At 73.1% G+C, this 57671-nt stretch carries 49 protein-coding genes and 1 tRNA gene (2 of these 50 cut by a window edge); 23 read left to right on the top strand and 27 right to left on the bottom strand.

The window, feature by feature from the left end:
* The 3 genes in view from AB0L25_RS03140 to AB0L25_RS03130 are tightly spaced (at most 37 nt apart) and all read right to left on the bottom strand, a layout consistent with a single transcriptional unit that may run on beyond the window.
* Nucleotides 1–1117, bottom strand: the 5' portion of a protein-coding gene (locus tag AB0L25_RS03140; RefSeq protein ID WP_500168056.1) for a thioredoxin domain-containing protein. It extends 869 nt beyond the left edge of the window; the window shows 1117 of its 1986 coding nt (coding positions 1–1117); its start codon is at nt 1115–1117; its stop codon lies beyond the left edge, outside the window.
* A 30-nt stretch (nt 1118–1147) separates the two neighbouring features.
* A complete protein-coding gene (locus AB0L25_RS03135) occupies nt 1148–2509 on the bottom strand; it encodes a dihydrolipoyl dehydrogenase family protein (protein WP_500168054.1) in 1362 nt (453 codons plus the stop codon).
* A gap of 37 nt (nt 2510–2546) precedes the next feature.
* On the bottom strand, nt 2547–3482 hold the full coding sequence (locus AB0L25_RS03130; RefSeq protein WP_500168052.1) for a ribonuclease Z: 936 nt from the start codon (nt 3480–3482) through the stop codon (nt 2547–2549).
* 89 nt (nt 3483–3571) lie between these two features.
* Here AB0L25_RS03130 and AB0L25_RS03125 point away from each other — a divergent pair, with 89 nt between their 5' ends.
* The gene (locus AB0L25_RS03125) at nt 3572–4048 is read left to right on the top strand and encodes a pyridoxamine 5'-phosphate oxidase family protein (RefSeq protein ID WP_500168050.1); all 477 of its coding nucleotides are present in this window, start codon (nt 3572–3574) and stop codon (nt 4046–4048) included.
* A 26-nt stretch (nt 4049–4074) separates the two neighbouring features.
* On the opposite strand, the gene AB0L25_RS03120 is transcribed toward AB0L25_RS03125, so the two are convergent.
* Genes AB0L25_RS03120 through mca form a run of 3 tightly spaced genes read right to left on the bottom strand, consistent with a single transcriptional unit; the run spans nt 4075 to nt 6005 of the window.
* Nucleotides 4075–4884 carry a hypothetical protein gene (locus AB0L25_RS03120; protein WP_500168048.1) on the bottom strand — a complete coding sequence of 270 codons (810 nt, stop codon included), beginning with the start codon at nt 4882–4884 and terminating at the stop codon, nt 4075–4077.
* Between the two features lie 42 nt (nt 4885–4926).
* Nucleotides 4927–5151 carry a hypothetical protein gene (locus AB0L25_RS03115; RefSeq protein ID WP_500168046.1) on the bottom strand — a complete coding sequence of 75 codons (225 nt, stop codon included), beginning with the start codon at nt 5149–5151 and terminating at the stop codon, nt 4927–4929.
* The gene (gene mca, locus AB0L25_RS03110) at nt 5151–6005 is read right to left on the bottom strand and encodes a mycothiol conjugate amidase Mca (protein ID WP_500168098.1); all 855 of its coding nucleotides are present in this window, start codon (nt 6003–6005) and stop codon (nt 5151–5153) included. The genes AB0L25_RS03115 and mca overlap by 1 nt, the downstream gene beginning before the upstream one ends.
* Before the next feature lie 187 nt (nt 6006–6192).
* Here mca and AB0L25_RS03105 point away from each other — a divergent pair, with 187 nt between their 5' ends.
* Both AB0L25_RS03105 and greA read left to right on the top strand, forming a co-directional pair.
* Nucleotides 6193–6606, top strand: coding sequence for a DUF4307 domain-containing protein (locus AB0L25_RS03105; RefSeq protein ID WP_500168044.1), 414 nt, complete (start codon nt 6193–6195; stop codon nt 6604–6606).
* Nucleotides 6607–6914: 308 nt separating this feature from the next.
* Nucleotides 6915–7418, top strand: coding sequence for a transcription elongation factor GreA (gene greA / locus AB0L25_RS03100; protein WP_500168042.1), 504 nt, complete (start codon nt 6915–6917; stop codon nt 7416–7418).
* A gap of 95 nt (nt 7419–7513) precedes the next feature.
* Here greA and AB0L25_RS03095 read toward each other — a convergent pair whose 3' ends face one another.
* On the bottom strand, nt 7514–8029 hold the full coding sequence (locus AB0L25_RS03095; RefSeq protein ID WP_500168040.1) for an Lrp/AsnC family transcriptional regulator: 516 nt from the start codon (nt 8027–8029) through the stop codon (nt 7514–7516).
* 137 nt (nt 8030–8166) lie between these two features.
* On the opposite strand from AB0L25_RS03095, the gene hppD reads away from it, so the two are divergent.
* From hppD to AB0L25_RS03070, 5 genes are all read left to right on the top strand, one after another.
* A complete protein-coding gene (gene hppD / locus AB0L25_RS03090; protein WP_500168038.1) occupies nt 8167–9258 on the top strand; it encodes a 4-hydroxyphenylpyruvate dioxygenase in 1092 nt (363 codons plus the stop codon).
* 109 nt (nt 9259–9367) lie between these two features.
* The gene (locus AB0L25_RS03085; protein ID WP_500168037.1) at nt 9368–10228 is read left to right on the top strand and encodes an RDD family protein; all 861 of its coding nucleotides are present in this window, start codon (nt 9368–9370) and stop codon (nt 10226–10228) included.
* 103 nt (nt 10229–10331) lie between these two features.
* Nucleotides 10332–11243 carry an RDD family protein gene (locus AB0L25_RS03080; RefSeq protein ID WP_500168035.1) on the top strand — a complete coding sequence of 304 codons (912 nt, stop codon included), beginning with the start codon at nt 10332–10334 and terminating at the stop codon, nt 11241–11243.
* Nucleotides 11244–11309: 66 nt separating this feature from the next.
* Nucleotides 11310–12899: a M1 family metallopeptidase gene (locus AB0L25_RS03075; RefSeq protein ID WP_500168096.1), complete on the top strand. Its 1590-nt coding sequence runs from the start codon at nt 11310–11312 to the stop codon at nt 12897–12899.
* A gap of 153 nt (nt 12900–13052) precedes the next feature.
* A complete protein-coding gene (locus tag AB0L25_RS03070) occupies nt 13053–14474 on the top strand; it encodes a M1 family metallopeptidase (protein ID WP_500168033.1) in 1422 nt (473 codons plus the stop codon).
* A gap of 1 nt (nt 14475) precedes the next feature.
* Here the strand turns inward: AB0L25_RS03070 and ilvA are convergent, their stop codons facing one another.
* Genes ilvA through AB0L25_RS03055 form a run of 3 tightly spaced genes read right to left on the bottom strand, consistent with a single transcriptional unit; the run spans nt 14476 to nt 17834 of the window.
* Nucleotides 14476–15684, bottom strand: coding sequence for a threonine ammonia-lyase (ilvA, locus tag AB0L25_RS03065; RefSeq protein WP_500168031.1), 1209 nt, complete (start codon nt 15682–15684; stop codon nt 14476–14478).
* 30 nt (nt 15685–15714) lie between these two features.
* Entirely contained in the window at nt 15715–16674 is a 960-nt protein-coding gene (locus AB0L25_RS03060) for an ROK family protein (protein WP_500168030.1), read from the bottom strand.
* Nucleotides 16671–17834, bottom strand: coding sequence for an FIST signal transduction protein (locus tag AB0L25_RS03055; protein WP_500168028.1), 1164 nt, complete (start codon nt 17832–17834; stop codon nt 16671–16673). The genes AB0L25_RS03060 and AB0L25_RS03055 overlap by 4 nt, the downstream gene beginning before the upstream one ends.
* 999 nt (nt 17835–18833) lie before the next feature.
* Between AB0L25_RS03055 and AB0L25_RS03050 the strand changes: the two genes are divergently transcribed.
* From AB0L25_RS03050 to AB0L25_RS03040, 3 genes are read left to right on the top strand one after another with little or no spacing between them, the layout of a single operon-like run.
* Nucleotides 18834–20243: a sigma 54-interacting transcriptional regulator gene (locus tag AB0L25_RS03050; RefSeq protein WP_500168026.1), complete on the top strand. Its 1410-nt coding sequence runs from the start codon at nt 18834–18836 to the stop codon at nt 20241–20243.
* Nucleotides 20244–20267: 24 nt separating this feature from the next.
* Nucleotides 20268–22316 carry a hypothetical protein gene (locus AB0L25_RS03045; RefSeq protein ID WP_500168024.1) on the top strand — a complete coding sequence of 683 codons (2049 nt, stop codon included), beginning with the start codon at nt 20268–20270 and terminating at the stop codon, nt 22314–22316.
* Nucleotides 22317–22342: 26 nt separating this feature from the next.
* Nucleotides 22343–22897 (top strand): hypothetical protein, encoded by a 555-nt coding sequence (locus tag AB0L25_RS03040; protein WP_500168022.1) that lies wholly within the window; start codon nt 22343–22345, stop codon nt 22895–22897.
* A gap of 19 nt (nt 22898–22916) precedes the next feature.
* Here AB0L25_RS03040 and AB0L25_RS03035 read toward each other — a convergent pair whose 3' ends face one another.
* Entirely contained in the window at nt 22917–24080 is a 1164-nt protein-coding gene (locus AB0L25_RS03035) for an alpha/beta hydrolase (protein ID WP_500168021.1), read from the bottom strand.
* 82 nt (nt 24081–24162) lie between these two features.
* Complete coding sequence (locus AB0L25_RS03030; protein WP_500168018.1) at nt 24163–25311, bottom strand: cystathionine gamma-synthase; 1149 nt, start codon at nt 25309–25311, stop codon at nt 24163–24165.
* A 159-nt stretch (nt 25312–25470) separates the two neighbouring features.
* On the opposite strand from AB0L25_RS03030, the gene AB0L25_RS03025 reads away from it, so the two are divergent.
* Nucleotides 25471–27642, top strand: coding sequence for an MMPL family transporter (locus AB0L25_RS03025; RefSeq protein ID WP_500168016.1), 2172 nt, complete (start codon nt 25471–25473; stop codon nt 27640–27642).
* Nucleotides 27643–27789: 147 nt separating this feature from the next.
* On the opposite strand, the gene AB0L25_RS03020 is transcribed toward AB0L25_RS03025, so the two are convergent.
* Nucleotides 27790–29190 (bottom strand): cystathionine beta-synthase, encoded by a 1401-nt coding sequence (locus AB0L25_RS03020; RefSeq protein WP_500168014.1) that lies wholly within the window; start codon nt 29188–29190, stop codon nt 27790–27792.
* Nucleotides 29191–29375: 185 nt separating this feature from the next.
* Here AB0L25_RS03020 and AB0L25_RS03015 point away from each other — a divergent pair, with 185 nt between their 5' ends.
* The 3 genes from AB0L25_RS03015 to AB0L25_RS03005 all read left to right on the top strand — a co-directional run bounded on the left by AB0L25_RS03015 (nt 29376) and on the right by AB0L25_RS03005 (nt 32306).
* On the top strand, nt 29376–30449 hold the full coding sequence (locus AB0L25_RS03015; RefSeq protein WP_500168013.1) for an SGNH/GDSL hydrolase family protein: 1074 nt from the start codon (nt 29376–29378) through the stop codon (nt 30447–30449).
* A 206-nt stretch (nt 30450–30655) separates the two neighbouring features.
* On the top strand, nt 30656–31876 hold the full coding sequence (locus tag AB0L25_RS03010) for an acetyl-CoA C-acetyltransferase (protein ID WP_500168011.1): 1221 nt from the start codon (nt 30656–30658) through the stop codon (nt 31874–31876).
* A gap of 202 nt (nt 31877–32078) precedes the next feature.
* Entirely contained in the window at nt 32079–32306 is a 228-nt protein-coding gene (locus tag AB0L25_RS03005; RefSeq protein ID WP_500168009.1) for a DUF4287 domain-containing protein, read from the top strand.
* Nucleotides 32307–32509: 203 nt separating this feature from the next.
* Here AB0L25_RS03005 and AB0L25_RS03000 read toward each other — a convergent pair whose 3' ends face one another.
* The 4 genes from AB0L25_RS03000 to AB0L25_RS02985 all read right to left on the bottom strand — a co-directional run bounded on the left by AB0L25_RS03000 (nt 32510) and on the right by AB0L25_RS02985 (nt 35980).
* Complete coding sequence (locus tag AB0L25_RS03000) at nt 32510–33361, bottom strand: Bax inhibitor-1/YccA family protein (protein WP_500168007.1); 852 nt, start codon at nt 33359–33361, stop codon at nt 32510–32512.
* 144 nt (nt 33362–33505) lie between these two features.
* A tRNA-Leu gene (locus AB0L25_RS02995) sits at nt 33506–33578 on the bottom strand.
* A 68-nt stretch (nt 33579–33646) separates the two neighbouring features.
* Nucleotides 33647–35020, bottom strand: coding sequence for an NAD(P)/FAD-dependent oxidoreductase (locus AB0L25_RS02990; protein WP_500168006.1), 1374 nt, complete (start codon nt 35018–35020; stop codon nt 33647–33649).
* Nucleotides 35021–35158: 138 nt separating this feature from the next.
* Entirely contained in the window at nt 35159–35980 is an 822-nt protein-coding gene (locus AB0L25_RS02985; RefSeq protein WP_500168004.1) for a uracil-DNA glycosylase, read from the bottom strand.
* A 233-nt stretch (nt 35981–36213) separates the two neighbouring features.
* On the opposite strand from AB0L25_RS02985, the gene AB0L25_RS02980 reads away from it, so the two are divergent.
* Nucleotides 36214–36975 (top strand): DUF2510 domain-containing protein, encoded by a 762-nt coding sequence (locus tag AB0L25_RS02980; protein ID WP_500168002.1) that lies wholly within the window; start codon nt 36214–36216, stop codon nt 36973–36975.
* 4 nt (nt 36976–36979) lie between these two features.
* Here AB0L25_RS02980 and AB0L25_RS02975 read toward each other — a convergent pair whose 3' ends face one another.
* From AB0L25_RS02975 to eno, 4 genes are read right to left on the bottom strand one after another with little or no spacing between them, the layout of a single operon-like run.
* Nucleotides 36980–37909, bottom strand: coding sequence for a Ppx/GppA phosphatase family protein (locus tag AB0L25_RS02975; protein WP_500168000.1), 930 nt, complete (start codon nt 37907–37909; stop codon nt 36980–36982).
* Nucleotides 37906–38529, bottom strand: coding sequence for a DUF501 domain-containing protein (locus AB0L25_RS02970; RefSeq protein WP_500167998.1), 624 nt, complete (start codon nt 38527–38529; stop codon nt 37906–37908). Before AB0L25_RS02970 ends, AB0L25_RS02975 begins: the two co-directional genes overlap by 4 nt.
* Before the next feature lie 56 nt (nt 38530–38585).
* Nucleotides 38586–39026 carry an FtsB family cell division protein gene (locus AB0L25_RS02965; RefSeq protein ID WP_500167996.1) on the bottom strand — a complete coding sequence of 147 codons (441 nt, stop codon included), beginning with the start codon at nt 39024–39026 and terminating at the stop codon, nt 38586–38588.
* 11 nt (nt 39027–39037) lie between these two features.
* Nucleotides 39038–40321 carry a phosphopyruvate hydratase gene (gene eno / locus AB0L25_RS02960; RefSeq protein ID WP_500167994.1) on the bottom strand — a complete coding sequence of 428 codons (1284 nt, stop codon included), beginning with the start codon at nt 40319–40321 and terminating at the stop codon, nt 39038–39040.
* 328 nt (nt 40322–40649) lie between these two features.
* Between eno and AB0L25_RS02955 the strand changes: the two genes are divergently transcribed.
* A complete protein-coding gene (locus tag AB0L25_RS02955) occupies nt 40650–42044 on the top strand; it encodes a sensor histidine kinase (RefSeq protein ID WP_500167992.1) in 1395 nt (464 codons plus the stop codon).
* Nucleotides 42045–42050: 6 nt separating this feature from the next.
* Here AB0L25_RS02955 and AB0L25_RS02950 read toward each other — a convergent pair whose 3' ends face one another.
* The 6 genes from AB0L25_RS02950 to mfd all read right to left on the bottom strand — a co-directional run bounded on the left by AB0L25_RS02950 (nt 42051) and on the right by mfd (nt 51230).
* The gene (locus AB0L25_RS02950; RefSeq protein WP_500167990.1) at nt 42051–42248 is read right to left on the bottom strand and encodes a hypothetical protein; all 198 of its coding nucleotides are present in this window, start codon (nt 42246–42248) and stop codon (nt 42051–42053) included.
* A 43-nt stretch (nt 42249–42291) separates the two neighbouring features.
* Complete coding sequence (locus AB0L25_RS02945; RefSeq protein WP_500167988.1) at nt 42292–43251, bottom strand: NADP-dependent oxidoreductase; 960 nt, start codon at nt 43249–43251, stop codon at nt 42292–42294.
* Nucleotides 43252–43336: 85 nt separating this feature from the next.
* Complete coding sequence (locus tag AB0L25_RS02940; RefSeq protein WP_500167986.1) at nt 43337–45838, bottom strand: penicillin-binding protein; 2502 nt, start codon at nt 45836–45838, stop codon at nt 43337–43339.
* A gap of 70 nt (nt 45839–45908) precedes the next feature.
* Nucleotides 45909–46889 (bottom strand): nucleoside triphosphate pyrophosphohydrolase, encoded by a 981-nt coding sequence (locus tag AB0L25_RS02935; RefSeq protein WP_500167984.1) that lies wholly within the window; start codon nt 46887–46889, stop codon nt 45909–45911.
* Nucleotides 46886–47584 carry a hypothetical protein gene (locus AB0L25_RS02930; protein WP_500167982.1) on the bottom strand — a complete coding sequence of 233 codons (699 nt, stop codon included), beginning with the start codon at nt 47582–47584 and terminating at the stop codon, nt 46886–46888. Before AB0L25_RS02930 ends, AB0L25_RS02935 begins: the two co-directional genes overlap by 4 nt.
* A gap of 40 nt (nt 47585–47624) precedes the next feature.
* A complete protein-coding gene (gene mfd / locus AB0L25_RS02925; RefSeq protein ID WP_500167980.1) occupies nt 47625–51230 on the bottom strand; it encodes a transcription-repair coupling factor in 3606 nt (1201 codons plus the stop codon).
* A gap of 214 nt (nt 51231–51444) precedes the next feature.
* Between mfd and AB0L25_RS02920 the strand changes: the two genes are divergently transcribed.
* From AB0L25_RS02920 to AB0L25_RS02895, 6 genes are all read left to right on the top strand, one after another.
* A complete protein-coding gene (locus AB0L25_RS02920) occupies nt 51445–52269 on the top strand; it encodes a class I SAM-dependent methyltransferase (RefSeq protein WP_500167978.1) in 825 nt (274 codons plus the stop codon).
* A 118-nt stretch (nt 52270–52387) separates the two neighbouring features.
* Nucleotides 52388–53854, top strand: a complete 1467-nt coding sequence (gene cysC, locus AB0L25_RS02915) for an adenylyl-sulfate kinase (RefSeq protein WP_500167977.1) — start codon at nt 52388–52390, stop codon at nt 53852–53854.
* 140 nt (nt 53855–53994) lie between these two features.
* Nucleotides 53995–54939, top strand: coding sequence for a sulfite exporter TauE/SafE family protein (locus tag AB0L25_RS02910; RefSeq protein WP_500167975.1), 945 nt, complete (start codon nt 53995–53997; stop codon nt 54937–54939).
* On the top strand, nt 54908–55690 hold the full coding sequence (locus AB0L25_RS02905; RefSeq protein WP_500167973.1) for a WecB/TagA/CpsF family glycosyltransferase: 783 nt from the start codon (nt 54908–54910) through the stop codon (nt 55688–55690). The genes AB0L25_RS02910 and AB0L25_RS02905 overlap by 32 nt, the downstream gene beginning before the upstream one ends.
* Before the next feature lie 92 nt (nt 55691–55782).
* The gene (locus tag AB0L25_RS02900) at nt 55783–57045 is read left to right on the top strand and encodes a delta-60 repeat domain-containing protein (RefSeq protein WP_500167971.1); all 1263 of its coding nucleotides are present in this window, start codon (nt 55783–55785) and stop codon (nt 57043–57045) included.
* Between the two features lie 25 nt (nt 57046–57070).
* On the top strand, nt 57071–57671 hold the 5' portion of the coding sequence (locus tag AB0L25_RS02895; protein WP_500167969.1) for a CBM96 family carbohydrate-binding protein. The gene runs 1082 nt beyond the window's last position; the window shows 601 of its 1683 coding nt (coding positions 1–601); the start codon lies at nt 57071–57073; its stop codon lies off the right edge, out of view.

The following is a 57671-nucleotide window of genomic DNA, read 5'->3' as shown; positions in this document are numbered from 1 at the left end:
GGACGCGCCCGTACCGCTCGGGGTCGTCGGGGTCGGCGAGCAGCTGCAGGACGGACGTGCCGTGCTCGAACGTGCCCGTGACCTCGAACAGGCCCTCGGCGTACGCGCCGTCGTCGTCCCCGAGGACCTCCCGGAGCTGCGCGGGCGTCCACACGTAGTACTTGCCCTCGACGCCCTCGCTGTCGGCGTCCAGCGCGGACGCGAGGCCGCCCTCGGGGGTCCGCAGGTCGCGCAGCATCCAGTCGCACGTCTCCAGCGCGATCCGCCGCGCGAACGCCGACCCCGTCAGCCGCCACCAGTGCGCGTACACCCGGGCCAGGAGGGCGTTGTCGTACAGCATCTTCTCGAAGTGCGGGACGACCCACGCCGCGTCCACCGAGTACCGCGCGAACCCGCCGCCGAGCTGGTCGTACATGCCGCCGCGGGCCATCGCCTCGAGGGTGTGCCCGGCCATCGCGAGGGCCTGCGCGTCGCCCGTCCGGGCGTGGTGGCGCAGCAGGAACTCCAGCGCCATGGACGGCGGGAACTTCGGCGCCCCGCCGAACCCGCCGCGCGCCGCGTCGTAGGACGACGCGAGCACCTGCACGGCGTGCGCCAGCCGCTCGCCGTCCGGGGCCTCGCCGCCGCCGAGCCCGGTACCGCGGGACGTCAGCGCCTCCACGACCTTCTGGCCCTGCCCCGCGACCTCGTCGCGCTGCTCCGTCCACGCCTTGTGGACGGCCTGCAGCAGCGACCGGAACTGCGGGCGGGGGAAGTAGGTGCCGCAGTAGAACGGGTGCCCGTCCGGGGTCATGAACACCGTCATCGGCCAGCCGCCCTGGCCGGTCATGGCCTGCGTGGCCTCCATGTAGACGGCGTCGACGTCGGGCCGTTCCTCGCGGTCCACCTTCACGTTGACGAACAGCTCGTTCATCAGCCGCGCCGTCTCGGCGTCCTCGAACGACTGGTGCGCCATCACGTGGCACCAGTGGCAGGCGGCGTATCCGACGGAAAGGAGAATCGGCACGTCGCGCTCTCTGGCCTCGGTGAAGGCACCGTCGGACCACTCCCACCAGTCCACCGGATTGTCGGCGTGCTGCAGCAGGTACGGGCTGGTCGCGTCCTTGAGCCGGTTCATGCCTCGATCCTGCCCGATCCGGGCATTCCCTCACCCCTCGCCGAGGCCCGCCACGGCGGACTCGATGGCGCGGTGGAAGGTCGGATAGGCGTAGATCATCTCCCGCAGGGCGGCGACCTTCGCCTCCGTGTGGACGGCGACGGCGAGGGCCCCGAGGATCTCCCCGCCGGCCGGGCCCGCGGCGGTGGCGCCCACGAGCACGCCCCACTCGGTGCTCTCGACCAGCTTGATGAAGCCGTCGTTGCCCGACTTGTGGATGAACCCCCGCGACGAGTCCGACAACTTGACCGTCCCCGTGCGGACCGGCAGGTTCTGGTCCCGCGCCTGCGCCTCCGTCAGCCCCACCGCGCCGATCTCCGGGTCGGTGAACGTGACCCGCGGCACCGCCCGGTACGACGCCGGGGAGCCCTCCTCGCCGAGGATGTCGCGCACCGCGATCGCCGCCTGGTACATCGACACGTGCGTGAACTGGCCCTTGCCGGTGATGTCGCCGATCGCCCACACCCCGTCGGCCGCCCGCATGTTGCCGTCCACCTGCACCGCGCGCGCGTCCTCGTCCAGCCCGACGTGCTCCAGGCCGAGGCCCCGCAGGTTCGGGCGCCGCCCGGTCGCCACGAGCAGCCGGTCGGCGGCGATGGAGCCGCCGTCCGCGTGCACGGTGAACTCGTGCCCGTCGTAGGCGACGCGGTCGGTCCGCAGCTCGGTGCGGACGCCGATGCCCTCCCGCTCGAACACCCGCCGGACGAGCTCGCTCGACTCGGGCTCCTCGCGGGGCAGCAGCCGGTCGTCGGCCTGCACCACCGTCACCCGCGTGCCGAACCGGGAGAACGCCTGCGCCAGCTCCACCCCGACGACCCCGCCGCCGAGGACGATCATCGACGCGGGGGCCTCCGTGGCCTGCACGGCCTCCCGGTTCGTCCAGTACGGGGTGCCGTCGAGCCCTTCGATCGGCGGCGACGCGGGCGACGTGCCCGTGTTGAGCAGGATGCCGCGCCGCGCCCGGAACGTCCGCCCGTCGACCGTCACCTCCCGGGGCGCGGTGATCCGCCCGCGCCCCCGCACCAGCTCGACGCCCTTCCCGGTGAGCCGGTCGGCCGCGACCGTGTCGTCCCACGAGTCCGTCGCCTCGTCCCGGATCCTGGCCGCGACGGGCGTCCAGTCCGGCCGGACGGCCGCGTCCCCCGCCATCCCCGGGATCCGCTCGCCGTCCGCCACCAGCCCCGCGGCCCGCACCATCATCTTCGTGGGGATGCACGCGTAGTACGGGCATTCGCCGCCGACCAGCCGCGACTCCACCGCGACCACCGACAGCCCCGCCTCGGCGAGCCGCCCCGCCGCGTCCTCGCCGCCCGGCCCGAGCCCGATGACGACGACGTCCACTTCCTCGGTCATGATCGCCATCCTGCCCCGGATCCGGGCGTGTCACCCGTCAGGTCCCGCGACGCGGCGGCATCGCGATCCGGTCCAGATCGTGAACCAGCGCGATCTCCCCGTCGAACACGGCCGCCGCCTCGTCCCGGAACCGGTGCTCCTCGTCGGCCCGGTACCGCTCGGAGAAGTGCGTGAGCACCAGCAGGCGCACCCCCGCGTCCGCCGCGACCTTCCCGGCCTGCGCCGCCGTCAGGTGCCCGTACTCGGCCGCGAGCCCCGCGTCCTCGTCGAGGAACGTCGACTCGATCACGAGCATGTCCACCCCGTCGGCCAGCTCCCCGACCCCGTCGCACAACCGGGTGTCCATCACGAACGCGACCTTCTGCCCGCGGCGCCGGACGCTGCACTCCTCGAGCGTCACCGTGGACCCGTCCGCCCCGGTCACACGCCCGTCCTCCTGCAGCCGCCGCACGTCCGGGCCCCGGACGCCCCGCGCGGCCAGGCGCTCCGGGAGCATCGTCACCCCGTCGGGCTCCGCCAGCCGGTAGCCGTACGCCTCGACCGGGTGCGACAGCCGCCGCGCGACGAGCGTGAACGGCGCGTCCCCCACGTCGAGCGTCATGCGATCGCCCGACACCGGGCGTTCCCGGACGACGTCGGTGTCCCGGAACACCGACGCGTGCCGCAGCCGCTCCCAGTACCGCGCGCCGCTCGCGGGGAACGCCGCGCGCACCGGGTGCTCGACGCCGTCCCGCGCGATCCGCTGCACCACGCCGGGCACCCCGAGGCAGTGGTCCCCGTGGAAGTGCGTCACGCAGATCCACGTGACGTCGTGCGCCGACAGGCCCGCGCGCGTCATCTGCCGCTGCGTGCCCTCCCCGGGGTCGAACAGCAGGCCGTGCCCGTCCCAGCGCAGCAGGTAGCCGTTGTGGTTGCGGGCCTTCGTCGGCACCGCGCTGGCGGACCCCAGCACGGTCAGATCGCGTGCGGACATCTGCCCATGGTGCCGCCCCGCCCCGCCGATAAGCACCCGGTTATCCTGGCCGCCCGTCTCCAGCGCCCGTCTACAGAGGGAGCCGTCACATGGCCGGTGGCAAGCGCGACAGGATCAAGATGACGCCCGACGAGGTCGCGTCGTACCTCGCCGACAACTTCAAGGTGCAGGTCGCCACGCTCAACAAGGACGGCGCACCGCACCTGGTCACGATGTTCTACGCACTCCTCGACGGCAAGATCGCCTTCACGACGTACAAGTCGTCGCAGAAGGTCGTGAACCTGCGCCGCAACCCGACCATGACGTGCCTCGTCGAGGACGGCGTCGAGTACAACGAGCTGCGCGGCGTCCAGCTGAACGGCCGCGGCCTCGTCATCGAGGACCGCGAGGAACTGCTCAAGGTCGGCCGCGTCGTCGGCTCCCGCATGGCGGGCCTGCCCGTCCCAGCCATCGGCGAGCCCATCGACCCCGCGATCGAGGCGGGCATCGAGCAGGCGATGTCCAAGCGCGTCCTCATCGTGATGGACCCGGAGGAAACCGTCAGCTGGGACCACCGCAAGGCCTGACCGGACGATCGCTCGCACGCCCGAGGTCACGCTCCGCGCGGGGGACGTCCCTCCTCGGTCACGTGCTCTGCGGCTTCGCGGGCGGCGGTCGCGGCGGTCTCGTCGCCTCGCTGGCGGGCCGCCTCGGCCAGGTGCGCGTAGGCGTCCGCCTCCAGGTCGGGGGCGTCCAGGATCCGGAGGGCGTCGAGGGCCTGGCCGAAGAAGTTCACGGCCGCCACCGGACGGTCGGCTTGCAGGTACGCCTCGCCGAGGGTGAGCAGGGCGCGGGCGCGGTGGTACTCGTCGGGTTCCGGCAGGGCCGCGAACTCCTCGGGGAGGGGGCCGAGGAGGTCGATGGCGCGGTCGACGGCGCCGTCGGCGGTCAGCGCGCGGCCGAGGTTGAGGCGGGCCAGCAGGACGGCCCCGTGGTCGGCGCCGCGTTCGGCCTCCCGCAGGGCCTCCTCGAGGGTCTCGACGGCCTCGGCGCGGCGCTCGCGTTCGAGCAGCGCGAGGCCGTGCTCCTCGAGGCCGGTGTCGGGCGCGGACGTCAGGTAGTGGTCGAGGACGCGGCGGAGCGCGGCCTCGCGCTCGCCGGGGTCGTCCTCGGCCGCGGCGTGCTCGGCGGCCCGGACGCGGACCGGGCCGGGCAGCGTGTAGCGGCCGCCGCCGGCGTCGACCGCGAGCCCGCGGTCGGCGAGCGCCCGGAGCCGGGCGAGCGTCTCGTCCTCGGGCCGGTCGGCCAGGACGGCCGCGGCCGGGAGCCCGATGCCGTCGGCGGGCTGCAGGGCGAGCAGCCGCAGCAGCCGGGCGGCCGCCGGCTCCAGCTCCCGGTAGGAGTCCTCGAAGTTCGCGCGCACGTCGAGGGTCCTCCCCGGACGCGCCGCACTCCAACCCGTCCGCTACTCGGCGGGCTTCGCGCTCCCGGCGGCGGCCTGGCGGCGCTCCCACGCCTCCTGCTTCAGGTCGGCCTCGCGGGGCGCGTTGATGTTGCGCAGCCGCTTGTTCATCGACCGGATGAGGAAGAACAGGGCGACGAAGAACGCGATGAAGAACGCGAACCCGAGCACGCCCGGGGAGACCGTGGTGTCGTTCAGGGGATAGTCATCGGCGAGGACTGGAAGCACTACAGACACACCTTCTCCCGGATGCCGGCGAACAGGTCGTCCTCCGGCAGCTCGGTGTCGACCAGGGACCTGGCCAAATGGTAGTCCTCGGTGGGCCATGCCTCGCGCTGGAGGTCCAGCGGGACGACGAACCAGAACCCGTTCGGGTCGATCTGGGTGGCGTGGGCGAGCAGCGCCTTGTCGCGGGTCTCGAAGTGGTCGGCGCAGTGCACGCGGGTCGTGACGTCCCACGGCTGCGGGCGCTCGTCGAAGCGCTCCGTCCAGTCGTGGTAGGGGGATTCGAGCCCGGCGTCGAGCATCGCCGTGTGCAGGGCGACGATCCGCTCCTTGTTGAACGTCATGTGGTAGTAGAGCTTGAGCGGCTGCCACGGCTCGCCCTCGTCCGGGTACCGGTCGGGGTCGCCCGCGGCGTCGAACGCCTCCGCCGAGATCTCGTGGGTCTTGACGTGGTCGGGGTGCGGGTAGCCGCCCTTCTCGTCGTAGGTGAGCAGCACGTGCGGCCGGAACTCCCGGACGGCCCGGACGAGCGGCGCCGCGGCCTTCTCCAGCGGTTCGAGCGCGAAGCAGCCCTCCGGGAGGGGCGGCGGCGGGTCGCCCTCGGGGAAGCCGGAGTCGACGAAGCCGAGCCAGCGCTGCTGCACGCCGAGGATCTCGCGGGCCCGCGCCATCTCCTCGTTGCGGACCCGGCCGATGTCGGCCTTGATCTCCGGCCGGTCCATCGCGGGGTTCAGGATGTCGCCGCGCTCGCCGCCGGTGCAGGTGACCACCAGCACTTCGACGCCCTCGGAGACGTAGCGCGCCATCGTCGCCGCCCCCTTGCTGGACTCGTCGTCGGGGTGGGCGTGCACCGCCATCAGCCGCAGCGGCTCGTTCCCGCCGGACGGGCGGTCGAGCGTCGTACCGTCGATGACCTCGGACACCTGGGGATCTCCCTCTCAGCGAACACTGCGGGCCGTGAAAAGCGGCCCCGGTTCGGAGCACGCGCCACGACAGACGAGAATTGTTCCTGACAACGTCGCACCCCGCACGGAGATTCCCGCCATGACCACGAGCGTGTCCGACGCCGCAGCGCCCGCCGGCGAACCGGTCGACAGGGCGAAGACCGTCCGCGGACGGATCGGCCTGGTGGTGATCGGCGTCCTGGTGGTGCTCGCCGCCGGCGGCTTCGGGATCATCGCGGGGTTCGCCGGTTCGACGACCCCGGGGATCGCGTCGCAGACGGTCGCCTACGACATCACCGAGAACACCGTGAAGATCAGCTATTCGGTGGCGAAGCCGGAGGGCGACCCGGTGCGGTGCACGATCGACGCGTTCGACACCGACTTCAACATTCTCGCGGAGAAGACGATCGTCGTGCCCGCCGGAAAGTCCGGCGCGACGGGGACCGAGACGCTGCGGACGCCGCGGGAGGCGACCGGCGCGCGCATTCACGAGTGCGCGAAGGCGACCGGATGAGCGCAGGCCGGGCGGACGTCCGTGGAACGTGACGGGCCCGGCGGGCGTTGATGACCGGTGACCGGCCGGCGCATGGACGCGTCCGGCCGGGGCATGGGGTTCGCGGCGGCGAAACGGCCCGGCGCACCCGTGCGAAATCCGCGGCCGATGCCGAACCGTGATTGGCAGATTGCCGACGACGAGTTCAGGGAACCTTTACCCGCACACACCGGATAGGCTAGAGGTTTCACCCGGCCGCACTTCATGTCGATGTGACGCTCTCCCACCGGTGGGCGAGCGAGGATCGAACCATGTGATGAGGAGTACCCGTGACCGAGACCCGCGCTGACAAGGACGTCACCTGGCTGACCCAGGAGGCGTACGACCGGCTCAAGGCGGAGCTGGACCACCTGTCGGGCCCGGGCCGCATCGAGATCGCTCAGAAGATCGAGGCGGCGCGGGAGGAAGGGGACCTGCGCGAGAACGGCGGCTACCACGCGGCCAAGGAGGAGCAGGGCAAGATCGAGGGCCGGATCCTCCAGCTCCAGGGCATCCTGGAGAACGCCCGCGTCGGCGAGGCGCCGCGCACCGAGGGCCTGGTCGGCCCCGGCATGACCGTCACGGTCACGTTCGAGGGCGACGACGAGGAGGTCACCTTCCTGCTGGCGTCGCGCGAGGAGGTCGGCGCCCCCATAGACGTGTACTCCCCCAACTCCCCGCTCGGTTCCGCGATCAACGGCAAGAAGGTCGGCGAGAAGGCCACCTACACGCTGCCGAACGGCCGGAACATGACCGTCGAGATCCTCGACGCCACCCCGTACGGCGCCGCCTGAGCGGCGGAGGCCCACCGCCGGGAGAACGCAGTTCGGCCCGTCGTCCCCTTCCGGGGCGGCGGGCCGCTCGCGTTCCCCGGCCGCCCCGGCCCGCGTCAGCGGGACGGCCGGGGCCGCGCCCCTCCCCCGGGTCCCGGCTGCGGGCGGCCGGACGCGGCGCGGACCAGCGGCAGCGTCCGGTACGGCACCTGGGTGACGAGGGAGATGACGGACGACGCGCGCTCGACGCCCGCGACGTCCACGATCGCGTCGATGACGCGCTGCAGGTCGGTGTTGCTGCGCGCGACGACGCGGCACAGCATGTCGCCGGGCCCGGTGATGGTGTGGGCCTCGATCACCTCGGGCACCTGGGCGAGCCGCGCGGCGACCGGGTCGTGGCCGCCGCCCTGCCGGAGCTGGAGGGTGACGAACGCCGTGACGCCGTACCCGAGCGCGGCCGCGTCGATCTCGGGGCCGAACCCGGCGATGACGCCGTCCCGGGCGAGCCGGTCGAGCCGGGCCTGGACGGTCCCGCGCGCGACCCCGAGCCGGCGGGACGCCTCGAGCACCCCGATCCGCGGCTCGGCGGCGAACAGTTCGATCATCCGGCCGTCCAGGTCGTCGATCGGCACGGCGTCCTCCCGGGGTCGCTGTGGTCGTGGTCACATTGCACAGATGGTCCGGCCTCGCCGACGCATCACTCTACAGATTGTTCAGTGATCCGCAGCTCTCTTGCGCACCTTGTAGGCGTCTATGGACATTGGGTGGCATGGATGAGTTTCCGGTCAAGGGCATGGACGCAGTCGTCTTCGCCGTCGGCAACGCCAAGCAGACGGCGCACTACTACTCGACCGCCTTCGGGATGCGGCGCGTGGCCTACCGGGGCCCGGAGAACGGCAGCCCGGACGAGGCGGTGCACGTGCTGGAGTCGGGCGGCGCCCGGTTCGTCTTCCGGGGGCCGGTGAAGGCCGGCACCGACATCGGCCGGCACGTCGCCGAGCACGGCGACGGCGTGGTCGACCTGGCGATCGAGGTCCCCGACGTGGAGGCGGCCTACCGGCACGCGCTCGCCAAGGGCGCGACCGGGGTCGAGGAGCCGCACGTCCTGGAGGACGAGCACGGCAAGGTGACGATCGCGGCGATCCGCACCTACGGCGAGACCCGCCACTCGCTGGTCGACCGCTCGAACTACACCGGCCCCTACCTGCCGGGCTTCGCCGCCGCCGACCCGATCGTCGAGCCGCCGGAGAAGCGGTACTTCCAGGCGATCGACCACTGCGTCGGCAACGTCGAGCGCATGGACGAGTGGGCCGAGTTCTACCACCGGGTCATGGGCTTCACCGACATGGCGGAGTTCATCGGCGACGACATCGCCACCGAGTACTCGGCGCTGATGTCGAAGGTCGTCGCGGACGGCACCCGCAAGGTGAAGTTCCCGCTGAACGAGCCCGCCGAGAGCAAGAAGAAGTCGCAGATCGACGAGTACCTGGAGTTCTACGGCGGGCCGGGCGTCCAGCACATCGCGCTCGCCACGAACGACATCCTCGCCGCCGTCGACCGGATGAGCGCGGCGGGCGTCGAGTTCCTCAACACCCCCGACTCCTACTACGAGGACGCCGAACTGCGGGAGCGCATCGGCGAGGTGCGCGTCCCGGTCGAGGAACTGCAGAAGCGGCGCATCCTGGTCGACCGCGACGAGGACGGCTACCTGCTGCAGATCTTCACCAAGCCGGTGCAGGACCGCCCCACGGTGTTCTTCGAGCTGATCGAGCGGCACGGCTCGCTCGGGTTCGGCAAGGGCAACTTCAAGGCGCTGTTCGAGGCGATCGAGCGCGAGCAGGAGCGCCGCGGCAACCTCTGACGGGCACCGCCCCCGGGCGCGCCGGACCGCGTCCGGTCGCGTCCGGGGCCGGACGGCCGGGTCGCGCGGCGGTGCCCCGGACGCCCGGAAACGGGCACACTGTGTGCCCATGAGCGAACCGCCGCAGAACCCCGGGCCCGGCGACGACGACCGTACGGGCCCGGACGCCCCCAGGCCCGACCTCTCGAAGAACCCCGAAGCCCCCGCGGCGCCCACGCCCGAGGCCCCGGCGGGCGCGGAGGCCCCGGCCGACGACCGTCCGCCGCCTTACCAGGGCGTCTACGGCGCCGCCCCGGGACAGCAGGGGTTCGCGCCCCCCGGGCCGCCCGTCCAGCACCCGGGTCAGCAGCCGTACGGCGTCCCGCCGCAGGGGCAGCCCGCCTACGGGCCGCCGGGATACGGGCCGCCGCCCGGCTACGGGGCGCCCGAGGACATGCTGGCCGGGCGCTGGGCGCGGCTCGGCGCGGCCGTCCTCGACAGCCTCATCCTCGGCGTCCTCATGGTGCCGATCATGCTGGCGGCCATCCGCTGGGACCGGTTCACCGAGATCGTGGAGTCCGGCGAGCCGATCACGGACCCGATGGAGGTCTACAACATCCCGGTGCTGCTCACCGGGTACGTGATCGTCTTCGTCATCGGCTTCGCCTACTACACGATCACGCAGGCGAAGTGGGGCCAGACGCTCGGCAAGCGGGTCTGCGGGATCCGGCTGGTGAACGCCGCCGACCATGCCGCGGTGGGCTGGGGGCAGGTCGCGGGACGCCAGGCGTTCGTGTACGGCATCTCGATCCTCACGGTCGTCCTGAACTTCACGGTGCCCGCCGTCGCGTTCCTCGTCAGCGTCCTCGCCACGCTGGACAACGCGTGGATCCTGTGGGACCGGCAGCGCCAGTCGCTCCACGACAAGGTCGCCGGGACGGTCGTCGTGAAGGTGACGCCGTGGACGGCCGACCCGTACAAGAAGTCATGACGCCGGGACCTGCCGGACAACCTTTGCTCAGCGACCGGTAAACATTCCGGCCCCCCGGACGCGGCCACGTTTGGAGGGGGCCGCCTCGGCCCAGGTCAACGTCATGACGCATCGGCCGAACGACCCCGGCTCCGGGGGAGAACCGGAGGACTGGCCGCCGCCCGAGCAGCGGCCCCAGGGGCAGGGGCACGGACCGCCCCCGCCCGACCGGCCCGGCGAGCCCCGCCCCGGCCCCGACCGCCCCGACCAGCCCGGACAGGGGGGCCAGGGGGGCCAGGGGCAGCCCGGCCAGGGCCAGCCCGGGTACGGGGAACCGGGATACGGCCAACCCGGATACGGCCAACAGGGCTACGGGCAGGAGCAGTACGGCCAGCCCGGATACGGCCAGTCCGGGTACGGGCAGCCCGGATACGGGCAGCAGGGGTACGGGGAGCAGCCTCCGCCGTACCCGGGGTCCTACGGGGGCGGTCCGTACGGCGGGCAGCAGCACGGCGGGCTTCCCGGATACGGCGGCGGGCACAACGAGTACATCGACCCGTCGGCCGGGCTGGCGAGCCGATGGGCGCGGCTCGGGGCGGGCATCATCGACCTCATCGTCCTGTCGATCATCTCCGGGCTGATCTCGCTGCCGTTCGTCAACTGGGACACCGTCGTCGATCCCGAGCCCGGCGAGTACGCCTACAACGGCATGCAGGTGTGGACGAACCTGATCGCCATCATCGTGGGCTTCCTCTACTTCTGGCTCATGCACGCCAAGTGGGGGCAGACGCTCGGGAAAATGCTCCTGCGGATCCGGGTCGTGCGGGAGGAGGACGGCGGGCCGGTCGCGACGAGCCAGGCGGCGGCGCGGTCGGCGTTCTACAGCGTGCTCGGCGGGATCTGCGGGTGCATCGGGTTCATCGACGTCCTGTGGATCCTGTGGGACCGGCGCAAGCAGGCGCTGCACGACAAGATCGCCCGGACGGTCGTCGTCAAGGCGGATCCGCAGGCGCCGAACCCCTATGCCATGCGCTGACGGCCGTTTCCGGAGGTATCCGAGTTGCCGGGCGCGTCCCGTCCGGGCAGGCTGGACGGCGTGAACATGGCCGGACACGACCGCAGCCCCCGTCGTCCAGGCGCGCGCGCCGCAATCCGGGGCGTCGCGGGGGTGGCCGCCCTGGCCGCCGCCGGGACCCTGACCGCGTGCCAGCTCCCGGGCGGGGACGACCCCGAACGGGCGCCGGGCGCCGCAGCGACCGGCCCGGCGGGGCCCACGACCGCCGGGGACCCGTACGTCCCGGGCGACGGGAACGGCGGGTACGACGTCCGGCACTACGGGCTGAAGCTGACGATCATGCCGGACGCCGCCGAGCAGCTGTCCGGGACCGCGACGATCACCGCGAAGGCGACCGCGCGGCTCGCCCGCTTCAACCTCGACCTCACCGACCTGAAGGTCGGTGAGGTCACGGTGAACGGCGCGCCCGCGCGGACGCAGCGGGCCCAGGGCGAGCTGGAGGTCACGCCGGCCGAGCCGCTGGAGAAGGGCGCGGAGTTCACCACGGTCGTCGCCTACTCGGGGACGCCGGAGCCGGTGAACGACCCGATCCTCGGCACGTACGGGTGGATCCGCACGCCCGACGGCGTGTTCGTCGCGTGCCAGCCGAGCGGCGCGCAGACCTGGTTCCCGAGCAACGACCACCCGTCCGACAAGGCCCTGTTCGACTTCGAGATCACCGTGCCGGCGGGCCTGGCGGCGGTCGCGAACGGCGTCCCCGAGTCGCTGCCGGGCGGCGGGATCCCCGGCGGCGGGGAGCCCGGCACGCCGCCGGGGACGACCCCCGGCGGGCCGGAACCGGACCCCGGGACGCCCGAAGAGCCCCAGGGGCCGGGCGGCGCGCCGGGACCGGCGGTCAGCCCGATCGGCGCGCGCGCCACCACGACGTCGAAGTGGCACGTCGAGAACCCGATGGCGACCTACCTGGCGACGGTGACGGTCGGCGAGTTCGCGTTCCGCAACGGCAGCACCGCGTCGGGCGTCCCGGTGATCTCCGCCGCGGACCCGTCCACGTCGACGAGCCTGGACGCCTTCCACCGCGAGAACACGCGGGTCACCGAGGAGTTCTCGAAGCTGTTCGGGCCGTACCCGTTTGCGTCGTCGGGCGGGATCGTCGACAACGCGTCCGTCGGGTTCGCGCTGGAGACCCAGACCCGGCCGGTGTACGGGGCGTACGGCGTGACGCCGACGCTCATCGCGCACGAGCTGGCGCACCAGTGGTTCGGCGACAGCGTCAGCGTCACGCAGTGGAAGGACATCTGGCTGAACGAGGGCTTCGCCACCTACGCGGAGTGGATCTGGGGCGAGCGGTCCGGCGGCCCGACGCTGCAGGAGCAGTTCGACCGGCTGTACGAGACCGGCGGGGACGAACTGTGGGGCGTCCCGCCCGGCGACCCCGGCCGCAAGGACATGTTCCACCGGTCCGTGTACGACCGGGGCGCGATGACGCTGCACGCGCTGCGCACCGAGGTCGGCGATGCCGCGTTCTTCGAGATCCTCAAGACGTGGACGAAGGAGAAGAAGAACGCGAACGTCACGACGCCGCAGTTCGTCGAGACGGCGGAGCGGGTCTCCGGCAAGCAGCTCGACTCCCTCTTCCAGGCGTGGCTCTACGAGCGCGGCCGGCCGCCGCGCTGACCCGGCGGCCGTCCCCCGGGCGGCCCGCCCCCGACCCGACCTTGGCCTTTCCCGGCCGTGATGATCGCAAGTTGAGATCGTCCCGCGCTTGATCCGGCGCCCCCGCGAGGAAATTCTTGATCGCGACAGTGGCGTCGAAGGAAGGCGAGGTCCATGAGCAGAGCGCACAGAGCCGTGACGGCGGTGACGCTGGGCGCCGCGGCGGCGGTCCTGGTGACGGCGGTGCCCGCGGGCGCCGACGCCCGGTTCGCCCCCGGCGCGCCCGGCGCGGGCGACCCGTACTTCCCCGACATGGGCAACGGCGGCTACGACGCCCGGCACTACGACGTGCGGCTGGAGTACGACCCGGCGACGAAGGGGATCGAGGCGGTCGCCCGGATCCGGGCGAAGGCCACGCAGAACCTGTCCCGGTTCAACCTCGACTTCCTCGGCCCGCTGAAGATCTCCTCGCTGAAGGTGGACGGCCGGGACGCGAAGTTCGCGCGGACGGGCGCGCAGGAACTCGAGATCACCCCGGACCGCGGCCTGCGGCGGAACCGGACCTTCACGGTGACGGTCGTGTACGCGGGCGTCCCGCAGACGATCAACGACCCGGCGCTCGGCACGTCCGGCTGGATCCCCACGACGGACGGCGCCGTGATGGTGAACCAGCCGTTCGGCGCCGCGACGGTCTACCCGGTGAACGACCACCCGACCGACAAGGCGACCTACACCTTCACGCTGACGGCGCCGAAGGACCTCACGACGCTGTCGAACGGCGACCTGCGCGGCACCTGGACGCGCCACGGGAAGACCACGACCCGCTGGGACATGCGGGCGCCGATGGCGAGCGAGCTGTCGATGCTCGCGATCGGACGGTACGACGTGCTCAAGGGCCGCACGGACCGGGGCGTCCCGAACCTGACGGCGACCGACGAGCGGCAGGGCGTCTCGCCGGAGAACGCGAAGAAGTTCCACGACATGACCGGCGACGTCCTCGACTTCCAGTCGACGATGTACGGGCGGTACCCGTTCCGGTCGACCGGCGGGATCGTCGTCAAGGGCGGCTTCGGGTACGCGCTGGAGACGCAGGGACGCCCGGTGTACGACCTCGGGCACCGTCCGGGCGCGATCCCGAGCGGCGGGCTCGTCGCGCACGAGCAGGCCCACCAGTGGTTCGGCGACTCGGTGACGCCGGAACGCTGGGCCGACATCTGGATGAACGAGGGCCTCGCGACGTACTCCGAGTGGCTGTACGCGGAGAAGTTCGAGAACAAGCCCGTCCAGAAGTCGTTCGACGAGGTGTACGCCACCCCCGCGGACGACGACCTGTGGACGCCCGTCGTGTCCGACCCGGGCCGCGACAACATCTTCCACGGCGCCGTGTACGACCGGGGCGCGATGGCCGTCCACATGCTGCGCGCGGCGATCGGCGACCGCGACTTCTTCCGGTTCCTGAAGGCGTGGCCGTCCGCCCACGAGGGCCGCAACGCCTCCACCGAGGACTTCGTCCGGTTCGCCGAGCGGATCTCCGGCGAGGACCTCGGCGCGTGGGCGAAGACCTGGCTGTACTCGACGGGCAAGCCCGAGCTGTAGGTCAGCTCAGGGTGATGGTGTAGCCCTTCTCGCGGAGGTGGCCGATCACGTCCTCGGAGTGGTCGGCGCCGCGCGTCTCCAGGTGCATGAGGACCTCGGCCTCCTCCACGTGGAGACGCGCGGCCATCCGCTCGTGCATCACGTCCAGCACGTTGACGCCCAGCTCCGCCAGCTCGCCGAGCAGCGTCACCAGGGCGCCGGGACGGTCCTTGAGGCGGCACCGCACGACCAGGTAGCGGCCCGCGCCGGCGAGGCCGTGCCGCAGCACCTTCGACAGCAGCAGCGGGTCGATGTTGCCGCCCGACAGCAGCACCACCACCGGCGTCCGGACGGCGTAGGAGTGTTCGAGCAGCGCCGCGACGCCCGCCGCCCCGGCCGGTTCGACGACCTGCTTCGCCCGCTCCAGGCACAGCAGCAGCGCCTGCGAGATCGACTCCTCCGACACCGTCACGACGGCGTCGACCAGCTCGGTGAACAGCTCGTAGGTGAGGTCGCCCGGGCGGCCCACGGCGATGCCGTCCGCCATCGTCGCCTGCGTCTCGATCCGCATGGGGCGCCCGGCGGCCAGCGACGGCGGGAACGCCGCCGCGCGCTTCGCCTGCGCCCCAACCACCTTGACGTCCTTCTCCACGGCCTTGATGGCGGCGGCGACCCCCGCCATCAGCCCGCCGCCCCCGACCGGCCCGACGACCGTCCGGACGTCCGGGCACTGCTCCAGGATCTCCAGGCCGATCGTGGCCTGGCCGGCGACGACGTCCTGGTGGTCGAACGGGTGGATCAGGATCGCGCCGTGCTCCTTGGCGTAGGTGTCGGCCGCGACGAGGCAGTCGTCCACGGTCGGGCCCGGGAAGATCACCTCGGCGCCGTAGCCGCGGGTCGCGGCGACCTTCGGCAGCGGCGCGCCCTCCGGCATGAACACCGTCGCCCGGCAGCCGAGGATGGACGCCGCGAGCGCCACGCCCTGCGCGTGGTTGCCCGCGCTGGCCGCGACGACGCCGCGGGCCCGCTCGGCATCGCTGAGCCGCGCGATCCGCACGAACGCGCCGCGGATCTTGAACGAGCCGGTGCGCTGCACGTTCTCGCACTTCAGCAGCACCGGGCCGCCGATCGCCTCGGACAGCGCCCGGGACCGGATCAGCGGCGTCGGGACGATCACGTCGGCGAGCAGATCCCGGGCGGCGCGGACGTCATCGAGGGTCACGGGAGCCATGCGCCGATCTTCCCACGGCCCGGTAACGGCTCAGCGCGCGTTCCAGTAACGGCCGGGGGCGAAGATCAGCGCGGCGGCGCCGATGAGGCCCGCGGGCTGCCCGAGCGCCGCCGGGACGATCTCCAGGCGGCGCGCGAACTCCATCCGGGCGTGCGCGTCGAACGCCTCCCGCAGCGGGTCGAACAGCAGCGGCCCGGCCTGCGAGACGCCGCCGCCGATCGCCACGACCTCGAGGTCGCACAGGTGCGTCGCGGACGCGATCGCGATGCCGAGGGCCCGTCCGGCCCGCCGCATCGCCGCGACCGCGACCGGCTCGCCGTCCCGCGCGTCCGCGGCCAGCTCGACGCCCGTCACACCGGGCGCCCCCGAACGCCAGCCCTGCTCGCGGGCCCACGCCACCAGGCCGGGGCCCCGCGCGATCGCCTCCAGGCATCCGCGGCCGCCGCAGCCGCACGGCGGGCCGTCCGGGTCGACGATCACGTGCCCGATGTGCCCCGCGTTGCCGCCGGCGCCGTCGACGAGCCGGCCGCCGAGGATCAGCCCCCCGCCGACGCCCGTGGACACCACCATGCCCAGCACGTTCGCGCGCCCGCGGCCCGCGCCGAGCCAGTGCTCGCCGATCGCGACGCAGATCGCGTCGTTGTGCACCCGGACGGGCAGGCCCGGATGCCGCTCGCGGAGCCGCTCGCGCAGCGGGAACCCCCGCCACGCGGGGATGTTCAGCGGCGACACCTCCGCCGCGGGCCACGTCATCGGCCCGCCGCACCCCACCCCGACGCCCGCGAGGGCGGGCGCGCCGCCCTCCGCGACGACCTTGTCGAGGAGCGCGTCGAGCGCCCGCCACAGGTCCTCGGCGTCGCGGCCCGGCTCGTTCGGCGTCGGGGCCCGGTCGTAGGCGACGATCCGCCCGCCCTCCCCGACGAGCGCCGCGGCGAGCTTCGTCCCGCCGATGTCGATCGCGAGCACCGGACGGGTCACCGAGTCGGTCACGCGTGGTCCCCCGCGCGGCCGAACGCCAGGATCGACGCCGTGAACCCGTGCACGTGGTTGCGCCCCGACACCGGCCCGATCTCCCCGGCCGCGAAGAACCCGCCGACGCCCGCGGGCCCGAACGCCCGGTCCAGCACCTTCGCGTCGTGGTCGGAGTCGGCGAACATCGCCTTCCCCCTCCCGTTGCAGGAGAACAGCAGCGCGCCCTCGACCGGCGCCATGTCGAACCGCTCCAGCAGCGCCGCGAGGTCCTCCTCCGCGGCGCCCGCGTCCCGCACCTGGAACCGGACCGTGCGGCCCACGTCGACGACGTCCCCGATCGCGATCGCGCCGTTCTCGGTGTCGGCCCCGACCACCCCGCGCACGAGGAAGTCGCCGTGCTCGTGCTCGTCGGCGTACTCGTCCATCGCGACACCGATCAGCAGCCCGCGGCCCGCCATCTCCTGCTCGTCCTCGGGCAGCCCCACGACGATCTCCTCGAGCTTCTCCAGCGCCGGGGTGCCCGCCAGCTCGTAGAGGACGTTCTCCTCCGCACGGGTCACCACCATGTCCGGCCCGATCGGCCGCGCCCCCTGGCTGACCAGCGTCGCCGCCGCCACCGACCCGCCGATCACCACCCCGACGGCCCCGTCGGAGTGGACCTCGCCGTCCACGAACAACCGCACCGTCCCCGGTCCGGTGCCCTCCGCGAGCCCGCCGACCAGCGGCAGCCCCGGCAGGGCGTCGTCCGAACGCTCGACGAACGCGTCCACGGGGAAGCTGTAGGGATCCGTGAGCAGCACCCCCACCACGTCGTCGTCCTGCCCCTCGGGCATCCCGACGACGATCAGCCGGTCGTCGGACCGCAGCGTCTCGAGACGGAACGGGTCGATCCGCGCGCCGGGCAGCACCGCCGCCCACGCGCTCACCGCACCCGCCTCCTCCACGCCGCGCCCGGCGCCGATGACCCCGGCGCCGCTGCACCCGATCATCACCGCGGGCCCCGCCGCCAGCGCCGCCCCGTGCGCCGCCGCCTCGATCTCGTCCGGATCGTCCCCGCTGATGAACACGCAGACCAGGTCCGGCGCGGCACTGAGCGGCGCGAGCGCCTCCTCCACCGCCGTCACGGCGGCACTGGACAGATCCGGGCCGACCGCCAGCCCATCACCGAATCGAGCCATGGCGCCGCCTCCTCGTGTTTCGGGCTCGCTTCACCCTCCCAGTCTCCCCCCGAACGACGCTGTTAGCCCAGGGGGTGCACGTGCTACGTGCAAGACGACGGGTCTCGTGTTTACCCAGGGGGGCGACCCCCTGGAACCCCCGTCACGGTGACGACGATCCTCGCGTGCTGTGCAAGGCCCGAATCGCGCGCGGCACTCGCACGCACGCTCCGGTCGCCGTCACCGGCGCTCCGCGCGACCTCCGGGCGCCGGGCGCCCTACGGCCGCGCGCAGCGCGCCCGAGCCAGGGTCCCTGCCCCAACGACCATCATGCAACCCGTCGCAGACCATTACCGCGAGAGATCCGGACATCGCGACGCCATGCACCGATAGCCCCTCCCACGAGACACGACACCCCGCCCCCCGAACTCCGGATTGCCGGGTCACCACAGCGCCCCGGCAAAGGCCGAACAGAACACAGGCCTCGCAACCGAGCACAACGACCGCCCACCACAAAGGCACACCACCGCCTGCACCCGCCTACACCCGCCTGCACCCGCCTGCACCCGCCTGCACCCGCCTGCACCCGCCTGCACCCGCCTGCACCCGCCGTATCGCATGGCACGCAAAAGTTTGCAGGGGCGGGGGCGTCACCTCGCAGGCTCGTGTGGTTCACGCGGCGGGCGACCGCAGCGCCTCGGCGACGGCCCGACGGAACACGGGCCTTGCAGGCGGGCGCGAGGACCGTCCGGCGCGCGGAGCGGGGCGACCGGAGCGTGCGTACGACACCCCGCACGGAGCCCGATCGCTTGCAACAGCACGCGAGGATCGTCCCGCGACTCCCGGGGGGTTTGGGGGGTCGCCCCCCAATAAGTAGCGCGCGGAGCGGGACGACCGGAGCGTGCGTACGACACCTGAACAGAGCCCGATCGCTTGCAACAGCACGCGAGGATCGTCCCGCGACAATCCGGGGGGTTCCGGGGGGTCGCTCCCCCGGACAGATCGCGTAGTGTCGATCTCGTGCGTGCATCCACACCCCGCGAGACCACGGTGGGCGAGCTGCGCAACGGCGGTCACGTCCAGCGTTCGGTGAAGGCCGAGATCCGCCACAACCTGCTCGACCGGCTGAGATCGGGCGAGCCGCGGTTCCCCGGGATCCTCGGATTCGACGAGACCGTCCTCCCCCATCTGGAACGGGCGCTGCTCGCCGGGCACGACCTGGTGCTGCTGGGCGAGCGCGGCCAGGGCAAGACGCGGTTGATCCGCACCCTGGCCGGCCTGCTGGACGAGTGGACGCCGGTCGTCGCCGGATGCGAGATCAACGACCATCCGTACGCGCCGGTGTGCGTGCGCTGCCGCAGGCTCGCCGACGAGCTCGGGGACTCGCTGCCGGTGGCGTGGAAGCACCGGGACGAGCGGTACGGGGAGAAGCTCGCGACGCCCGACACCAGCGTCGGCGACCTCATCGGCGACGTCGACCCGATCAAGGTCGCCGAGGGGCGGACGCTCGGCGACCCGGAGACCGTGCACTTCGGGCTCGTGCCCCGGACGAACCGGGGCGTGTTCTCCATCAACGAGCTGCCCGACCTGGCGGAGCGGATCCAGGTCGCGCTGCTCAACGTGCTCGAGGAGCGGGACGTCCAGATCCGCGGCTACGCGCTGCGGCTGCCGCTGGACGTGCTGCTGGTCGCGAGCGCCAACCCCGAGGACTACACCAACCGCGGCCGGATCATCACGCCGCTGAAGGACCGGTTCGGCGCGGAGATCCGCACCCACTACCCGCTGGAGCTGGACGCCGAGCTGGCGCTCATCCGGCAGGAGTCGGAGTTCGCCGACCTCGGCGGGGTGCCCGCCGAGGTGCCCGACCATCTCGTGGAGGTGATCGGGCGGTTCACCCGGCTGGTGCGGGAGTCGACGGCGGTCGACGCGCGGTCCGGCGTGTCGGCGCGGTTCGCGCTGGCGGGGGCCGAGACGGTCGCGGCGGGCGCGGTGCGGCGGGCGGCGCTGACCGGCGAGGAGCGCGCCGTCGCACGGGTGTGCGACCTGCCCGCGGTGGTGCCCGCGCTGCTCGGCAAGGTGGAGTTCGAGGTCAGCGAGGAGGGCCGCGAGCAGGAGGTGCTGGAGCACCTGCTGCGGCGGGCCGTCGCCGAGACCTACCGGCGGACGCTCGGCGCCGCCGACCTGAGCGGGCTGCTGGACAAGTTCGACGCGGGCGACAGCGTGGAGTCGGGCGAGCTGGTGCCGGCGTCGGAGCTGCTGCGCCGCGTCGGGCAGGTCCCCGGGCTGGCGCGGATGATGGAGCGGCTGGGCATGTCCGGGGAGTCCCCCGGGCAGGCGGCGGCCGCGCTGGAGTTCGCCCTGGAGGGGCTGTTCCTGACCCGGCGGCTGTCGAAGGACGCGGCCGACGGGACGTCCACCTACCGCACCTGAGGGCCACCGATTGGGGGCGCCACTGTGAGCCGATACCGGTACGGCGCGTACGAGGACGGGCCCGATCCGCTCGCCCCGCCCTACGACGTCCGCGACGCCCTCGACGCCGTGGGCGACGCGGTGCTGGACGGGACGCGGCCGGGCGACGCCCTGCGCGACCTGCTGCGCCGCGGGCTGCCGGGCCGGGACGGGCGCGGGCTGGACGATCTGCTCCGCGAGGTCCGGGAGCGGCGGCGCGCGCTGCGCGACCGGGGCCGGCTGGACGGCACCCTGGAGCAGGCGCGGGCGCTGCTCGACACCGCGATCGGGCAGGAGCGCGCCGAGCTGTTCCCCGACCCGGGTGACGACGCGCGGCTGCGCGAGGCCGAGCTGGACGCGCTGCCGGACGACACGTCGCAGGCCGTGCGGCGCCTGTCGAACTACGAGTGGAGGTCGGACGCGGCGCGGGCGACGTTCGAGAAGCTGAAGGACCTGCTGCGCAGCGAGGTGCTCGACGCGCAGTTCCAGGGGATGAAGCAGGCCCTGCAGAGCCAGGACCCGGCGCAGATGCAGCGGGTCAAGGACATGATGTCCGCGCTGAACGGGATGCTCGAGAAGGACGCCCGGGGCGAGCACACCCAGGAGGACTTCGACCGCTTCATGGACGAGTACGGGGAGTTCTTCCCCGACCGTCCGGAGAACCTCGAGGAGCTGGTGGACGCGCTCGCCCGGCGCGCCGCCGCGATGGACCGGCTGCTGGCGTCGCTCAGCCCCGAGCAGCGGGCGGAGCTGGCCGGGCTGATGGACGAGGTCATGAAGGACGCTGGCCTCGCGATGGAGATGACGCGGCTGGGCGACGCGCTGCGCACCCGCCGTCCCGACCTCGGGTGGGGCGGCGCCGAGCAGATGACGGGCGACGACCCGCTGGGCATGGGCGACGCGACGTCCGCGCTGGCGGAGCTGGCCGACCTCGCCGAGCTGGAGGCCGCGCTGGGGCAGGATTACCCGGGCGCGCGGCTGGACGACATCGACGAGGACGCCGTCCGGCGGGCGCTCGGCCGCCGTGCGGTGGACGACCTGCAGGCGCTCCGGCGGATCGAGGCGGAGCTGGAACGGCAGGGCTACCTGCGCCGCAACCGCGGCAAGCTGGAGCTGACGCCGAAGGCGGTGCGGCGGCTGGGCGAGACGGCGCTGCGGCGGGTGTTCTCGCAGCTCGCGTCGGGCCGGCCGGGCGACCATGACCAGCGCGACGCCGGGCAGGCGGGCGAGCTGACCGGGTCGAGCCGCCCGTGGCGGTTCGGGGACGAGCAGCCCCTCGACGTCGTCCGGACGGTGAGCAACGCGGTGCGGCGCAGCGCGATGGCGGGGCCCGTCGCGCGGGTCGTCGAGCCCGCGGAGGCCGCCGATCCGTCCGCGAACGGCGCGCGCGCGGACGTCCTGCCCGGTGACAGGGTGCCGGGGCCGCGTCCCGTCCGGCTGGGCGTGGACGACTTCGAGGTCCACGAGACGGAGCGGCGCACGGGCGCGGCCGTCTGCCTGCTGGTCGACCTGTCGTACTCGATGGTGCTGCGCGGGACGTGGGCGGCGGCCAAGCAGACGACGCTCGCCCTGCACACGCTCGTGACCAGCAAGTTTCCGCAGGACGCCATCCAGATCATCGGCTTCTCGAACTACGCGCGGACCCTGCACCCGACGGAGATGGCCGGGCTCGACTGGGACATGGTGCAGGGCACGAACCTGCACCACGCGCTGATGATCGCGGGCCGCCATCTGGACCGGCACCCCGACTTCGAGCCGATCGTGCTCGTCGTGACCGACGGCGAGCCGACCGCGCACCTGCGCCCGGACGGGCGTTCGCTGTTCGACTACCCGCCGTCCACCGAGACGCTGGTGCTGACGCTCGCGGAGGTCGACAAGATGACGCGGCGCGGCGCCGGGATGAACTTCTTCATGCTGGCCGACGACCGGCGGCTGGTGTCGTTCGTGGAGGAGGTCGCGCGCCGCAACGGCGGCCGCGTCTTCGCGCCGGACGCGCAGCGGCTCGGCGAGTACGTGGTGAGCGACTACCTGCGGGTGCGGCGAGGGCGCGGGTAGCGCCCGCGGGGGCTAGGGTCGGCGTCATGTCGACTTCCGACCACCTGCTGCTGATCCTGCACATCGGCTTCGCGATCTTCACGCTGGGGCCGCTGACCGCCGCGACGATGTCCACGCCGCGCTACATCCGCAAGGGCAACACGTCGGTCGTGCGGTACCTGAACCGGACCACGCAGATCTACGGCGTGGCGTGCCTGGGCATCTTCCTGTTCGGGATGTTCCTGGCGAACGGGCGGTTCGACCAGATGTGGCTGTCGGCGTCCATGACGCTGTTCATCGTGGCGCTGGTGCTGCTGCTGATCGTGGACCGCGACCAGCGGCGGGCGGTGCACCTGCTGGAGACGGCCGGTGCCGCGGCCGTCCCGGCCGGCGCGTCCGCCCCCGCACCCGGCGAGACCGCGCCCGGCGAGACCGCCGACGGCGAGGAGCGGGCGAAGGACGCGAAGGCCGAGCGCGCGGAGGCCGCCGCCGCGCCCGGGGCGGACGTCGCGCAGGTGGAGCGCGGCCGGATCGCGGCGCTGTCCGGGGTCATCGCGCTGATCTGGCTGGTGATCCTCGTGCTGATGGTCTGGAACGGCTGACCGGCGCCCGGCGGCGCGGTCAGTCGTCGGTGGCGCGCTGGGTCGGGAGGGCGCTCGGCAGCTCGACCGGGGAGTCGTGCTCGCCGCCCTCGTCGTCCTCCCGGCCGGTGCCGCCGCCGGACGTCGCCTGGGCGAGGCGCTCGCCGAGCCACTCGGTGATCGTCGGGTAGGTGTCGGGGTGGTTCAGCAGCGCGGCGGCGTGCGCGGACCCCTCGACCGTCTTGATCGTCGCCTCGATCCCGGCGGCGCGCAGCGCGGTCGCCAGGCCGCGGCTCTCGGTGACCGGCACGAACTCGCTCGTCCCGTGCATGAACAGCATCGGGACGTCCTCGGCGCCGACGTGGCTCGCGGACTTGCTGTCCTCGAGGAGCTTCCAGCAGCGCGACCCGGCGACGGCGTCGGCCGGGTCGCAGCCGAGCAGGTCGATGACGGCGCGGCGCAGCTTGCGCTGCTGGGGGTTCGCGGTGGCCGCGCCGCCGTCGGTGTAGGCGAGTTCCGGGTCGTTCGGCGGCGACAGCGCGATCACGCCGCGGACCCGCTCGCCGCCGTCGCCGTACGTGCCGAGCTGGGTGGCGAGGTGCCCGCCGGAGGACGAGCCGATCACCACGACGCGCTCGGGGTCGGCGTTCCAGCGGGCGGCGTTGGTCTTGAGGAAGTTCAGCGCCGACAGCACGTCGGTCCGCTGCGCGGGCCACTGCGCGGCGGGCGCGAGCCGGTAGTTCGCCGACAGGACGACGTAGCCGTCGGAGACGAGGCGGCGCGCGAAGTACTCCCAGGCGCTCTTGTCGCCCTGCAGCCAGTAGCCGCCGTGGACGACCAGGACGGCCGGGCGCGGCGCGGTGCCGCGCTCAGCGGTCGTCCAGTAGGCGTCGACCTGCTGCCGTTCCGCGGGCCCGTAGGAGTAGGTCTCGGTCCGCGGCAGTTCGGGCGTCACCATGACGGCGCTGGCGGTGACGGTGCCGTCGGCCGCGTCGGACGGGGTGCCCTGCGGGGTCGTCGGCGCGTCCGCCGGGGCGCCCGTCGGCGCGCCCGACGGGCCGTCCGTGCCGGCGTCCGGTGCGGGGGTGGTCGGCGCGGGCGAGGCCGTCGGTGCGGGCGGCGCGGCCTGCGCCGTCAGGGGGACGGCCACGGCCGACGCGCACGTCGCGGCGAGAGCCGCACTGAACACCACTGCCTTGCGCACCCGGGACCCCTTCGCACACGGAAACCTGGCGCGCTCATCATAAGAGGTTTTGATCAAGTACGCGCGGGAAGGGTGGTTTGGTTCAGCCGAGCGCGTCCTCGAGGTCGCGGAGGAGGTCGGCGGCGTCCTCGATGCCGACCGACAGCCGCACCAGGTCGGCGGGCACCTCCAGCGGCGATCCGGCCGCGGACGCGTGCGTCATCCGGCCCGGGTGCTCGATGAGCGATTCGACGCCGCCGAGGGACTCGCCGAGCGTGAACAGCTTCGTCCGCTCGCAGACGCGGACGGCCGCCTCCTCCGACTCCATCCGGAAGGAGACCATGCCGCCGAACCCCTTCATCTGCTTGGCGGCGATCTCGTGCCCCGGGTGGTCGGGCAGCCCCGGGTAGAGCACCTGCCGGACGGACGGGTGCCGCGTGAGCATGTCGACGACCCGTTCGGCGTTCGCGCAGTGCCGGTCCATGCGGACGCCGAGGGTCTTGATGCCGCGCAGCGTCAGCCAGGCGTCGAAGGGGCCGGCGACGGCGCCCATCGCGTTCTGGTGGAACGCGAGCCGCTCGCCGAGGCCGGGGTCGGAGACGATCAGCGCGCCGCCGACGACGTCGGAGTGGCCGCCGATGTACTTGGTGGTGGAGTGCACGACGATGTCGGCGCCGAGCTCCAGCGGGCGCTGCAGGTAGGGCGAGGCGAAGGTGTTGTCGACGACGAGGAGCGCGCCGGCGTCCCGGGCGATCGAGGCGAGCACCGCGATGTCGGACACCCCGAGCAGCGGGTTCGTCGGCGTCTCCACCCAGATGATCTTCGTTTCCGGGCGGACGGCGGCGCGCACCGCGGCGACGTCCCCGAGCGGCACCGGGTCGAACGTGACGCCCCACGGCTCGGCGACCTTCGCGAACAGCCGGTAGGTGCCGCCGTAGGCGTCGTTCGGGATGATCACGTGGTCGCCCGGACGGCAGACGGTGCGCAGCAGCGCGTCCTCGGCGGCGAGGCCGGACGCGAACGCCAGGCCGCGGACGCCGCCCTCGATCTCGGCGAGGCATACCTCCAGCGAAGTACGCGTCGGGTTGGCCGATCGGGAGTACTCGTAGCCTCCGCGCAGCCCCCCGATACCGTCCTGCTTATAGGTCGAGACCTGGTAAATCGGCGGCACCACCGCCCCGGTGACGGGGTCCGGCTCCTGGCCGGCGTGGATGGCCACCGTCTCGAAACCCAGGTGAACGTCGTTGTCCATGGGAACGAGGCTATCCGCCGCCTTGCCCTCCTGAAGGAGGAGAGGGTCCCCCCGAGGTATCAGCTCCGATTTCGGCGCACGGGGTGACCCCATCGAGGCGCCGGATCTCTACCGTTTGATACGCATCCGCACTCATCCCTCTGAACCGAAGGAAGACGCATGTTCGCTGGGCTCGCACGCTTCGTCGTGAGACACCCGTGGTGGACGATCGTGGCCTGGCTGGCGGCGGCAGTCGTCATCATCGCCTTCTCCCCCAAACTGACAACCGAATCGGACCAGGGCGAGTTCCTGCCGTCCGGATATGAGTCCGTCCAGGCCGCCGAGCTGGCGTCCGACGCGTTCCCGCAGCAGGCCGAGGCCAGCTCGCTGATCGTGGTGCAGCGCACCGACGGCGGGAAGATCACGCCGCAGGACAGCACCAAGATCGGTGAGGCGACCAAGGCGCTGACGGCCGAGCTGAAGGAAGAGAAGTACCCGACGGTCCTCGGGTTCGTCACCGGCCCGGAGGCGGTCGCGCCGAACAAGAGCATCCAGTTGATCAACGTGCCGATGGAGCTGGCGACCGGGGCGGAGGCCCAGGATCAGAGCCAGGCCATCAAGGACCTCCGGGAGAAGCTGCCCGAAGTCCTCGGCAGCGGGCTGGAGGCCAAGGTCGGCGGCGACGTCGCGATGTTCGTCGACAACGAGGACTCCTTCACCCAGTCCTTCCTGCTGATCACGGTCGCCACCTTCGCACTGATCATCGGACTGATCCTGCTGATCTTCCGGGCACCGATCGCCGCGATCCTGCCGATCATCGTGATCATCGTCACCGAGCAGTTGTCGATGGGGCTGATCGGCGCCGCCTCGAAGGTCCTCGACTTCTCCGGTGACGACAGCCTGCAGATCATCCTGACGATCGTGCTGTTCGGCGTCGGCGCCGACTACTACCTGTTCGTCCTCTTCCGCTACCGCGAGCTGCTGCGGCAGGGCGTGGAGCGCAAGGAGGCGCTGATCCAGGCGGTCACGCGGGTCGGCGAGGTCATCACCTCCGCGGCCGCCGCGATCGCCGCCACTTTCGTCGTGCTGATGCTGGCGTCGTTCGGGATCTTCGCCGCGTGGGGCCCGTCGCTCGCCATCGGCGTCCTCGTCATGGGCATCACGTCGCTGACGGTGTTCCCGGCGCTGCTGTCGATCCTCGGCACCGCGGTGTTCTGGCCGTCCAAGGCGTGGAAGAAGCAGCCGAAGGGCACCGTGTCGGCCAAGCTCGGCGCGCTGGTCGGCAAGCGCCCGGCGATCGTCGCGCTGGCCGCGGCCGCCGTGATGATCGCGCTGGCGACCGGCGTGTTCGGCTTCAAGTCCAACTACGACTTCCAGTCCAGCTTCCCGCAGGACACCGAGTCCGCGCAGGCCATCAAGGACATGCAGAAGGGCTTCCCGGCAGGCCAGACCAGGCCCGTGGAGGTCATGGTCCAGTCCACCGACGGCCAGCCGCTCACGAAGGCCGAACTGAACGCCTTCGGGCAGCAGGCCAAGTCACTGCCCGGCGTCGGCGGCGTCGCGCCCGCCGAGCTCGGCCAGAACCCGTCCGTCGGCCGCGTCAACCTGCTGCTGAACGGCAACCCGGTCAGCAACGAGTCGATCAACCTGGTGAAGGACGAGCTCAACCCGGCGGTGCACGACATCGCGCCCGAGGGCACCAAGGTGTACGTCGGCGGTGAGGCCGCGATCTACGCCGACATCAACAAGGTCGTCAACCGCGACCTGTCGGTGATCCTCCCGGTCGCCGGGGTGCTGATCGCGGTGATCCTCCTCCTGCTGCTGCGCTCGGTGGTGGCGCCGCTGTACCTGGTCCCGGCGGTGCTCCTGGGCTTCGCCGCCACGCTGGGCTCCGCGGTGTTCGTCTTCCAGGGCCTCCTGGGCGAACCGGGAGAGATCTTCCACCTGCCGATCATGCTCTACCTGTTCGTGCTGGCCATCGGGACCGACTACAACATCCTGATGACCGCGCGGCTCCGCGAGGAGGCCAAGGAGGGCCACGAACCGCGCAAGGCCGCGGCGCTGGCCGTCCAGCACGGCGGCCCGACGGTCGCCGCGGCGGGCCTGATCCTGGCCGGGACGTTCTCGGTGATGCTGCTGGCGAGCGTCTCGATGCTCCAGCAGATGGGCTTCTCGATCGCGCTGGGCATCGCGCTCTCCGCCTTCGTGATGTCGATCTTCCTGGTGCCGGGCATCACCGCCCTGCTGGGCCACCGCGCCTGGTGGCCGGGACGCGCGACGCCGAAGGACGCGCCGTCCGGCGAGGCGGGCCCGGTCGAGGACGCGTACGCGCCCTCCGGGACCCGCTCGTAGCGGGGCCCCACAGACGCCGGGTTGCGGGGCGGTCGGAAATGCCGCCCACGGACCGCCCCGCAACCCGGCACCCTCGTGACACCGAGGCCCCCGGCTCGTCGAGAGCCGGGGGCCTCGCCCGTCTCCGGGGTGCGGCGGCGCCGCGGGTCAGGCGCTGGAGGGGGCCAGGTAGGCCAGGACGTCCTGGCGGGTGACGATGCCCGTGGGCTTGCCGTCGACCAGGACGACCACGGCGTCCCGGTTCTCGAGGACGGACACCATCCGCGCGACCGGCTCGCCCGACCCGACGACCGGCAGCGGCGGGCTCATGTGCTTCTCGAGCGGGTCGTCGGCGCCCGCGTGGTCGGCGTACAGGGCATGCAGGAGGACCCGCTCCTCGACCGCGCCGATCACCTCGCCGGCCATCACGTCGGGGTGGCCCGCGCCCGGCGACACCACCGGCATCTGCGACACCCCGAACTCCCGGAGGACCTTCACCGCCTCCCCGACGGTCTCGGTCGGGTGCATGTGCACGAAGTTCGGGATGACCTCGCCGGTCTTCTGGGCCAGGACGTCCCCGACGGTGGGCTCGGTGGTGCGGTCCTCGCTGAAGCCGTGCTGGTGCATCCACTCGTCGCTGAAGATCTTCGAGAGGTAGCCGCGGCCGCCGTCCGGGAGCAGGACGACGATCACCGCGTCGTCGTCGGCCTCGGCGGCGACGCGCAGCGCGGCGACGACCGCCATGCCGCAGGAACCGCCGACGAGCAGGGCCTCCTCGCGGGCGAGCCGCCGGGTCATGACGAACGAGTCCTTGTCGGACACGGCGATGACCCGGTCGCAGATCTCGCGGTCGTAGGTGTCGGGCCAGATGTCCTCGCCGACGCCCTCGGTGAGGTAGGGGCGGCCGCTGCCGCCGGAGTACACCGAGCCCTCCGGGTCGGCGCCGATCACCTGCACGCGCCCGCCGGAGACCTCCTTGAGGTACTTCCCGGCGCCGCTGATCGTGCCGCCGGTGCCGATGCCCGCGACGAAGTGCGTGATGCGGCCCTCGGTCTGCTCCCACAGCTCGGGCCCGGTCGTCGCGTAGTGGGACGCCGGGTTCTGCGGGTTCGCGTACTGGTTCGGCTTCCAGGCGCCCGGGATCTCGGCGGCGAGGCGGTCCGACACCGAGTAGTACGAGTCGGGGTGCTCGGGGTTCACGGCCGTGGGGCACACCACGACCTCGGCGCCGTAGGCGCGCAGCACGTCGACCTTGTCCTTGGCGACCTTGTCGGGGCAGACGAAGACGCAGCGGTAGCCGCGCTCCTGCGCCACGATGGCGAGCCCGACGCCGGTGTTGCCGGACGTCGGCTCGACGATCGTCCCGCCGGGCTTCAGCTCCCCGGACGCCTCCGCGGCGTCGATCATGCGGACCGCGATGCGGTCCTTCACCGAGCCTCCGGGGTTGAAGTACTCCACCTTGGCGAGGACCTGCGGCCCCCCGGCGCCGGTGAAGCCCTCGGTCACCTTGCGCAGCCGAACGAGCGGGGTGTTGCCCATCAGCTCGACCAGCGAATCGTGTACGTGCACCGCGACATCCTTGTCGTTCCGCGTTCGGTCCGGGTGTTCAGCCTGCCGGATCGGACCACGGTTCGCGCGGACGACCTGGTACGGCCCCGGTTAGATCTCCGTTTCCGACGTTAGCCGAGATCGGTTCGGGTGGGCATCAACACGGTGGGCGGCGGGTATGCAGCGGGCACGGAGGGTAGTGGGCCATGCTGAGAGCGTTCACGGCGCGCCGCATCGCGGCCGCGGCGGCCTACGGGGGCGGGGGCATCACGGCCCTGGGCGGCGCCACGTTCGCCCTGGTCATGATGGAGGCGCGGCTCGCCAGAAAGATCATCCTGGCGACGCCGAACGGCGATCCGCCGGTCGCGGACGGCCTGTACGGCGAGGCGTACGGGCGGGCCGGGCGCGGCGCGGCGCCGCCGGCGCTGTCGCTGGTGGTGCTGGGCGACTCGACGGCCGCGGGGCTCGGGGTGCACACCCCGGCGGAGACGCCCGCGGCGGTGCTGGCGGGCGGGCTGGCGGAGCTGGCCGGACGGCCGGTGCGGCTGACGAACGTGGCCCGGCCGGGCGCGCGGTCGGACGCGCTGGCCGGGCAGGTGGAGCGCGCCCTGGAGGTCCGCCCGGACCTCGCGGTGATCATGGTGGGGGCGAACGACGTCACGTCGCGGGTGCCCGCGGCGGAGTCCGTCCGGCATCTGGCGGAGGCGGTGGCGCGGCTGCGGGAGGCGGGCGCGCAGGTGGTGGCGGGCACCTGCCCGGACCTCGGGTCGGTGAAGCCGCTGATGCAGCCGCTGCGGTGGATCGCGCGGCGGGCGAGCCGGCAGCTCGCGGCGGCGCAGACGATCGCGGTGGTGGAGCGGGGCGGCCGGTCGGTGTCGATCGGCGACCTGCTCGGCCGGGAGTTCGCGGCGGATCCGCACGCGATGTTCAGCGCGGACCGGTACCACCCGTCGGCGCGGGGGTACGCGGCCGCGGCGGCGGCGCTGCTGCCGTCGCTGGCGTCGGCGCTGGGGCTGGAGCCCGATCTGGAGGCGTGGCCGGTGGAGACGCGGATCGGCGACGGGGTGCTGCCGGTGTACCTGGCGGCGGCCGCGGCGGCGGAGCGGGCCGGGACCGAGGTGTCGGGCGCGTCGGTCGCGGGCCGCGAGCGGGGTCCCCGGGGACGCTGGGCCCGGTTGTTGCGGCGGCGGTCCGCCGGGCCGGGCGCGGAGCCGCTCGCGGGCTCGGAGGCGGGCCCGCGGACCGACGCGCGGACGGAACCGGGCGCCGCAACGTCGTGAACGCGCATGTGAGGGGTACGAATTGCGCGAATCGGAGTAAGTCAGCACTTATTTGACTCATCGTCAACATACCCGGCCCCCCGCCGTGTACCGGGCGGAGGACGTGGGGCTAGATTGCGATGACCGGCGAGTAACACCGTCCGCCGCAACCGCCCCGCAGGGGACGCCGGTTCGCCGACCGGCCGCTCGAGACAGGAGACCCGCACATGCCCGAGGCAGTCATCGTCGCGACCGCTCGCTCGCCGATCGGCCGCGCCTTCAAGGGGTCGCTGAAGGACATCCGTCCCGACGACCTCACCGCCCAGATGATCACCGCCGCGATGGCGAAGGTCCCGCAGCTGCAGCCGTCCCAGATCGACGACCTGCTGCTCGGCTGCGGCCTGCCCGGCGGCGAGCAGGGCTACAACATGGCCCGCGTGGTGTCGGTCCTGCTGGGCTGGGACGACGTCCCCGGCGCCACGATCACCCGCTACTGCTCGTCCTCGCTGCAGACCACCCGGATGGCGCTGCACGCGATCAAGGCGGGCGAGGCCGACGTGATCGTCTCGGCCGGCGTCGAGACCGTCAGCCGCTTCGCCAAGGGCAGCAGCGACGGGCTGCCCGACACCCAGAACCCCGTGTTCGCCGACGCGCAGGCCCGCGCCGCCAAGGCCGCCGAGGGCGGCGCCGGCGTCTGGCACGACCCGCGCGAGGACGGCCAGATCCCGGACGTCTACATCGCGATGGGGCAGACGGCCGAGAACGTGGCGTCGCTGCGCGGCGTGACCCGCCAGGCGCAGGACGAGTTCGGCGTCCGCTCGCAGAACCTCGCCGAGAAGGCCATCGCCAACGGCTTCTGGGAGAAGGACATCACCCCGGTGACGCTGCCGGACGGCACCGTCGTCGCCAAGGACGACGGCCCCCGCGCCGGCACCACCTACGAGAAGGTGTCGCAGCTCCAGCCGTCCTTCCGGCCGGACGGCACGGTCACCGCGGGCAACTGCTGCCCGCTGAACGACGGCGCCGCCGCGGTCGTCGTCATGAGCGACACCAAGGCCGCCGAGCTCGGCATCACCCCGCTCGCGCGGATCGTGTCGACCGGCGTCACCGGCCTGTCCCCCGAGATCATGGGCCTCGGCCCGGTGGAGGCGTCCCGCAAGGCGCTCGCCAAGGCCGGCATGACGATCGGCGACATCGACCTCGTCGAGATCAACGAGGCGTTCGCCGCGCAGGTGCTGCCGTCCGCCGAGGACCTCGGCATCGACCTCGACAAGCTGAACGTCAACGGCGGCGCGATCGCGGTCGGCCACCCGTTCGGCATGACCGGCGCCCGCATCACCTCCACGCTGCTGAACAGCCTGAAGTTCCACGACAAGCAGTTCGGCCTGGAGACGATGTGCGTCGGCGGCGGCCAGGGCATGGCGATGGTGCTCGAGCGCCTCTCCTGACCCGTCCGTCCCTCCCGGAACGGCCGGACGGCCCGTGCGGGGCGCCGGAGCGCCCGCCGCACGGGCCGTTCGCTCGTTCATCCGCAGGTCATCGTCATGAATGATCTACGTTACGCAACGGATAGGTCCTCGTTAGGGTCTTGTCACATCCGGGCGGGTGTTGCACAGTGCCAGGAAGAGCCCCGCGACCTGGAGGTGCCAATTGTCACTGAACCACTCGCCGGAGACGCACAGCAAGCTCATAGCCCGCATCCCGCAAGTCACCGGACGTGACCTTCCCGAGTGGTTCACCGCGATCGAGAACGGACCGTCGTTCTCCCGCTGCGAGGAGCGCAGCAACTGGCTGGCCGAGGAGCACAACCTCACCCACGGCTACGCCGCCGCGCTGGTGCGCGAGCACGAGCGCGCCCGCCGCGCCCGTCACTACTGAAGCGCCCGGCACACCCGAACCCGCTGGGATCCCGCCACGGAACATCCCCGCAGGCGCGGCGCCCGAGCCGTCGCGCCCCCGGCGCAGAGATCCCACGCGAATCAGCCCCTCACCGGAGCGGCGAGGGGCTGATTCTTGCGCGGGAGCCCGCGGACGGACGTCCGGCGGGCGGCGTCCGCGTCAGTCGCGGGACGCGTAGAAGGTCAGTCGCGGGACGCGTAGAAGTACGACAGCAGCCGCAGGATCTCCAGGTAGATCCACACGAGGCTCAGCACGAGGCCGAACGCGCAGTACCAGGCGAACTTCTCCGGCGCGCCGGCCCGGACGCCCTGCTCGACGGAGTCGAAGTCCAGCAGCAGGAAGAAGCAGCCCACCAGGATCGCGGCGACGCTGAACACGTACGCGAGGGGGTTGTCGGGGTCGCGGATGCCGATGCCGTCGCCCCCGCCGAACGCGTACACCACCAGGTTGATCAGCATCAGCCCGACGAGGGCCGCGCCCGCCGCGATGACGAACCGCACGAACTTCGGCGTGACCCGGACGATCCGCAGCGCGTACGCGGCGAGCGTCGCGCCGAACGCGAGCGCCGTCCCGATCACGGCCTGGAGCACCACGCCGTGGTACACGTCGTTGTAGGCGTGGCTGATGATCCCGACGGCGACGCCGTAGAGCGCGGCGAACGCCAGCACCATCGGCGCGTTCGCCTTGCGGCCGAACGTGATGAACGCCCAGACGCCGATCATCGCGACGAACGCGACGACCATCACCGGCACCGAGAGGTCCACGGGCACCAGCGCCCAGGCCAGCGCGCCGGTGACGATGAGGGTGACCAGCGTCATGAACCCGCGGACGACGACGTCGTCGATGGTCATCGGACGGGTGACCGGCGGAGCCTCGGGCGGCGCCTGCACGCCGTACCCGGAACCGCCGTACCCGGGGGCGCCGTGGCCCTGCTCCATGCCCGGCGCGCCGTAGTGCCCGGGCGCGCCGTACGCGGCGCCGTCCGCGCGTTTCTGGAAGGAACGGCCCCGGAACGCCGGGTTCCTGCTCTCCATTCGGAGCCTCCACGTTGATCGAACCGGTCTTCAGTCTAAACGGGGAGTACCCGCCGTCCCCAGGTCTGATCACGTGAAGGCGAAAGCGGCGTGGCGGGAGCACGACGGGCCGGCGCCCGTCACCGGACGCCGGCCCGTCGCCCATGCCCCTGGTCGGATTCGAACCGACACAAAAGCTCTTTTAGGGAGCCCGCCTCTGCCATTGGGCTACAGGGGCGGCGTAATCATACCGGGAGCACATGAGCCGCCCGGTGGAAAACAATCCGTACGGCGCGCCTCGGGCGCTCAGTGCGAGGCCGGAACCCCCTGCGGGCGCCCGGCGGCCAGCTCGAACTCCTCGTGCGGCCGTTCCAGCTCGCCGAGCGAGACCATCTCGCGGCGGAAGAACATGGCGAGCGTCCAGTCCGCGGTGATCCGGAACTTGCGGTTCATCGTCGGCATCCGCGACAGGTGGTAGGTGCGGTGCATGAGCCACGCGGGCCATCCCCGCAGCTTGATCCCGTACACGTTCGCGACGCCCTTGTGCAGGCCGAGGCTGGCCACCGACCCGACGTAGGCGTGCCGGTAGGGCTTGCGCGGACGGCCCCGCATGTCCGCGACGATGTTGTCGGCGAGCCGCTTGGCCTGCCGGACGGCGTGCTGCGCGTTCGGCGCCGTGAACTCGCCGGTGCCGGTCAGGTCCGGGACGGCCGCGTCGTCGCCGGCGGTGTAGGCGTGCTCGGCCCCGTCCACGGTCAGCTCGGCGGTGGCCTTCACGCGGCCCCGGTCGTCGAGCGGCAGGTCGCTGTCCGCCACGACCGGATGCGGCTTCACGCCCGCCGTCCACACCAGCGTGCCGGCGTCGAACTCCTCGCCGTCGCTCAGCACGATGTGCCGTCCCCGCGCCGACTTCAGCAGCGTGTTCAGCTTCACCTCGATGCCCCGCGCGCGCAGCGCGTCCGCCGTCCAGCGGCCCATCTCCGGGCCGACCTCGGGCAGGATCCGGTCGGTGGCCTCGACCATCACCCAGCGCATCTCGGCCGGATCGATGTGCGGGTACCAGCGGCAGGCGATGCGGGCCATGTCCTCCAGCTCCGCCATCGCCTCCACGCCCGCGAACCCGGCGCCGACGAACACGAACGTCAGCGCGCGCCGCCGCACCTCCGCGTCGTCCGGGTTGGACTCGGCGATGTCGAGCTGGTGGATGACGTGGTTGCGCAGGAAGATGGCCTCCTCGATGGTCTTGAACCCGATGCCGCACTCGGCCAGGCCGGGGATCGGGAGCGTCTTGGAGATCGACCCGAGGGCGAGGACGAGCCGGTCGTAGTACACGTGGCGCTCCGGGACGCCCGCGGTGCTCGTCCCGGCCGGGCAGAGGGTCACGCGCCGCTTGGCGTGCTCGATCTTCGTCACGTACCCGTTGACGACCCGGCAGCGCGACAGGACCCGCCGCAGCGGCGCCACGACGTGCCGGGGCTCCAGGTTCCCGGCCGCCGCCTCGGGCAGGAACGGCTGGTAGGTCATGTACGACTGCGGGTCGATGACGGTGACGACGACTTCGCCACGGCGCAGCTCGCCCCGCAGCTTCCGCTGCAGGCGCAGCGCCGTGTACATGCCGACGTACCCGCCGCCGACGATCACGATGTGCTTCGCGGAATCCGCGGTGCGCTCGGAAGGCATACCGGGCCGGTACCCGCATTCGGCGCCGACTCACGCATCTTCCGCCATTGCCAGCTTTCCGACTACTTCCCCGATCTCAGGATATGTAGCGACCGAAAAGCCTCTTGCGGGGAGGAACGCACCAATACGGGCCCGCGGCTACTCGTAGTCGCGGGCGCGCACGAACACGGCGTCCAGCATCTCCTCCGTGACGCGTCCCGTGAACGTGTTCTGCTGGCTCGGGTGGTAGCACCCCAGCAGCAGCACCGGCGCGCGGCGGGAATGCCCGGGCGGCGGCGCCAGCTCGACCTCCGCGCCGTGCCCGAACTTCGGGCGCGGGCGCGGCAGCCCGTACCCCGCCTGCTTCAGCGCCGGCCACACCCCCTGCCAGGCGAACCCGCCGAGGCACACGATGCACCGGACGGACGCCGCGACGTCCTCGACCTCCCGCGCCAGCCACGGCAGGCACGTCGTGCGCTCCAGCGGCGTCGGCTTGTTGTCCGGCGGCGCGCAGCGGACCGTCGCCGCCATCCGCGCGCCGATCAGTCGCTGCCCGTCCCCCGCGTGCACGCTCGTCGGCAGCGCCGCCAGCCCCACCCGGTGCAGCGACGCGAACAGCCAGTCGCCCGACCGGTCCCCCGTGAAGATCCGCCCGGTGCGGTTCCCGCCGTGCGCCGCCGGGGCCAGCCCGACGATCATGATGCGCGGCTCCGGATCGCCCCACCCGGCCACCGGGCGCCCCCAGTACTCCTCGTCCGCGAACGCCCGGCGGCGCTTCACCGCCACCTGCTCGCGCCACTCCACCAGCCGCTCGCACGCCCGGCACACCGACTGCCGCGCGCACAGCTCGTCCAGGTCCGGGGAACCCGCCGCCAGCTCGATCACCTCGCCGGCGCCGTGCGCCACGGGCGTGTCCGGGCGCGCGGGGTCCTCCGGCCAGCCGGAACCGGGCGGGACGAACGGGGCGTTGGCGGTGGACATGCCCCGATCCTCGCACGGCCGGTTCCGTGGCCGCTTCCGACCGTGTTCACCGTGGCCGGTTCCGACCGTGTTCGCCGTGGCCGGTTCCGACCGTGTTCACCGTGGCCGGTTCCGACCGTGTTCGCCGTGGCCGGTTCCGACCATCGGCCGCCGAACCGGGGGTCGCGTCGGTACGATGCGTTCGCCGATCGGGGAGAACGGGCGCCTTGTCGTCCTTGCGAACGGAGTCTGCATTGTCGCAACCCGGCTGGTACCCGGACCCCTACGGGACCGGCAGCCTGCGCTGGTGGGACGGCCGGAACTGGAGCGACCGCCTCAACCCCGAACCCGCGGCGCCCGGACACGCCCCGCTCCCCCGGCGCCACCCGTCCGGCGCCGCCGTGCACGCCGCCCCGCACGCCGACCGCTCCTGGCAGGCGCCGCCCGCCGAGCAGCCGCTCGACGTCGTCGTCCACGGGCTGCGGCTGCGCGCCGACGACCACGGCGTCGCGTTCGGCAACGAGTCCCTGATCTGGCAGTACGTCGAATGGGTCGCCTACTGGGCGGCGGACGGCGCGGACGGCTCCGGACGTCCCGCGCAGTGGATCTTCCAGGTGGGCCGGCACCCGTTCCACGGCGGGCCCCGCGTCGAGGTGGTGCTGGACGAGGCGACCGTCCCGCGGCACGCGCCCGGCGCGGTCGGCGGCCCGGAGGAGGTGTGGGGGCGGCTGATCCGGCTGTGCCAGGTGCGCGCCGAACCCCGCCTCGTCGCGCAGCTCGCCGAGCACGTCCGGGCGGGCGAGTCGGTCGACGTGGCGCACGGCCTGACCGTCCACCCCGGCGGGGTGCGGGGCGCGCGGGTGTCACTGGGCTGGTCGGCGATCTCCGGCGCGGTCGTGGACGGCGGCCGCGTCTGGATCCGGCAGGCCACCGGCCGCAACGCCGTCCTCTACGTGCCCCAGCAGAACCCGAACGCCGTCCTCATCCCGGCGCTGCTCGACCGGCTGAAGGGGTGACCCGCTAGACCAGCGACCAGGCGAGGCCGTCGAGGATGTCGTGCTCGCTGACCACGACCGCCCCGAACCCGTACTCGCGCATGATCCGGTCGAGGATCAGGGCGCCCGCGCCGATCACGTCGACCCGCCCCGGATGCATGACGCCGAACCGGGACCGCTCGTCCCGCGTCGCGTGCAGCAGCCGCCGCGTCACCTCGTGGACCTGCGCCGCCATGATCCGCGACAGGTGGATGCGGGACGGGTCGTACTCGGGCAGGTCGAGCGCGATGCCCGACACCGTCGTCACCGACCCGGCGAGCCCGACGAGCGTGCGCGCCTCGTCCACCGGCACGGTCTCCCGGACGGCCGCGAGCTGGGCGTCGATGTCGGCGACGGCCGCCGCGATCTGCTCCGGCGACGGCGGGTCGCCGTCCTTCAGGTGCCGCTCGGTCATCCGCACGCAGCCGATGTCGATCGACCGCGCCGCCTGCACCGACGTGCTGCCCAGCACGAACTCGGTGGAGCCGCCGCCGATGTCGACCACCAGGTAGGGGCGGGCCGGGCGCAGCTCCGCCAGCTCGCGGGTCGCGCCGATGAACGACAGCTCCGCCTCCTCGTCCCCGGTGATCACCTCGGGGACGACGCCGAAGATCTCGACGACGCCGCGGACGAACTCGTCCCGGTTCGCCGCGTCGCGGGTCGCGCTCGTCGCGACGACGCGGACCTTGTCGGCCGCGCCGTGCCGGTCGATCAGCTCCGCGTACCCGCGCATCGCGGCGAACGTCCGCTCCAGCGCGGCGGGCGACAGCCGCCCGGTCTCGTCCACGCCCTCCCCGAGCCGGACGATCTCCATCCGGCGCTCGACGTCGGCGAGGGCGCCCGCCGCGGCGTCGATGTCGGCGATCAGCAGGCGGACGGAGTTGGTACCGCAGTCGACGGCGGCGACGCGCGTCACCGGGCCTCCTCGGGGTCGTCGGTGTCCTCGATGTCCTCGATGTCCACGGGGTCCTCGATGTCCACGGGGTCCTCGGGGTCCTCGGGGTCCACGGGATGGACGCACGGCCCGGACCGCCACCACTCCGGCAGCTCGTCCAGCGCCTCGCGGCCGAACGGGTTCACGCCGGGAACGGCCAGCTCGTGCGCGATCAGGGCGTGCAGGCACTTCACCCGCTCGGGCATGCCGCCCGCGCTCTGCATGCCCGCGGGCAGCGGCTCCAGGCCGTCCTCGCGGGCGGCCAGGTCGCGGCGCCGCAGGTAGTCGTCGTGGGCCCGGACGTACGCGGCCTTCAGGTCCGGGTCGTCCGCGAGCCGCGCCTGCATCTCCCGCATCACGCCGCTCCCCTCGAGCGTCCCGATCGCGGAGGCGGCCTTCGGGCACGTCAGGTAGAACAGCGTCGGGAACGGGGTCCCGTCGGGCAGCCGCGGCGCCGTCTCGATCACCGCGGGGTTCCCGCACGGGCAGCGGTGCGCCACCCGGCGGACGCCGCGCGGCACCCGGCCGAGCTGGGCCGCCACCGCGGCCTCGTCCCGCGGGGAGATGCCCCCGGCCGCCGGCTCGGCGCGATCGTCGATCATGTCATGCGTCCCCACCCGCGCGTCCCGCCTTCCGTTCCGTCTCGGTCACCGGGCGGTCAGCGCGGCCTGTCGGCGGCCTCCACGGACCGCCAGAGCGTCTCGTACCACGGCGGCCTGCGCGGTTCGCCGTCCTTCGCGGCCCGCCGCTCCCCGCCGCCGCCGCCGTCCAGGACGATGTAGCACTTCACGTCCGGGCGGCAGTAGTTGAGGCGCTGCGTGGCCTCCCGCTCAATGTACGACTCGTCGCCGAGCCGCCGCTTCTGCTCCTCGAGCCGCTCCACCTTCTGGCGGGCCAGCGCCTCCTGCTGCCGCAGCTCGGCGATCTCCTGGCGCTGCGCGATGTACTCCCGCACGGGGTACGCCAGGCTCAGCGCGATCGCGCACATCACGACCGCGAGGATCGCGGCGCGGCTGGTCAGCGCGTGGGCACCGCGCCGGCCGCCCCCCGGGGCGTCGCCCCGGGAGGCGTCCTGCGGCCGGTCGTGTTCGGCTGCCATCGGCCGCTCGGTCAGCCCCGCGGCGTGAACCGCGGGAACGCGGCGGCGCCGGCGTAGCGGGCGGCGTCGTCGAGCAGCTCCTCGATGCGCAGCAGCTGGTTGTACTTCGCGACGCGGTCGCTGCGCGCCGGGGCGCCCGTCTTGATCTGCCCGCAGTTCGTCGCGACGGCGAGGTCGGCGATCGTGGTGTCCTCGGTCTCGCCGGACCGGTGGCTCATCATGCAGCGGTAGCCGCTGGTCTGCGCGAGCGACACCGCGTCGAGGGTCTCGCTGAGCGTGCCGATCTGGTTGACCTTGACGAGCAGCGCGTTCGCCGCGCCGGACTTGATGCCGCGGGCGAGCCGCTCCGGGTTGGTGACGAACAGGTCGTCGCCGACGAGCTGCACCCGGTCGCCGATGGCCGCGGTGAGCCCCTCCCAGCCCGTCCAGTCCTCCTCGTCGAGGGGGTCCTCGATGGAGACGAGCGGGTACTCGGAGACCAGCTCGCCGTAGTAGGCGGCCATGTCGTCCGCCGACCGCTTCACGCCCTCGAACGTGTACATGCCGTCGGCGTGGAACTCGGTCGCGGCGACGTCGAGGGCGAGCGCGATGTCGCGGCCCGGCGTGAAGCCGGCCTGCCGGATCGCCTCCATGATCAGGTCGAGGGCGTCGCGGTTGCTGGGCAGGTCGGGCGCGAAGCCGCCCTCGTCGCCGAGCCCGGTGTTCAGCCCCTTGCCCTTCAGCACCTTCTTCAGCGCGTGGTACGTCTCGGCGCCCCACCGCACCGCCTCGGCGAACGTCGACGCACCGATCGGCGCGATCATGAACTCCTGGACGTCCACGTTCGTGTCGGCGTGCGCGCCGCCGTTCAGGATGTTCATCATCGGCACCGGCAGCAGGTGCGCGTTCGCCCCGCCCACGTACCGGAACAGCGGCAGCCCCGCCGACTCGGCCGCGGCCTTCGCCACCGCCAGGCTCACCCCGAGGATCGCGTTCGCGCCGAGCGCCGACTTCGCCGGCGTCCCGTCCAGGTCGATCAGCCGCTGGTCGATCAGCCGCTGGTCGGCCGCCTCCCAGCCGACGAGCTTGTCGTCGATGGTCTCGTTGACGGCCTTGACCGCGTTCCGCACGCCCTTGCCGCCGTACCGCTCGCCGCCGTCCCGCAGCTCGACCGCCTCGAACTGTCCGGTGGACGCGCCGCTCGGCACCGCGGCCTGCGCCTCGGTCCCATCATCGAGCAGTACCTCGACCTCCACGGTCGGGTTGCCGCGGGAGTCGAGGATCTCCCGGGCGAGTACGGCGTTGATGGACGACACGGGGAACCCCCTGCGTAGGAATGATCTGGTGCGACTCCCGAGCCTAACGTGTTCGCCCAGGGGGGCGACCCCCTGGAACCCCCGTCGGTCGCAAGACGATCCTCGCGCGCCGTTGCAGGCCGCCGGGTTCCGTGAGGCCGACGCACGCACGCTCCGGTCGTCCCGCTCCGCGGTGCGCGGGGCAACTTTTTACTTTGGGGGGTCGGTCCCGTTTGCCCGGTGAGGTAAGGAACATCGGGTACCGGCTCAACGTCCGGAGCGCCCGGGACGGGGCGCGGAGATCGGGGAGGTCGTCATCCGTGTCGGGCTCCGCGGGTTCGTCGAGCGCGTGACCCGCCGCGTCTGGCGGGTCGCGCTGCACCACTCGGAGATCCGGGTGCGCGTGACGCTGTCGGCGGTTCTCGCGACGCTTGTTCTCGCCACGGTGGCGTGCGCGCTGCTGCTGGTGGCGACCCGGCGGGACGTGGTCGGCGACGTGCAGCGGGAGCTGGCGCGGGAGGCGCGCCGCGTCGTCACGGTCGTCCGCTCGGGGGAGCTGGCGGACCGCGACCGGATCTTCGCGTCCGACAACGATCTGCTGCAGGTCGTCGACGCGCGGGGGCGGGTGGTGGCGGCGAGCCCCGCGATGGACGGACGGCCGGCGGTGGCGTTCCCGCCGCCGCGCGGGGACGACCAGCGGGACGGGCGCAGCTGCCGCATCGACGCGCCGGGCGGCGACTGCTTCCTCATCGTGGAGTACCGCGTCGACATGGGGCCGGAGCCGTTCTTCGTGTACGCGCTGGCGCCGGAGCCGGCGCTGCTGCCGCGCCCCGTGGCGGCCGTCCTGGCGATCCTGGGCGTGCCGTTCCTCGCGGCGCTCGCCGGCTACGGCACGTGGGTCGCGGTGGGGCGGACGCTGCGGCCGGTGGACGCGATCCGGCGGGAGCTCGACGAGATCACGATGACCGACCTGGAGCGGCGGGTGCCGGTGCCGGGGAAGCGCGACGAGGTGGCGCTGCTGGCGGAGAGCGTGAACGCGACGCTGGACCGGCTGGAGAAGGCGGTGGCGCGGCAGCGCGCGTTCGTCTCGGACGTGTCGCACGAGCTGCGCAGCCCGCTGACGGGCCTGCGGATGGAGCTGGAGCTGGCGATGTCGGATCCGGAGGCGACGGATCTGACGGAGACGCTGCGGGCGCTGCTGGCGAACACCGACCGGGTCGCGGCGGTGGCGGACGACCTGCTGGCGCTGGCGCGGCTGGAGGCGAACGGGAGCTTCCAGCGGGAGCAGGTCGACCTGGCGGAGCTGGCCGACCAGGAGGTGCTGCGCCGCCCGCGCCGCAGCCGCGTCACGGTGTTCTCCGAGGGGCCCGTGACGGTGCACGGCGGGCGGGCCGAGCTGGCGCGGGCGCTGACGAACCTGCTGGACAACGCGGACCGGCACGCGACCGGAGAGGTGACGGTGGTGGTGCGGAGCGAGGCGGAGACGGCGGTCGTCGAGGTGATCGACGACGGGCCGGGGATCGCGCCGCAGGACCGGGAGCGGGTGTTCGAGCGGTTCACCCGGCTGGCCGAGGGCCGGCACCGCGACGCGGGCGGCACCGGCCTCGGCCTGGCGATCTCCCGCGACATCGCGGAGGCGCACGGCGGCACGCTGGTGCTGACGGACCGGACGGACGGGCGGGACGGCGCGCGGTTCGTGCTGCGCCTGCCCGGCCCCCGCCCCGGCGAACGCTCGGCCCGCTGAGGCGGGTCAGGTGCCGCGCATCAGCCGTTCGCGTTCGGCCTCCAGCTCCTCGATCCGACCGGCGAGCTCCTCGCGGGCCGCGAGGTTCTGCCCGGCGTCCACCATGTCGTGGGGGCCGTCGATGGAGGGGTCGATGTCGCCGCGCATCCGCGCGAGGTCCTCGTCGATCTCCCGGATCCGGGCGCTGCGTTCCTCGTCGCTCATCCGTTGACTCATACGACGTCCCATGCCCGCTTCGGGCGTGTTGTCACAGGATGCGCAGGACGGTCTTGCCGCGCGCGCCGCCCGCCCGGTTGCGGGCGAGGGCGTCCGGCGCGGACTCCAGGGGCGCCTCGCGCTCGATGTGGACGCGCAGCTCCCCCGCGTCGAGGAGCCCGGCGATCCGGTCGAGGGCCTCGGCGGTGGGGTCGTCGTCGTAGTTGACGCCGTGCAGGCCGTGCGCGGCCATCGTGTCGGGGTCGGCGGTCCACACGGTGCTGACGCAGGTGCCGCCGGGGCGCAGCAGGCGGGCGAGTTCCGCGGTCCGCGCGGTGTCCCCGGCGAGGACGATGAGGGCGTCGACGCCCGCGGCGCAGACGGCGAGCACCTGGTCGTTGAGGTCGCCCGCGGTGTGGTCGACGGTGTGCGCGGCGCCGAGGCGGCGCATCGTCCCGGACATGTCGGCGCGGGCGGTGGCGATGACGGTCGCGCCGGCGCGGGCGGCGAGCTGCACGGCGGCCTGCCCGACGCCGCCGGTCGCCCCGGCGACCAGGACGGTCCGGCCCTCGCCCGCCCCCTCGCCGAGCCCGGCCCGCTCGACCACGTCCAGGGCGGTGGCGCACGCGGTCGGCACCGCCGCGGCCTCCGTGTAGATCATCGACGCGGGCATCCGGGCCACCGGGCCGTCCTCGCGGACGACGGCGTACTCGGCGTACGAGCCGCGGCCGCGCTCGACGTCGGTGAAGAACCCGTAGACCTGCTCGCCGTGCCGCAGCCGGGTGACGCCCTCGCCCGCGTCCTCGACGACCCCGGCGCCGTCGGCCCCGAGGACGAGCGGGAACGCGGCGTCGGCGGTGTCCTTGAGCATCCCGTCGGCGACGCGCCAGTCGAGCGGGTTCAGCCCGGCGGCGACCAGCTTCACGAGGATCTCGCCGGGGCCCGGTTCGGGTCGCGGCAGGTAGGTGAGCGCCGGTGTGGCGCCGTATTCGGACACGGCGATGGCTCGCATGACGATCGTCCCCCCGGATCGGTCGTGCGGGGCGGGATCACACCCCGCGAAATGATCTACCCGCGGGCCGGACCGTCACACGGCGTCAGTCGCCGACGGGACCGTTCGGTTCCGGCGGGCCCCCGGCGTCGGGCGGGAGGGTGACGTCGGGCGGGATCGTCGGGGCGTCGCCGGGGTCGCCGTCGCCGGAGTCGCCGTCGCCCGGCTCGTCCTCCTCCTCGGGCCCGTCGCTGACCCGGACGGTGATCGTGGTGCCGGGCTCGGCGGAGCCGGGGCCGGGCGTCATCTCGGCGACCGTCCCGCGCGGGTACCGGGAGGGCATGCGGTCGCCGAAGCTGACCCTGAACCCGGCGGACCGCAGCCGGTCGAGGGCGTCGCCGAGGTCCATGCCGCGCACGTCCGGGACGTCGACGCGGTCGAGGCCGCTGCCCTTGCTGAAGAAGTGCCCCGGCGGCCGGTGGAACGGGGTCGCCTCGGTGCCCTGGAGGGCGCCGCGCATGCTCTGCCGCCAGATCGGCGCCGGGAGGGTCGCGCCGTAGACGGCGCCGTAGCAGCGGCCCTCGATGCAGACGCTCGTCATCGGGTGGTCGTAGCCGCCGCGCGGGTCGCCGACCCAGACGGCGGACGCCAGGTCGGGGGTGTAGCCGGCGAACCAGGCGGCGGAGAAGTTGTCGACGGTCCCGGTCTTCCCGGCGGCGGGACGGCCGATGCCCATCCCGGCGGCGGTGCCATCGGTGAGCACGCCCCGCAGGACGTGGCTGACGCCGTCGGCGACGCCCTCGTCGATCACCTGCTCGCAGTTCGCGTCCGGGACGTCGAGCTTCTTGCCGGACGCGTCCACGACCCTCGTGATCGCGATCGGCTCGCAGTACTCGCCGCGGGCGCCGAACGCGGCGTAGGCGGCGGCGAGGCGCAGCGGGGAGACGGGGTTGAAGCCGAGCGTGAACGACGGGTACTGCTCCAGCGGCTCGCCGTTGGCCTGCCGCATCCCGAGCTTCTCGGCCATCTCGACGGTGTCGCAGAGGCCGACCTCCTTCTCCAGCGCGAGGAAGAAGGTGTTGACCGAGTTCCGGGTGCCGGTGACGAGGCTGAACTGGCGGCCGCCCTCACCGTCGGCGGAGTTGCGCAGGGAGGCGTTCGGGTCGCCGACGCGCTCGCCGTCGCAGTTGCGGAACCCGGTGGGCGTGTAGGCGCGGGGCGCCATCAGGCGGGTGCCGAACGGCATGCCCTCGTCCAGCGCGGCGGCCAGCGTGAACGGCTTGAACGTCGATCCGGCCTGCATGCCGATGCTGGAGCCGTGGCTGGCGTCGGCGGCGAAGTTGATCCAGGTCTTGCCGCGCTCGGTGCCGTCGCCCATCTCGCGGCCGACGACCATGGCCTTGATGCGGCCGGTGCCGGGTTCGACCATCGCCTGGGCGGCGGCGAGGCGCGCGTCGTTCTTCGGCGGGACGAACCGTTCGACGGCGCGCTGCGCGGCCCGCTGCGCCTTCGGGTCGAGCGTCGTGTGGATGGTCAGGCCGCCGCGCTTGAGCAGCCGCTCGCGTTCCTTGGCCGTCTCGCCGAACGCCTTGTCGGTGAGGATCTCGCGCTGCACGTAGTCGCAGAAGAAGGGGGCGCCGCTGGACACGCAGCCGTTGTCGACCTCCTCCAGCTTCAGGTCGACCGGCCGCTCCTTGACCCGCGCGGCCTCGGCGGGGTCGGCCCAGCCGAGCTCCACCATCCGGTCGAGGACGACGTCGCGGCGCTCGCGCGCCATCTCGGGGTTCTCGACGGGGTTGTAGGCGTGCGGGTAGCGGATGACGCCGGCGAGCAGCGCCGCCTCCCCGAGGTCCAGCTCGGACGCGTGCTTGGAGAAGTAGTGCCGGGACGCGGCCTCGACGCCGTAGGCGCCGTCGCCGAAGTAGGCGATGTTGAGGTAGCGGCGGAGGATCTCGTCCTTGGACAGCCGCTCCTCGATCGCCACCGCGTACCGCAGCTCGCGGATCTTGCGGGCGACGGTGACCTCCGTGGCGGCCGTCCGCTCGGCGTCCGACTCGGCCTGGACGAGCAGCAGGTTCTTCACGTACTGCTGCGTGATGCCCGACCCGCCCTGTTCGACGTCGCCGCTGGTCAGGTTGGTGGCGAGGGCCCGCAGCGTGCCCTCGGTGTCGAGCGCGCCGTGCTCGTAGAACCGGCTGTCCTCGATCGCGACGACCGCCTCGCGCATGATCGGCGCGATGTCGTCCAGGTCGACGTTCACCCGGTTCTGGTAGAAGAACGTGGCGAGCTTCGAGCCGTCGGCGGCGAGGATCGTGGAGCGCTGCGGGACGCCGAGGCCCTCGAGCCCCTCGGGCGCGTTCTGGAACCAGCGGGCCGTGTCGCGCGCGCCGACGCCCGCGGTGCACGCGGTGGGGATCAGCATGAGGGCGACGAGCAGCCCGGCGACGCCGCTCAGCGACGCGAGGCCGCGGACGGCGCGCAGCTTCTCGGCGCGGGTGGTCGTCCCGGTCAGCCACCGGCGCCGCCGGTGGCCGGATCCGGACGCGGGTACGAGCGTTCGGCTCCCGCCGCGGCGGTCACTCGCGTCGACTTCCGTCTCGGCCGGCACGGGCCCAGCGTAGACGCGCGCCCCCCGGCGGACCACCCCATCGCGGAGTATCCGGTCGAAGTCGCGCTTATCAGGCGTGCGGCTGTCGCCGTTCCCAGGCACGGACACGATCCCGGAATACCCGCGAAACGGCGCGCAACTCCGCTTCGGGGTCCAGACCGGCCTCGCGCGCCTCGGCGACGAGCGCGAACAGCCGCGCCCCGAGGTCGCTCGCCCCGTCCTCCCCGGACGCGGGCGCGAGTTCGTCCGCGGGCGCCTTCATCCGCGCGGCGCGGCGCTGCAGCTGCGCCGCCAGCGACAGCGCCGGCTGCGCCATCGGGACGCCGTCGAGCGCGGACGCGTCCGCGCCGTGCTTCGCCTCCCGCTCGGCCGCCTTGATCTGGTCCCAGTTCGCGTTGACCTCGTCGGCGCCGCTCACCGCGACGCCCGCGAACACGTGCGGGTGCCGCCGGACGAGCTTGTCGACGATGCCCGCGGCGACGTCGTCGATCGTGAACTCGGTGCCGTCCGTCCGCTCGGCCGCCACCACCGAGTGGAACGCGACCTGCATCAGCACGTCGCCCAGCTCCTCGCGCAGCGCCCCCAGGTCGCCGGACTCGACGGTGTCGAGGACCTCGTACGACTCCTCCAGCAGGTACGGGACGAGCGACGCGTGCGTCTGCTCGCGGTCCCACGGGCACTCGCGGCGCAGCGTGTCCATCACCGACACCAGGTCGAGCAGCCGCGCGCCCGGCAGGTCGTACGAGCCGTGCAGCACCTCGACGTCCAGCGGGTCGGCGACGACCAGGGCGCCGACCTCGCGGAGCAGCGCCTCGTCGCCCTCGGGCGCCGCCACCCACACGACGTCCGCGGCGCGGGCGGCGGCGACCAGCGCGGCCGGGTCGGGCGCGGGCGTCTCCTCGACGGCGACGTCCGCGTCGGCCAGGGACGGCAGCAGCGGGTGCCCGGCGGGCGCGAGGACGCGCGCGGCCGTCCGCAGCCGCTCCCACGCCCGCCAGGTCAGCAGGCCGGGCGCGACGCGGTGGGTGGTGGCGAGCAGGGTCAGGCTCATGCTTGCGGGGATCCCGTCGCGGGGGTCGACAGCTCGTTGGACACCGGCCCGATCGCGACCCGCTGCGGGTCGAACGTGCCGTACCGGGGGTTGATCTCGACGTCCATCGCGGCGGCCGTCTCGACGAGCAGGGTCTGGAACCGCTCCGTCGCCTGCATGTTCGCGGGGCTCTGCGGGACGCCGTCCGCGCCGAAGTGCCGCATCAGCGCGTCCTGGACGGCCATGAACCGCGCGAACTCGCGGGTGCGCTCGCGCGGCAGGCCGTTCGCCAGCGTGATGGTCTCGGCGCTCGCGCCGCCGCGCCCCAGCAGCTCGACGATCTCGGCGGTCCGGCCGCCCGACACCGTGACGCCCGCGCGCTCGGCGGCCTCGTCGGCGATGCGGAACGACACCAGGAGGTTGAGCGCGCCGCGCATGTCGGCCTCGCCCGGCTCGGTGGGCGCGGTGCCGAGCTCGCCGGCCTGGGCGGCCCCGTTGCCGGACCGCGCCCAGATCTGCCCGGCCGCCGGGTCGCGCCGGAGCTGGCCCCACCAGGTCTCGACGGTGTCGCCGAGCGTGCGGACGGTGATGCGGTCGCCGTCGACGAGGGCGGCGGTGCCCGCCTTCGGCGCGGCGTCGCAGCCGGCGAGCGCGCCCGCGGCCAGGAGCGCGGCGAGCGCGACGGCCGGCACGCGCCTCAGGGACTTACCGGGCACGGAACCTCCACTCCACGATGATCAAGCGGTCGCGGGCAGCCTACTTGGCCGACCCCGCGGCGGGCGAGGACTCCAGGAACAGGGCGTCCACCAGGTCGCTCGCCCAGGCCAGCAGCTCCTGGTCGCGCAGCGGCCGGCCGCCGAGCGGCTTGGTCTTCGGCATCGGCACCAGCAGCGTCTCGTTCGCGGTCTTGAGGATGCTCTTCGGGTAGAGCCGGTTCAGCCGCACCTGCCGCGAGTCGGGGAGGTCGACGGGCGTGAACTTGACGAAGTTGCCCTGCAGGGTGACGTCGTTCAGCCCGGCCTTGCGCGCCTTCGCCCGGAACCGCGCCACCTCCAGCAGGTTCAGCACCGGGACGGGCAGCGGGCCGAACCGGTCCTTGAGCTCGTCGTGGACGACGGCGATCTCGTCCTCCGTCGTGATGGCGGCGATGCGGCGGTAGGCGTCCAGGCGGAGCCGCTCCCCCGGCACGTACTCGTGCGGCAGGTGCGCGTCCACCGGCAGCTCGACCTTCGTCTCGACCTGCTCGGGCTCGCCGCCCTCCTTCAGCTCCCGGACCGCCTCCCCGACCATCCGGACGTACAGGTCGAACCCGACGCCCGCGACGTGCCCGGACTGCTCGGCGCCCAGGATGTTGCCCGCGCCGCGGATCTCCAGGTCCTTCATCGCGACGTACATGCCCGCGCCGATCTCGGTGTGCTGGGCCAGCGTCGCGAGCCGCTCGTGCGCCGTCTCCGTCAGCGGCGTCTCCGGCGGGTACAGGAAGTACGCGTACGCCCGCTCCCGGCCGCGCCCGACCCGGCCGCGCAGCTGGTGCAGCTGCGACAGCCCGTACATGTCGGCGCGGTCCACGATGAGGGTGTTGGCGTTGGGGACGTCCAGGCCCGACTCGACGATCGTCGTCGCGACCAGCACGTCGTAGTTCTTCTCCCAGAAGTCGACCATGACCCGTTCGAGCTGCTGCTCGTTCATCTGGCCGTGCGCGGTCGCGATCCGCGCCTCCGGGACGAGCCGCGCCAGGTTCGCCGCGACCTTGTCGATCGACCGCACCCGGTTGTGCACGAAGAACACCTGGCCCTCGCGCAGCAGCTCCCGGCGGATCGCCGCCGCGATCTGCTTCTCCTGGTACGGCCCGACGAACGTGAGGATCGGGTGCCGCTCCTCCGGCGGGGTCAGGATCGTCGACATCTCCCGGATGCCGGTGAGGCCCATCTCGAGCGTCCGCGGGATCGGCGTCGCCGACATCGCCAGCACGTCCACCTGCGTCCGGAGGCGCTTCAGCTCCTCCTTGTGCTCGACGCCGAACCGCTGCTCCTCGTCGATGATCACCAGGCCGAGGTTCTTGAACCGGGTCTGCGACGACAGGATCCGGTGCGTCCCGACGACCACGTCGACCGTCCCTGTCGCCAGGCCCTCCAGCGTCGCCTCGATCTCCTTGTCGGTCTGGAACCGGCTGACCGGCTTCACCTGGACCGGGAACGCCGCGAACCGCTCGGTGAACGTCGACAGGTGCTGCTGCACCAGCAGCGTCGTCGGCACCAGCACCGCGACCTGCTTGCCGTCCTGGACGGCCTTGAACGCCGCCCGCACCGCGATCTCGGTCTTGCCGTAGCCGACGTCGCCGCAGATCAGCCGGTCCATCGGAACCGGCTTCTCCATGTCGCCCTTGACCTCGTCGATCGCGGCGAGCTGGTCGGGCGTCTCCACGTACGGGAACGCGTCCTCCAGCTCCCGCTGCCACGGCGTGTCCGCGCCGAACGCGTGCCCCGGGCTCGCCATCCGCGCCGAGTACAGCCGGATCAGCTCCCCGGCGATCTGCCGGACCGCCTTGCGCGCCCGCGACTTCGCCTTCTGCCAGTCGGCGCCGCCGAGCCGGTGCAGGCTCGGCGCCTCCCCGCCCACGTACCGGGTCAGCTCCTCGAGCTGGTCGGTCGGGACGAACAGCCGGTCGCTCTTGGCGTACTCCAGGATCAGATACTCGCGGGTCGCGCCCTGCACGGTGCGGCTGACCATCTCCACGTACCGTCCGACGCCGTGCTGCTCGTGCACCACGTAGTCGCCGGGCCGCAGCTGCAGCGGGTCGATGCCGCCGCGCCGCCGCGACGGCATCCGCCGCGCGTCCTTCGTGGACGACCGCTGCCCCGACAGGTCGGTCTCGGTGAGCACCGCGAGCTTCACGTGCTCCCAGACGAACCCGTTCTCCAGCAGCCCGGTCGTCACGTTCACGATCGACGGGTCGGGCGCCGCGGCCACGTCCGTGAGCCGCGCGCCGAGCCCCTCGTCGCCGACGAGCTGGACGAGCCGTTCCGCGGGGCCGTGCCCGGCGGTGACGAGCACGACCCGCCAGCCGCCGTCGATCCAGCCCTTCAGGTCGGCGACGACCCGGCCGGTGTCGCCCCGGTACGGCTCGGCCGCGCGCGCCCCGAGGTCGAGCAGGTCGACGTCGTCCTCGAAGATCGCCTCGTCCGCAGCGGCCTCGCCGGACTCGTCCGTCGCGCCGGGCGTCAGCGCGGTGACCGTCCAGCGCGGCAGCCCCAGCTCCCGGCTGTGCCGCCGCACCTCCTCCAGGGAGCGGAACGCGGCGGCGCCCAGGTCGATCGGCGCCTCCCCGCCCGCGGCGGCGTTGACCCAGCTCGCCTCCAGGAACTCCTGGCTGGTGCGGACGAGCTCGACCGAGCGGGTCCGGATCCGCTCGGGCTCGCACACCAGCAGCGCGGAGCCGTCCGGGAGCAGGTCGGTCAGCAGCTCCATGCTGTCGGCGAGGACGGGCGAGAACGCCTCCATGCCCTCGACGGTGTCGCCGTCGGCGATCCGGCCGAGGATGTCCTCCAGCGCGGGATGCTCGGCGGCCAGCGCGCGCGCCCGCTCCCGCACCTGCGCGGTCAGCGGCAGTTCCCGGCACGGCGGCGCCCACAGCCCGTCCTGCGCGACCTCCAGGGACCGCTGGTCGGCGGCCTTGAAGTAGCGGATCTCCTCGACGGTGTCGCCCCAGAACTCCACCCGCAGCGGGTGCTCCTCGGTCGGCGGGAACACGTCCAGGATCCCGCCGCGCACCGCGATCTCGCCGCGCTTCTCCACCAGGTCGACCCGGTGGTACCCCGCGTCGACGAGCCGGCGGACGGCGTCGTCCATGTCGGCGTCCGCACCGGACGCCAGCCGCACCGGCTCCAGGTCGGCCAGGCCGGACACGATCGGCTGCAGCACGGCCCGCACCGGCGTGACGACGACGTCCAGGCGTCCGCCCTTGCCGCCGGACTCCCCGTCCAGCGTGGGATCGGCGCTGTCGGCGTTCGGGTGCACCAGGCGGCGCAGCACCGCGAGCCGCTGCCCGACGGTGTCGGACCGCGGCGACAGCTTCTCGTGCGGCAGCGTCTCCCACGCCGGGAAGTGCGCCACGCGGCCCGGGTCCAGCAGGCTCGACAGGGCGGCGGTCAGGTCCTCGGCCTCCCGGCCGGTCGCCGTCACCGCCAGCACCGTGCCGCCCGTCCCGCCCGGCCCGCCGGACACCCGGCGGCTCAGCGCCGCGGCCAGGACCGGCCACAGCGCGGGGGGCGCGATCACCTGGTGGTCGGTGCGCACGCGCTCCAGCGCGCGCGACAGCCCGGCATCGGTGCACGCCAGATCGACAAGTCCAGAAAGCGTCATGTTCGCCCGCTCAATCGCAAAGACCCCGAGGCAGGGCAGCCCGAAGACCCGGAATCCCGCGTGGACCCGGTACCGCCTACCAGGGTACGCGCCCCGCCGACCCGCCCGTGTTTCCACCGCCGTGACCAGTGGTGATTGCGGAGCGCGACACGACCGTTACCAAGAATGCGCAAATAGCGGACAGTGCGCATCCGGACGGTTACGCTGCGGAACTGTGACCGATCTGCGTACGCCGCCGGTCGACGGCGGCGATCTCTTCTCCGAACGCGCCCGGCAGTACGCCCTCGAGAAGCCCCTGCAGCGGATCCACATCCTGGAGGCCGGATGCGGCTGGGGCACGGGGCTGAACCTCGGCGACCGCGCCCACGTCGTCACCGGCGTCGACATGGACGTCCCGGAGCTGCGCGCGTACACCTGCGAGCGCACCGACCTGGACTCCTGGCACCTGGGCGATCTGCGCACCGTCCCGCTGCCGCCGCGCTCCTACGACGTGGTCCACGCCTCCTACCTCATCGAACGCGTCCCGCACGCCGAACTCGTCCTGGACCGGTTCGTCGCCGCGCTCAAGCCCGGCGGGCTGCTGCTCGTGCGGATGCGCGACCGCGACACCGCCTTCGGCTTCCTCGACCGCACGCTCCCGCACCGGCTTCGTCCCGCCCGGCGGCGGCGCCGTCCACGGCCCGGACGGGCGCCGCGCGGGGCGCACGCGCGCGGCGCGCCCGACGCCGGGCAGGAACCCGCGCAGCGGGCGCCCGCCCCGCCGTCGTCCGCGTCGCCGTCCGCCTCGCCGCCGCCCGCCGTCTACGACCGGGTCGCGTCCCGGCGGCGTCTCCGCTGGTACTGCACGATGCGCGGGCTCATGGTCGCCGAGGAGTACACCTCCCGCGCGTCCCTCGACGGCCTCGGGGCCGGGAGGGGCCCCGCCGACCTGCTGTGCCGGCTCGTCGCGCTGTGCACCCGCGGGCGCCTCACCGCCGCGCACAGCGACGTGACGCTGGTCATCCGCAAACCCGAGAACCGTTTCGCCCGGGTCATCTGAGGCGGTCACGGGCGCGCCGGAGATGCGGGCACCGGAGCCGCCGCAGTATTTTCTCCTGCGCGAACACGTTCCCACCTGGATCAGCCCGGCACCGTCCCGGGCAAGATCGGAGACCGCGGTGACCGCCGAAGCCGGCCTTCCCGACACGCTGCGCGACCTGCCCGCCTGGACGCCGGAACCGGTGGAGCTCGCCGACCTGGAGCTGATCCTGGCCGGCGCCTACCGACCGCTCACGGGCTTCCTGGGCTCGTTCGACACGGCGATGGTCATCGCCGGCGGCCGGCTGGCCGACGGCACGCCCTGGCCCGTGCCCGTCACCCTCTCCGTCCCGAAGGAGCTGACCGAGCACGACCGGCTCGTCCTCCAGGACCCCGAGGGCGTCCCGCTCGCCGTCCTGACCGTCGAGGAGCGCTGGCAGGACCCGACGTCCGGCGACCAGCGCCTCGCCGGCCCGCTGGAGGCCCTCCGCGCCCCGGCGCACGGACCGTTCCACGCGATGCGCCGCCGCCCCGACGAGATGGAACCGGCCGACGGGCCCGTCCTGGCCGTCGCCACCCGCGACTTCCTGCACCGCCGCCAGCTCGGCCAGATCCGGCAGGTCGCCGAGCGCCTCGGCGCGAGCGTCCTGCTGATGCCGCTGCTCGGCGGCGGGCACGACGAGTCGCTCGTCCGCGCCCTCCTCGCCGTCCGCCGCGAACTGCCCGCCGCGCGGGTCGTCCCCGTGCCCCTGCCCGCGCGCGCCGACGACGAACGGGACGTCGTCCTGCGCGCCCACGTCGCCGCCGCGTACGGGGCGACGCACCTGCTCGCCGAGCACGAACCCGAGGACGTCCCGATCCCCGTCGCCGTCCCCGAACCGTGGGCCTACGACGCCGACGTCGAGGTGTGGCGCCCGGTCGCGCGCATCGAACCCGACCACGTCCAGGCCGAACTGAGCCCCGAACGCCTCGGCGAACTCCTCGACGCGGGCGAGCCCGTCCCCGACTGGTTCACCCCGCCCGCCGTCGCCGCCGAACTCGCCGTCGCCCGTCCGCCCAAGCGCTCGCGCGGCCTCACCGTCTTCTTCACGGGCCTGTCCGGCTCCGGCAAGTCGACCGTCGCGCGGGGCCTGTCCGACGCCCTCATCGAGCGCGGCGGCCGCACCGTCACCCTGCTGGACGGCGACGTCGTGCGCCGCATGCTCTCCGCGGGGCTCACCTTCTCCCGTCCCGACCGCGACCTCAACATCCGCCGCATCGGCTTCGTCGCGTCCGAGATCACCCGGCACGGCGGCGTCGCGATCTGCGCGCCGATCGCCCCGTACGCCGCCACGCGCGCCGAGGTCCGCCGCATGGTCGAGGCCCACGGCGACTTCATCCTCGTGCACGTGGCCACCCCCCTCGAAGAGTGCGAGCGCCGCGACCGCAAGGGCCTGTACGCCAAGGCCCGCGCCGGCCTCATCCCCGAGTTCACCGGCATCTCCGACCCCTACGAGGAGCCGGACGACGCCGACCTCACGATCGACACCTCGCGCCTCACGCCCGAAGAGGCCGTCGACCGCGTCCTGGCCCTCCTCACCGAAGGCGACTGGATCCGCCCCGCCTGACCCACCCCACCTCACCCCTCAAGGCACGCACCGCGTCCCTTGAGGGGTGTCGTTTGTGCTGGCCTACCCGGGTTACGAAGCCCGGGGCGCGTCCCTTACCGTAATAGCCAGTTTCCCTACATGTCTGGTAGGTCATGGCGATGGACTTCGATTGGCCGATGGCGCTGGGGTCGTTCCTGGTCGCCATCGTCGTCGGGCTCACCGGCATGGGCGGCGGCGCGCTGATGACGCCGATGCTCGTGACCTTCTTCGGGGTCAGCCCGCTCGCGGCGGTCTCCAGCGATCTCGCCGCGTCCGCCGTGATGAAACCCGTCGGCAGCGCCGTCCACTACCGCCAGGGCACCGTGGACATGCGCCTCGTCGGGTGGCTGTGCGTGGGATCGGTGCCCGCCGCGTTCTGCGGCGTGCTCGTCCCGCGGGCGCTCGGCGACGGGCAGGCCGTGCACGACTTCATCGAGCTGGCGATGGGCGTCGCGCTGCTCGTGGCGGCCGTGGGGATCCTGGTCCGCGGCCTCCTGGCGCGCCGCGCGCGGCCCGACGAGGACGACGGGCCCATCACCGTGCGTCCCGTCCCGACCGTGCTCGTCGGCGCGGTCGGCGGGCTCGTCGTGGGGATCACCTCGGTGGGGTCCGGCTCGCTGATCATCGTCGCGCTGCTGCTGCTGTACCCGGCGCTGAAGCCGAACCACCTGGTGGGGACGGACCTGCTGCAGGCCGTCCCGCTGGTGTTCGCCGCCGCGCTCGGCCACCTGTTCTTCGGCGAGTTCCGGCTGGAGGTCACCGCCGCGCTGCTCGTCGGGTCGATCCCCGGCGTCTACCTCGGCTCGCGGATCTCCTCCCGGGCCCCCGCCGGGCTCATCCGCCGCCTGCTCGTGCTCGTCCTCGTCGCCTCCGCGCTCAACATGTTCGGCGTCGGCGTGGTCCCGCTGGCGTGGACGATCGCCGCGATCGCCGCCGCGGCCGTCGCGACCTGGCTCGTCGGCCGGGGGAAGCGGGATACAGTGCCCTCCGGGCCGCCGGGCGAAGCCGGAGAAACAGGAAAGCGGAGCGCACGTGGACGATCGATGGCCGCACCAGACCGTTGACGTGCTGGGCGTGCGCGTCAGCCGCATCGACGTCGCACGGCTGCGGGAGTTCGTCGCCGCCGCCGTCAAGGACCGGACGAAGCTGACGATCACGTTCGCGAACCCCGACTACGTGCGGAAGGCGCAGAAGGACCGCGCGCTGCGCGACCTCATGAACGGGTTCGACCTGAACCTGCCGGACGGCTGGGGCGTGGTGCTGGCCGCGAAGATCTTCGGCCGGCCGGTGCCGGGGCGGATGGCGAACGACGACCTGACCGACGACCTGTTCGGGCAGCCCGCGGAGGAGGGCTGGAGCGTCTTCCTGTTCGGCAACGCGCCCGGGGTCGCCGACGAGGCGGCGCAGAACCTGCGGACGTGGTTCCCCGGGCTGTCGATCGCCGGCACGCAGCACGGGCACTGGGCGCAGGACGGCGTCCTGCCGCCGGAGACGGCGGAGCGGCTCGTCGCCGAGATCAACGCGGCGGCGCCCGACATCCTGCACGTGGGGCTGGGGACGCCGCTGCAGCAGCGGTTCGTCGCCGAGTACCGCGACCGGATCGAGGCGCCCGTCATCGTCACGTGCGGCGCGTACTTCGAGCATCTCGCCGAGCGCCGCGAGTACTACCCGTCCTGGGTCCTGAAGCTGCGCGTCGGTTTCCTGTACCGGCTCGCGCGGGAACCGCGGCGGCTGTGGCGCCGCTACACCGTCGAACTGGGCTCCTACCTGGCGCGCGTCCTGCTGCACCGGATCCGGCACGGCAAGCAGTCCTGATCCGGACGCGGGCGGCCGCGCCGATTCCCGGACGCGGCGATCAATTGCGTGGTAGAACATGCCGGGTCAACGCCCTTCCCCCGGAGACCGACATGCGCAAGCGCTCTGCCGCCGCGGCGACACTCCTCGGCGCAGCACTGCTGTTCCCGGCCGCGGCCTCGGCCGACATCGCCCACTCCTCGGTCGTCTCGGCCGATCCGGTGGACGCGACGCCGCACGTCCTGGACGGGACGGTCCGCGCCATCGCGGTCGTCGGCTCCACGGTCGTCGTCGGCGGCAACTTCGAACAGGTGCGCAACGCGGGCCAGGGCGCGAAGCCTGCGGCCCGCACGAACCTGTTCTCGTTCGACCTGGCCACCGGAAAGATCACCACGACGTTCGTCCCGAAGATCGACGGCACCGTCTACGCGCTGCAGCCCGGCCCCAACGGCACGGTCTACGTGGGCGGCCGGTTCAAGAACGTCGCGGGCGTCAAGACGGGCCCCCTCGCCCAGCTCCAGGTGTCGACGGGCAAGGTCGTGACGGCGTTCAAGCCCGCCGTCCCGAACGGCCGTGTGTCGAGCATGGTGCGGCGCGACGGCCGGCTGTACGTCGGCGGGACGTTCACGCAGGTCGGGAAGACGGCCGTCACCGGGCTCGCGCGGCTCAACGCCGCCACCGGCGCCGTCGACCCCACGTTCGACATCGCGCTGAGCGCGCCGCGCGCGGGCGAGCTGAAGGTCCAGAACCTCATCGTCAACCCGCAGGACACCAAGCTGGTCGTCAACGGCACCTTCACCCGGGCCGAGGGGCAGCGCCGCTACCAGATCGCGATGATCGACACGGCGAAGACGGCGAAGCTGTCGACCTGGGCGACCGAGGCCTACACGTCGCCGTGCAACCGGACGGCGTTCGACACCTACATGCGCGGCATGGACTTCTCCCCGGACGGCTCGTACTTCGTCGTCACGACGACCGGCGGCCCGTACGGGCCCCGCCAGATGTGCGACACCGCCGCCCGCTTCGAGACGAACAAGACCGGTTCCGGTCAGAAGGCGACGTGGGTCAACCACACCGGCGGCGACACGCTGCTGTCGACGGCCGTCACCGGCGCCGCCGTCTACGTCGGCGGCCACCAGCGCTGGATGGACAACCCGTACGGCTCCGACTCCCCCGGTCCGGGCTCCGTCGCACGTCCCGGCATCGCGGCGCTGAACCCGACGACCGGCAAGGCGCTGGCGTGGAACCCGACCCGCAGCCGCGGCCACGGCGTCGAGGCGCTCGTCGCGACCCCCAAGGGCCTGCTGGTGGGCAGTGACACCGACCAGCTCGGCCGCGAGTTCCATGGGCGGATCGGGATGTTCCCGCTACGGTAAGCATGCACTGGCGAGAGGAGCGGGCATGACGCGGTGGGAACGGCGCGGTGAAGCGCCGCCGAACTTCGGACGGCCCGCCGGTCCGGACGGGCTCCCGCCGCGGAACCGCCGCGCCCGCCGGGCCGCCGCCGCGCGGGCCCGGTCCCGCACCCGGCGGCGGGCGCTGCGGGTGACCGCGCTCGGCGCGGTCCTCGCCGCCGCCGCGGGCACCGGCGTGGTGCTCGCCCCCGGCGACCTGTCCCGGACGGCCCCCGTCGACGGCAGCGAGCGCATCACGGTCGTGCCCGCGTCCGCCGACACCTACGTCAGCCGCGAGGAGCCCGACTCGGTCCGCGGCGCGCACGCCGTCGTGAGCGCCGCCGCGTGGCCCGACTGGCACACCGAGGGCTACCTGGCGTTCACCGTCCCGTCGACGGCGGCGCCGTTCCGGTCGGCGCGGCTGGAGCTGGCCCTCGAGCGGTTCGACAACCTCCCCGAGCGCGTCGAGCTGCGGGAGCTGCCCGGCGGCTGGTCGGAGCACGAGACGACCTGGCGGAACCGGCCCGGCGCGGGACGCCCGCTGGCCCAGGTTCCGCTCCCCCGCCCGGACGGCCCCGGCGCGCCGGACGAGCGCGTGACGATCGACG

Source organism: Spirillospora sp. NPDC052242 (genome assembly GCF_040679555.1).
Taxonomy (GTDB): domain Bacteria; phylum Actinomycetota; class Actinomycetes; order Streptosporangiales; family Streptosporangiaceae; genus Spirillospora.
The sequence above is the reverse complement of the archived record's forward strand: the minus strand, read 5'-3'. Positions and strand labels throughout refer to the sequence as shown.

What these genes read in the sequence shown, in the direction of transcription:
- mca (WP_500168098.1), bottom strand. Translation starts at nt 6,005, where the DNA reads ATGGCGGTGCACGCCCACCCCGACGACGAGTCCAGCAAGGGGGCGGCG.
- mfd (WP_500167980.1), bottom strand. Translation starts at nt 51,230, where the DNA reads ATGACGCTTTCTGGACTTGTCGATCTGGCGTGCACCGATGCCGGGCTG.
- AB0L25_RS03040 (WP_500168022.1), top strand. Translation starts at nt 22,343, where the DNA reads ATGTCGACTTCCGACCACCTGCTGCTGATCCTGCACATCGGCTTCGCG.
- AB0L25_RS03130 (WP_500168052.1), bottom strand. Translation starts at nt 3,482, where the DNA reads ATGTCCGCACGCGATCTGACCGTGCTGGGGTCCGCCAGCGCGGTGCCG.
- AB0L25_RS03125 (WP_500168050.1), top strand. Translation starts at nt 3,572, where the DNA reads ATGGCCGGTGGCAAGCGCGACAGGATCAAGATGACGCCCGACGAGGTC.
- AB0L25_RS03105 (WP_500168044.1), top strand. Translation starts at nt 6,193, where the DNA reads ATGACCACGAGCGTGTCCGACGCCGCAGCGCCCGCCGGCGAACCGGTC.
- AB0L25_RS03010 (WP_500168011.1), top strand. Translation starts at nt 30,656, where the DNA reads ATGCCCGAGGCAGTCATCGTCGCGACCGCTCGCTCGCCGATCGGCCGC.
- AB0L25_RS03015 (WP_500168013.1), top strand. Translation starts at nt 29,376, where the DNA reads ATGCTGAGAGCGTTCACGGCGCGCCGCATCGCGGCCGCGGCGGCCTAC.
- AB0L25_RS03055 (WP_500168028.1), bottom strand. Translation starts at nt 17,834, where the DNA reads ATGGCTCGATTCGGTGATGGGCTGGCGGTCGGCCCGGATCTGTCCAGT.
- AB0L25_RS03030 (WP_500168018.1), bottom strand. Translation starts at nt 25,311, where the DNA reads ATGGACAACGACGTTCACCTGGGTTTCGAGACGGTGGCCATCCACGCC.
- AB0L25_RS03085 (WP_500168037.1), top strand. Translation starts at nt 9,368, where the DNA reads ATGAGCGAACCGCCGCAGAACCCCGGGCCCGGCGACGACGACCGTACG.
- ilvA (WP_500168031.1), bottom strand. Translation starts at nt 15,684, where the DNA reads ATGGCTCCCGTGACCCTCGATGACGTCCGCGCCGCCCGGGATCTGCTC.
- AB0L25_RS03000 (WP_500168007.1), bottom strand. Translation starts at nt 33,361, where the DNA reads ATGGAGAGCAGGAACCCGGCGTTCCGGGGCCGTTCCTTCCAGAAACGC.
- AB0L25_RS03025 (WP_500168016.1), top strand. Translation starts at nt 25,471, where the DNA reads ATGTTCGCTGGGCTCGCACGCTTCGTCGTGAGACACCCGTGGTGGACG.
- AB0L25_RS02935 (WP_500167984.1), bottom strand. Translation starts at nt 46,889, where the DNA reads ATGAGCCTGACCCTGCTCGCCACCACCCACCGCGTCGCGCCCGGCCTG.
- AB0L25_RS03075 (WP_500168096.1), top strand. Translation starts at nt 11,310, where the DNA reads ATGGCCGGACACGACCGCAGCCCCCGTCGTCCAGGCGCGCGCGCCGCA.
- AB0L25_RS03135 (WP_500168054.1), bottom strand. Translation starts at nt 2,509, where the DNA reads ATGACCGAGGAAGTGGACGTCGTCGTCATCGGGCTCGGGCCGGGCGGC.
- AB0L25_RS02950 (WP_500167990.1), bottom strand. Translation starts at nt 42,248, where the DNA reads ATGAGCGACGAGGAACGCAGCGCCCGGATCCGGGAGATCGACGAGGAC.
- AB0L25_RS02900 (WP_500167971.1), top strand. Translation starts at nt 55,783, where the DNA reads ATGCGCAAGCGCTCTGCCGCCGCGGCGACACTCCTCGGCGCAGCACTG.
- AB0L25_RS02990 (WP_500168006.1), bottom strand. Translation starts at nt 35,020, where the DNA reads ATGCCTTCCGAGCGCACCGCGGATTCCGCGAAGCACATCGTGATCGTC.
- AB0L25_RS02910 (WP_500167975.1), top strand. Translation starts at nt 53,995, where the DNA reads ATGGACTTCGATTGGCCGATGGCGCTGGGGTCGTTCCTGGTCGCCATC.
- AB0L25_RS02945 (WP_500167988.1), bottom strand. Translation starts at nt 43,251, where the DNA reads ATGCGAGCCATCGCCGTGTCCGAATACGGCGCCACACCGGCGCTCACC.
- AB0L25_RS03070 (WP_500168033.1), top strand. Translation starts at nt 13,053, where the DNA reads ATGAGCAGAGCGCACAGAGCCGTGACGGCGGTGACGCTGGGCGCCGCG.
- hppD (WP_500168038.1), top strand. Translation starts at nt 8,167, where the DNA reads ATGGATGAGTTTCCGGTCAAGGGCATGGACGCAGTCGTCTTCGCCGTC.
- AB0L25_RS02970 (WP_500167998.1), bottom strand. Translation starts at nt 38,529, where the DNA reads ATGATCGACGATCGCGCCGAGCCGGCGGCCGGGGGCATCTCCCCGCGG.
- AB0L25_RS03080 (WP_500168035.1), top strand. Translation starts at nt 10,332, where the DNA reads ATGACGCATCGGCCGAACGACCCCGGCTCCGGGGGAGAACCGGAGGAC.
- AB0L25_RS02965 (WP_500167996.1), bottom strand. Translation starts at nt 39,026, where the DNA reads ATGGCAGCCGAACACGACCGGCCGCAGGACGCCTCCCGGGGCGACGCC.
- AB0L25_RS02985 (WP_500168004.1), bottom strand. Translation starts at nt 35,980, where the DNA reads ATGTCCACCGCCAACGCCCCGTTCGTCCCGCCCGGTTCCGGCTGGCCG.